The organism is Streptomyces sp. NPDC046465 (assembly GCF_040646035.1).
Taxonomy (GTDB): domain Bacteria; phylum Actinomycetota; class Actinomycetes; order Streptomycetales; family Streptomycetaceae; genus Streptomyces.
Genome location: NZ_JBEYZK010000004.1, coordinates 187,440 through 242,959 on the forward strand (window position 1 = coordinate 187,440; position 55,520 = coordinate 242,959).

Below are 55,520 nucleotides of genomic sequence, written 5' to 3' on the forward strand. Positions count from 1 at the left end.
GCCGTTGAACTCGCTTTTGAAGGCCGTGAGTTCGACCTTCTTGACGTATTCGCGCTCCGTGATTTCCTTGATCAGCTTGACCGTACTGTTTTCCGGGGGACTATCGTCGGCCATCATCAGCTCCTCAAACAGGCGACGGCCCCACATGCCGTTGGATCAGGCATGAGGGGCCGCCGGTTGGGGTTGGTGTTCAGTCGGTGGTGAGGCTCCAGTACTGGGCGTTCAACAGGAGGTATCCGGGCCCGGTCACACTGATGGCCTCGTGCGTGTGGTTCGGCGCGGACAGCTCCTTGCCCGCGCCGAAAGCGGGGCCGAAGAGCGTCAACGCCCCGGCGTACTGACCTTTGTTCCACGTGATGCGAAGCCGCTTCTTCGTACCTTCGGCGACCCGCAGCACCCACGGCCCTTCCCCGGACATCTCACCGGCGACAAGCTCGACGTCCCGTTCGGCCAGTCGCCGCACCTTCCAGCCACCGAGACCCGTGAACGTGGCCTTGCCTCCGTGGCGGAACAGTCGGAGGGAATTGAAATCCGACGGCAGCACGAAGCGGTGGCGGTCCATGCCCCACAAGGTGGAGCCGTATCCCGCGCTCTGTGTCGACTCCGTGCGCCGGACGATGTGTGCGTCGAGCTGCGCGCCGAAGACCCCGCGGATTTCCAACGGTATGGGCGCGGCATCGCCGGCCTCACGAATGAGGATTTCGCGGCTGCGCCAGGCCGACCACTGCTGCTCCGTGTCGTTCACGAGGTTCCCTCCCTTAGTCCACGCTGTCCGGCAGATCATCGCCTGTCCGCTGTCGTGGCGGGAGGGTCAGGAGAAGAAGGCCGCTAGTTGTGTGGCCGTAGGCTTGGGGTCAAGGGTGGGTTCCTGGGTGGGATGGGCACCCTGAGACGTCGGCTGCCGGTCGGCGCCCGGGCGCGGCAGGGGCTTCGGGGGGTCCAGGGGGTCCGCGTCCTCGTCCTGGTTGACGGCAGCGAACATCCAGTTCGCGTCCGCCAGTTGGTCCACCACGTGGGCCAGGAGGTAGTCGGTGACCGACCACTCCGCCGCCTCACCCTCCGTCTCCCGCGCCACCGCCCCGTCTCGCGGCAGATGGCGGATCAGGACCGCGAGCCGGCGCGAGGAGAGGCGGCCGCGGTGCCAGTCGAGGAGGTCCACGCCGTAGTGGCGCAGCAGGTCGGCCTCCAGAGCCTCGGCGTGTTCGTCGACGAACGCGCCGAGGCTCAGCCTTCCCCCAGGCCGAGCCCGGTCTCCTTGCCGTACGCCTCAAGGATCGCGGCGATGTCCTGCATCGTGACGTCGTGCCGCTCGAAACGGGCGAACTGCTGCTCGCCCAGGAGCAGTTCGAGCAGCCCGTCCACATCGTTGTCGTCGAGGTCGCGCAGTTGGCGCGCGATCGTGCGGGTCAGCTCGGTCGGCAGCTCGAAGCTGTCGGAGTCGAGCTCGAAGGTCCAGGCGCGGCCGAGCGCTTCGAGGCGCTGGGCTCGGGCCGCGTTGACGTTGAAGCCGGACACGGGTTCTCTCCTTCGGCAAGGCGACGCCCGGCCGTGCTGGGGGCACGGGCCGGGCGTCGCTCGGATCCTACGAGGTCGCGCGCAAGCGCAACCGGCGATTTCGCGCAATCAATCAGACGGGAGGCGGAGTTGGTCGGTCCGTCCTCCCCAGGGCGGCTTACGAGTAGGACGTGGCCAGTTCCTTCATGCGGAAGCTCGCCAGCGGCGCCGTGTCATTCATGGCCAGCGCCGTGAAGGTCACGCCCAGCTTCACCGCGCCGGTCCGGGTCAGGCCGATCTCCTCGGTCTCGGTGACCTGGCCGCGCGGCACCACGAAGCGGTAGACGGACCCGCCGTCCGTGAACTCGATGCCGAGGGCGCGCTCGTCCGGCGCCGGGGAGTTGGCGAGCTCGTACGTGAACTCCTTGATCTCCGGCTCCGCCAGCGTCGAGGGCGGCGTGGTGGTCCCCGCCTTCACCTCACCGCCGCCCATGAAGAAGGCGAGGGTCGCCTTGTTCAGCTGCAGCAGCTGGAACTTCACAGTGAGGTCGCGGTCGGAGTAGATGAACCGCGCCGGGCTCACCGACTGCCAGGTGTCGACCGGGTCGATCTTGTCCTTCTTGTTGAACTTGATGCCGTCGGTCGTGGTGTAACCGAGGTCCGTCCACTTCGTCTTGTCCCAGTCGCCACTGGCGTTGGCGGGGGCCGCAGTGTTGACGGGGGCGATCAGGACGCGTCCGGTACCGGCGACGCGGATTTCCTTGCCGTTGTTGCCTGCCATGCGTACTCCTCAGAAAGTGTGGATTGTGTGGGTTGGGTACGACGAAGGCCCCGCCGGGTCGGCAGGGCCTGGGAATGCGGGACTTGCTCACTCACATGCGGGGACTTGCTCACTCACATGCGGAGACTTGCTCACGCGGGGCGGATCGAGATCCGTACCGTCGACAGATACCGATTGCCCGCCGGACGGTTGTAGTCGGGCAGCCAGCGCGGCCCGTCCGTCTCGGTGACGTCGGTGACGACGGCCCCGCCGTACGAGGTGGCGACCAGTTCGAGCACACAGGCACGGGCGGCGAGGGAGATGCCGTGCGCGGTGGACTTGTCCGGGCCGTAGACCTCGAGGTCGAGCAGCGGCTGGTCGAGATGCCGGTCGTCGACCCACGCGCCACCGACGCGGGAGACGAGGACGGCCTTCTGGGTGCCGTCGAACCCGGCGGGCGGTCTGTTGTCGACGACCGAACCGGCGAGTTCCGGCCGGTTCTTGAGGAAGTCGACGACGAGCCGTTCCGCGTCGGGGAAGGTCAAGATGGACACATGGACACTCCCTGTCATCGGAGACGTCCATCAAGGACGCCGTAGGGGCTGAGCTCGGAGTTCGGGCACGTTCGGGCAAGCTCGGGCAACGCAAAGCGGCAGGTCCGCCGCCCCTCGCAGGGGGCGCAGCTCTGCCGCTGCTCCAAGTGTGATCCAGGGTCCTGATTCCCGCAACTGAGGTCGGTGGGGCTCCTGTTGGGGCCGTACGCGTACGCACGGAGGGCCCCGCACCACCCTGGTACGGGGCCCTCGTTTCCCTCGTTTTCCTGCTTTGCCGCTACGGCCGCGTCACCCGCGCCCCTCGTACGGAGCGCTCCGCGGCGAACACGTCCTCCAGCCGGTACATCGACCGCCTCCCCTGCCGCCCGGCCGCCGTGAGGTGGCCGAGCTGCACCCACTTGCGGATGGTGGCGGGCGAGACGTCGGCCTCGGTGGCGGCGAGGTCACCCGTGATCAGCGGAGACATCTGCGGCGCGGTCAGCTGAGAGTTCACTTCGTCTCCTCCTCGTCCAACTCGTCCAACTCGTCCAACTCGTCGAGCACGTGGCGGCAGGGGGGATTCACGCACATCGCGACGCCCCGCTCCGGAAAGGCCCGCAGCGATACGGAGTCGCAAGCCGGGCAGCGCCCCGGGAGCCGCACCAGCTCTTCGGGGTCGCCCAGGGCGCGGGCGCAGCGCCGGGACATCCGGCACGCCTCCGCCTCGACGTGGACGGCCAGATCGGGCAGGCCCGCGACCGCGTCGAGCAGTTCGGTGAGGCGGCGCAGGCGGACCGGCACGGGGGCCGCGTTGATACGGCGCAGGCCGAGCCGGTCGCGTACGGCCTCCTCCAGTTCGACCACCCCGTCGCCGATGTCGCGGAGGGCGTCGGACACGTAGAGGCGGACCGGGGCACCGGCGGACGGGCCGGGGCCGCCGCCCCGCACCTCGCGCAGGGTGCGGCCGGTGCTGGGCGCGAGCTCGGCGAGGAGCAGGGGGTAACGGCGCCGGAGCGAGTCGATCCAGAGCGCCGCACGGGCGGTCTCGGTGCCGCTCGCCGGGGTGTGCAGGTTGCTCATCACGGGGCTCACGGAGTCACTCATCACGGCGTTGCTCATCACGTGGTTGCTCATCACGGCCTCCCGGTCTTCTGGCGTGGCTTGACCTCGCGGCCGTTGCGCCACAGGCGTCCCCCGCTGACCCCGTCGAACCAGGTGCGCGAGGGGTCGACGATGGCTTCGCATTCACGTCGAATCGGACACTGATTGCAGGCGCGCAATACCGGCGCCGCTTCGGCGGGGCTGCGGGTAAAGACGTACTGCTGGGGGAGATCCGCGCAGGCGGCGTCTCTGCGCCAGTCGGGAGCCTCGTCCGAGACAACTTGAGTAGGAGGGAAAGCGCTGTTCAGAGTAGGTGCGGCGACAAGTGTCCGATTGGGCATGCGCAACCCCTCCGTCGGTGTGCGAACATATGTTCGAAGACGTCGATGCGTGATCAGAGTTCCACGCTGCGTGCGCATGCGCAACTAAAAACGTAGAGGCGAGGGATCGGAGGGGAGCAAGGGGAAGTAAGGGGTGGCTGAAAATCTCCGTCACGGAGGGCCCTGCGCGGGATCTTCACAACAACGTGCGAGCGCGCACATATTTCGGTGCGCGCACGATCGGTACGCTCGCCCTGCGACGAGGGGAGAGCGACGACATGGTGTCCAGTCAGCGGGCCAGCGCCCGCATCGACCAGGCGTACCGAACCGGGATCAGCCACGATCAGAGTCGGGAGAGTGGCCGGAATCGAGCGGACGAACTGGAGGAATTCGCCGAGTGGATCGAGGGCGTGATGCGCGAGCGCGGATACGACATCGACAGCCCGCGCGGCGGCGGCAAGTCCAAGCTCGCGGACGACGCGGGCGTGCACCGGGCCGCGGTCAGCCGGCTCATCCAGCGGCAGAGCATGCCCGACCTGGAGACGATGCGGCGCCTTGCGGCCGTGCTCGGCGTGCCGCTGCGCGACATGCTGATCCGATCCGGACGGCTGTCCGAGAGTGATCTGCCGATCGTGGCCGCCCGGGGCGGCGAGAGCGACGACGCCCCCCGACTGCTGAGCCCCGAGGAAGCGGCCCGGAGAATGGGGGTGCCTCCAGAACTGCAGGCGGTCTTCGTGAGGGTCACGAAGGCGTTCCTGCCGCAGATCGAATAGCAGGGGGCCGCCTTACGCAGCCCCGGGGGCACAGAGGGAGTGCGAACATGCCGACTGACGAAGCGGAGGGTCCGTCCGGAGGCGCGCGACGCGGTACGGGACGGCATGACGTCGAGGGGGAGACCACCGCGTCGGAGGAGCTCGCCTTCCTCGTCGGCGGGTTACTGATCGAACTCGGGTCGAAGATCCAGGAAGCCGGTATCGACGGCGTCCGGATACTCACCGAGGAGGAGGCGCAGCAGAGTCAGCTGCGCTGGTTCCGCGAGGGCTGGGCGGAGCACGCCCGTGCGACGGAGACCGCGGGTGCGGCCGACCACGCCCGCGCGACCGACCACGAGTCCGCCGCGGCGGCACCGGCGGGCCATGGAGACGTGGAGCCGCCGCCCGCGTCATCCGGCTCGTCCGCGTCATCCGGTTCAGCCGCGTCATCCGGCTCGTCCGCGCCACCCGGCTCGTCCGCGCGGCTGTTCCAGTTTCCCGCGGGGCCGCCCCGAGGGGCCCACCCGCTGCCGATCGTGGGCAGGGACGACGCCCGCGGCACACGGGACTTGATGTCGCACCGGCCGCGGAGACGCCGGGAGGACCCGCCGAAGGGCCACCCGGGTACGGACGCCTGACCACCACACCGGCCGCACCTGCCGCACCTGCCGCACCTGCCGCTCACTGCCACCCCGCCCGCGGCTGTCACGTATCCTCCGCAATCGCCCGTGATTCGCCCGTACGGGTGGCGGAGCACGAAGAGGATGGACTGCTGGTGTCACAGGTGTCGCGGATCCCGCTGGTGTCGCTGGTTTCTCGCCTGGCCGTCCGGGGGTGGCGGGCCCTCGTCCGCGAGTGGCGTGAGGTGGTCGTCGGACCGGTGCGCCGACTGCGGGCGCGCGGCCCCGCCGGTGTCTCGCTCGCGCTCCTCGCCACCGTCGCCGTCGTCGGACTGCACGAGTTCCAGCAGACGCCGACCGGTGCCGATGTGCTGCGCGTAATCAGTGAGGTACAGGCCGACCAGCCCGTCTGGCTCTCACTGCTCCGCACGCCCGTCTCGCTGTTCGTGCCCGCGGTGGACCTGCCTGCCTGGGGCGGGCTGCCCCGGCTCTTCCTTGCGTTCGCGCTGGCCGAGCTCGTCTTCGGGCGAATACGCACGCTGGCGGTGGCCTACACCGCCACGCTCGCCGGGACGCTCGGGGCCCGCGTCATGATCGCGCTCGGGCCCGACCGTCTCGGCCTGCCCGCCGACGCCGCCCACGCGGTCGACACCGGCGCCTCCGCGGCGATCGTCGGGCTCTACGCCTACACCGCCGTGGCGCTGCGCGCGCCCGTCCTCTTTCTCGTCGCGGTCGTCCCCACGGTGGCCGGTTCGGTGGCCGACCTCGACCTCGCGGGCCGCGAGCACCTCGTCGCCGTGGCCGTCGCGGTGATCGTCGCCGGGGTCCTGCACCGCGGTGGACGGACTGAGAGAGCCGAACGCCGCGGGCGTTCCGTGAGCGCGGACGGGCCCGTTGTCGGTGGCCACTGACAGAATCGACGTCGACGCAGACACCGTGGTCAAAGATCAGGAGGCTGGCCGGTCATGGCAGTCATCGACGCGGGGAGTCCCCTGGCGGTCGCGGTGACCGGGGCGATGCGGGCCGGTGACGTACCCGGCCTGCGGCAGCTACTCGACGCGCACCCCGGCCTCGGGTCCACCCGGATCAGAAAGATCGGCGAGGCCGCGGGGACCCGCAGTCTGCTGCACGTCGCCACGGACTGGCCGGGGCACATCCCCGCAGGTCCGGAGATCATCGCCACCCTGGTCGCGGCGGGCGCCGACCCCGGCACGCGGTTCGTCGGGGCCCACTCCGAGACGCCTCTGCACTGGGCCGCGAGCAACGACGACGTAGCGGCGCTGGACGCCCTCGTCGCGGCGGGCGCGGACATCGAGGCGACCGGCGGCGTCATCGCGGGCGGCACACCGCTGGCCGACGCGCGCGGCTTCGCCCAGTGGCGTGCGGCGCGGTGGCTGCTTGAGCACGGGGCGCGGACGACGTTGCAGGACGCGGCGACGCTGGGCCTGCTCGACCGGGTCGCGGCGCTCGTCGAGGGGCGGGCTCACGTCGAAGGGCGGGCTCACGTCGAAGACAGCGGCGAGGCACCGGGGCGGCCCGACACGGACGACATCGACGCCGCCTTCTGGGGCGCCTGCCACGGCGGGCAGCGGGCCACCGCGCGCTATCTGTTCGAGCGGGGCGCGAATCTCGACCGGGTCGGGTACGACGACCTGACGCCGCTGGACGTGGCCATCGAGGCGGGCGCGGAGGACGTCGCACGGTGGCTGCGGGGTCAAGGAGCGCGGCGCCGGGCGGAGTTGGCCTGACGGGGCTTTACATAGGTGTCCCCCGTAGGTGTCCTGTCCCCCGTACGTGGGGCGGGGCAGAACCGCACGTACCCCGGGGCAGATAGGGGGCCTAGCACCACCCCCCGGACACCGGATCACCGTATGTCGCCGGGCCCGGCGCGCGGGAGATCATCGAGGCACCCCACCGCGACGACCCATCGCGACACCCCACCGCCACGACCCACCGCCACGATTCGAGGCCCGCCATGAGCACCAGCACCCTGCCGCACACCACTTCGGTCTCGGCGGCCGCTCCCCTCCACGTGCCCGCTCCCGCGGAGAAGCCCGGTTTCTGGCGGGCGCCCTTCGCCACCGCCACCTTCCGCGAGCTCGGCTACGTGCTGACCTCGCTGCCCGTCGCCATCGCCGGGTTCACGTGCGCCGTGACCATGTTCTCCCTCGGTGCGGGCCTGCTCGTCACCGTGCTCGGCCTGCCCGTCCTCGCCGCGGCGCTCGCGGCGGCACGGGGGCTCGGGGGCGCCGAGCGACGGCGGGCCCGCACGGGGCTCGGGCTCGCCGTCGCCGGGCCCGGGGCGTTCGATGGGCCGCGGGAGGCGGGCCGTTGGGCCGGTTTCAGGGCCCGGCTCGCGGACGGGGCGGGGTGGCGGGCGCTGCTGTTCCAGGTGGTCATGTTCCCCTGGCGCGTCCTGAGTTTCGTCCTGGCGGTGACGTTCTTCGTCGTCGGCTGGGTGGTCGCGCTCTTCCCCACGTACTCCTGGGTCTTCCACCGCTACGTCGGCTGGCCCGGCTACCGCGTGTACGACTTCACCTCCGGCGGCGAGCGGCACGCGTACTACGTCACCTCGCCCGCGCAGATCGCGGCGGTCTCCCTGATCGGCCTCGTGATCCTCTTCCTCACCCCGAAGCTGGTCCGCGCCCTGACGAACGTCGACCGCGCCGCGGTGCGCGCGCTGCTCGGCTGAGTCACCCGGGATCGCCGGAAGCGGCGGGGGCGGCGGGGGCCGCGTAGCAGTGCAGGGTGACCCGTCGGCCGGGCTCCCACTCCTGCTCGACGATGCCCAGAAGGCGCCAGTCAAGGCGTTCGTAGAGCGCGGCCGCCGCGGTGTCGGAGGACACCACGTCCAGGACCGGATGCAGCCCGCGCGCCCGCGCCTCCCGTACGACCCGGCCCATCAGCAGGGCCCCGATGCCGTGGCCGCGGGCGTCCGGTCCGACGAAGAGGCGGCTGACGACACCGGCCCCGCCCGGCCCCGCGTCCCCGCCCCACAGGCCGGGCGCCTCGTCCCCCGCCCCGGGACGGGACAGCCCCACGTGGCCTACGACGCGCCCGTCGAGCTCGGCCACCCAGGCGCCGAGACCGCCGCTGCCCTCCAGCCACTCGCCGGGCTGCGGCGGCCAGTCGGCCGGGTAGCCATCGGCCTTGTGGACGCTCGCGAGCACCCCGACGCAGGCCTCCACGTCACGCTGACCGGAGCGTTCCCGCAGCCGGAGGACAGGGTGGCCGTCGGCCGCGTCGGCGGCACGGTCTCGTCTCATCGCAGCATCGAATCACAGCGGCGGGGCCGGTACGGGCGTCCACCGCGAATCGCTGCGCGCGGCCTTGACGGAGGGACAACTCACCTGTACGTAGGCGAGCTTGGGCCTCACACGCGACTCACACGCGACTCACGCGAGCGTGACCAGATCCCGGTAGTCCGGGCTCCACAAGTCCTCCGATCCGTCCGGGAGCAACAGCACCCGGTCCGGCCGCAGCGCGTCGATCGCGCCCTCGTCGTGCGTGACCATCACGATCGCCCCCGGATACGTGCCGACGGCGCCGAGCACCTCGTCCCTGGACGCCACGTCGAGGTTGTTGGTGGGCTCGTCGAGCAGCAGGACGTTCGCGCCCGAGTGGACGAGGCCCGCCAGCGCGAGCCGCGTCTTCTCGCCGCCGGAGAGGACCGCGGCGGGCTTGTCCGCGTCGTCGCCGCCGAACAGGAACGATCCAAGGACGCGCCGCACCTCGCCGTCCGTGAGGTGCGGGGCCGCGCCCGCGAGGTTCTCCCGGACCGTCTTGTCACCCTCCAGAGTGTCGTGCTCCTGCGCGAAGTACCCGAGGCGGAGCCCAGGCCCCTCGACCACCCGTCCCCCGTCCGGGAGTTCACGCCCCGCCAGGAGCCGGAGCAGCGTCGTCTTGCCTGCTCCGTTGAGCCCGAGGACAACGAGGCGGCTGCCCCGGTCGACGGCCAGGTCGACGCCCGTGAGGACGCGATGGGACCCGTACGCCTTGGTGAGGCTGATCGCGCCGAGCGGCATCCGGCCGCACGGGGCGGGCTCGGGCAGCCGGATCCGTGCGACCTTCTCGCCGCGCCGGACCGGTTCCGTCCCCGCGAGCATGCGCTCCGCGCGCCGGTCCATGTTCTTCGCGGCGGTGGCGGTGGAGACGTGCGAGCGCATCTTGTCGGCCTGCGCGCGCAGCGACGCGGCCTTCCGCTCGGCGTTGGCGCGCTCACGCGTACGCCGCCGCTCGTCCGTCGCGCGCTGGGCGAGGTACGTGTGCCAGCCGGTGTTGTGCACGTCGATGGCCGCGCGGCGCGGATCGAGGTGGAACACGCGGTTGACCACGTCGGCGAGGAGCCCCGTGTCGTGGCTGATGAGCACGAGGCCGCCCGGGTAACCCGCCAGATAGCCGCGCAGCCAGCCGACCGAGTCGGCGTCGAGGTGGTTGGTCGGCTCGTCCAGGAGCAGCGTGTCGTGCTGCGAGAACAGGATCCTGGCCAGCTCCACGCGGCGCCGCTGGCCGCCCGACAGATCGCCCACGGGCTGGTGCAGCGCGCGCTCGGGCAACCCGAGCCCGGCGGCCACGCGGGCGGCCTCGGCCTCCGCGGCGTAGCCGCCGCGTGCCTGGAAGCGGTCGTCCGCGCGGACGTAGGCCGCCATGGCCCGCTCCTGCGCAGCCGGGCTCACCGCCGCCGCCATGGCGGCCGCCGCGGTACGCGACGCCGCCACCGCCTCGTCCAGGCCACGGGCGGACAGGATGCGGTCGGCGACGCTGACGGCGGGGTCGGCGGCGCCCGGGTCCTGGGCGAGGTGGCCGACGGAACCGGTACGGGTGACGGAGCCGTCGGCGGGGACGGCCCGGCCCGCGAGGATCTTCATGAGGGTGGTCTTGCCGGCGCCGTTGCGCCCGACCAGGCCGACGCGGTCGCCGGGGGCGATGTGGAAGGAGACGTCGGACAGCAGAAGGCGGGCACCGACGCGCACGTCGGCACCTCGAACGGTGATCATGAGGTAACACTCCGCAATAGCGAATGGACACACGGGTGACGTGGAGGCGTGTGTCCTGGCTAGGAAATGCGGGGCGTAGACATGTGATCGAGGCTAACGCGGCCGCCGCAGGGTCCGCATCCGCATTTCGGCGCGACGGGCCGCGGGGCCGCCCGCGACGGGCGACGGGGCCGGTCACGGGGGATCATCGGCGCATGGACGTGACCCTTCACCTCGCACAGGACGAGTCGGCCGACGAACTCCTCGGCCGCAGTCCGCTGGCCGCGCTGGTCGGCATGCTCCTCGACCAGCAGGTCCCCATGGAGTGGGCGTTCACGGGCCCGTACACGATCGCTTCGCGGCTGGGGGCGGACGATCTCGACGCGCACGAGATCGCGGCGTACGACCCCGAGGACTTCGCCACGCTCCTCTCCACGAAGCCGGCGGTGCACCGCTACCCGGGTTCGATGGCCAAGCGGATCCAGCAGCTCTGCCAGTACCTGGTGGACCACTACGACGGTGACCCCACGGCCCTCTGGCAGGACGCCGCCACCGGCGGCGAACTCCTCGAACGCCTGGGCGCCCTGCCCGGCTTCGGCAAGCAGAAGTCCCAGATCTTCCTCGCCCTCCTCGGCAAGCAGCTGGGCGTCCGCCCCGAGGGATGGCGCGGGGCGGCCGGGGACTACGGGACCGCCGAGGCGTACCGGTCCGTCGCGGACATCACGGGTCCGGAGTCCCTCCTCAAGGTCCGCGCGCACAAGCAGCAACTGAAGGCACAGGCGAAGTCCTAGGCCGGGTGGGGCGGAGCGGAGCGGGGCGGGGTGGGGTGAGTAGGCCTTCCCCGCTCGCCTCCCTCCGACGGTACGAACAGGCCCGCCGCTCCGCGGCGGATGCCCCACCCGTATGCCCCGCGACGCACAGCGACAGTAGGAGCGCCTGAGTGGGGCCCTGCCGCACAGCCGACGCGGGAGCGGGTGAGGCACGAAGCCCCTAGCCCAAGAGGGCGGTTCTCGGCGCGTGGCGGTCTGCGGGCCGTTCGCACGGGGACATGCCCTCCATGAGCGTCCCGGCCCCGCCCCACCGCCGCCACCCCGCGTGGCCCCGGGCGCTGCTCACCCTCCTCGCGCTGCTCCTCGCCGCCCTCACCGCCACCGCCACCCCCGGCGCCCAGGCGAGCCCGCGCCCGCCCGCCGCCCTCTCCACGGAGTCCGGCGGCAGCGAGATCCAGCAGGACGCCACCGATACTGCGCTGCGCCTCCCGACCGGCCACGCCACTCGCGTCCCCACCCCCCGTACGCCCGCCGCGGCGCCACCCCGCCGCCCCGCGGCCGCCCCCGCGCCACGCCCCACCCTTCTCCACCCGCACGTCCCGACCCCCCGTTCGGTGGTCCTGCGCTGCTGACAAGGACAAGGACAAGGACAAGGACACGGACAGGGAGCAGGCACGCATAAGCCGCCCCCATCCCCGTCCTCCGCCCTCCGTCCTCCATCCCCCTCAGCCGTCCCAGCGCGCAGATCAAGGACACCCTCATGCCCATCGACCCCTACGCGGCCCTACAAGCGCTCCTGCGCGCGGAAGCCGCCCGCACGACACCCCCACAACCGTCCCCCGCCTCCTCCGAGCAGACCACCCGAGGGACTGACCCCACCGAACCCGGGCAGCAGCCCAAGGACGCCTGACCCCGACGGCCCGGCGCAGCCCCGCACAGGGCGCCCCGCTCAAGGCGCCCCGCCAGAATCAGCGTCTGCGCCGAGCCGTCCCGAACACCGACCGTGAGATCTCCCGCCCGATCTGCGTCCCCATGGACCGCAGCAGCGACTTGAACATCCCGCTCCCCACCACCTGCTCCACCACGGACCCGTCCCCCCGGGGCTTCGCAATGGCCGCCTTCTCGGCCTTCTCGGCCTCCTGGGCCGTCAGCTTCTCGTACGCGGACTCACGGTCGACCGCGTCCGCGTACCGCGAGTACAGCAGCGACGAGCGCACCGCCTGTTCCAGCGCTTCCGCCGCCACCGGACCCATCAGCGACTCGGGCGCCCGCAGCCGCGTCGCCGCGACCGGCGTCGGCGCGCCCTTCTCGCTCAGCACCGTGATCACGGCCTCGCCGGTGCCGAGGCCCGTCAGCACCTCCGCCAGGTCGTACGCCGAGTCCGGAAACGTTCGTACGGTCGCCTTCAGCGCCTTCTGGTCGTCGGGGGTGAACGCTCGCAGCGCGTGCTGCACACGGTTGCCGAGCTGCCCGAGGACATCCGCGGGCACGTCCTTCGGCGTCTGCGTCACGAAGAAGACGCCGACGCCCTTGGACCGGATGAGCCGCACGGTCTGCGTGATGGCTTCGAGGAACGCCTTCGACGCCCCGTTGAAGAGCAGGTGGGCCTCGTCGAAGAAGAACACGAGCTTCGGCTTCTCGACGTCGCCCACTTCCGGCAGATCGTTGTAGAGGTCGGCGAGGAGCCACATCAGGAAGGTCGAGAAGAGCTGCGGCTTGTCCTGGACGTCGGCCAGTTCAAGGACCGACACGAGCCCCCGCCCGTCCGGCGCGAGCCGCAGGAACTCGCTCGTGTCGAACTCCGGCTCTCCGAAGAAGTCCGCCATGCCCTGCGCCTCGAAGGCGGTGAGCGCCCGCAGGATGACGCCCGCCGTCACGGTCGAGAGGCCGCCGACGCCTTTGAGCTCGGGCTTGCCCTCGTCCGAGGTCAGGAAGGTGACGACGGCCCGCAGGTCCTTCAGGTCGACCAGTTCGAGCCCCTTCTGGTCGGCGTAGTGGAAGATCAGCGCGAGCGACTGCTCCTGGGTCTGGTTGAGCCGCAGCACCTTGGAGAGCAGTACGGGTCCGAAGCTGGTGATCGTGGCGCGGACGGGAATCCCGGTCCCGATGCCCCCGAGCGCGTAGAACTCGCTCGGGAACCCGGTCGCCGCCCACTCCTGCCCGACGTCCCGGGCGCGCTCGGCGACCTTGTCGCCCGCCGCGCCGGGGGCCGAGATCCCCGATACGTCGCCCTTGATGTCCGCGAGGAAGACGGGTACGCCCTGCGTGGCCAGCTGTTCGGCGATGAGTTGCAGCGTCTTGGTCTTGCCCGTGCCGGTGGCCCCGGCGACGAGGCCGTGCCGGTTGAGCATGGGCAGCGGGATGCGGATCTGCGCGTCGGCGAGGCACTCCCCGCCCCAGAGCAGCGCGCCGAGGTCGAGGGCGGGCCCGGCGAAGGCGTACCCGGCGGCGATCTCCACGGCTTCCTGAGGCAGCGCCCGCCCCGTACCGCTGTCTCCCTCGCCCTCTCCCCCGCCGCCCCCCTCACTGTCTCCCTCACCGATGCCGCCCCCGGAACCTTCACTTCCGCCCGTCACCCCGGCGGCCGGTACAGACTCGTTCGGGCGGTTCGCACGGCCCGAGGTGGACGGCTTCGGCTGGCTCTCGCTCACTTCGGCCCCTGTTCCCGGCTGGTGCGTTTCCGGTTTGCCCCGCTTTACAGCGTCATTTCCCAGGGTCGCACTCCGTCGCCATGGCTGCGCCCGGAGAGCCTTGACCGGTAGGCTTTCCGTGTGATCTTCAAGCGCATCGGAAACGGCCGGCCGTACCCCGACCACGGCCGGGAAAGCACCCGGCAGTGGGCGGATGTCGCGCCGCGCCCGGTCCGCCTCGATCAGCTCGTGACGACCAAGGGGCAGCTCGACCTCGAGACCCTGCTCGCCGAGGACTCCACGTTCTACGGCGACCTCTTCGCGCACGTCGTGAAGTGGCAGGGCGACCTCTATCTGGAAGACGGGCTGCACCGCGCGGTCCGCGCCGCGCTCCAGCAGCGCCAGGTGCTCCACGCGCGCGTACTCGAACTGGGCTGACGCGCGCGTCCTCGCATCGGGCTGACGCGCGCGTCAGCGAACTGCGCCGGCGCACCCGTTCCCCCGCCCGACCCGGGCTCGGCCCCACATTGGCCCTTTCGGGTTGGAGTGGCCCCCGAGTAATGATCATTTAGTAGGCATCGCCTCCCGGTCGCACTACGCTGCGCCCATGAGCATGCTCACTCCCCCCGGCATGGGCGGCGAATACCGCATCACGGGGGACAAATATCCGCGGATGCGCCGCCCCGACGGGCGCCGCAGGATCGTGCTCGCGGTCATCGCGTCCGCCGCCGTCGTGGGCCTGATCGGCTGGGGCACGCTACAGCTCATCGACGTCTTCACGGGCGGCCACAAGGCATCCGCCGCCGGAGCCGCGACCGGGAAGTGCGACCGCGGGTCCGCCGCCTCCTCCGCCCACGTCCCGAAGTCCGGCGCGCAGCCGAAACCGCTGCCGAGGCCGGGCCAGATCACCGTCAACGTCTTCAACGCCACGCCCCGCGGCGGCCTCGCCAAGAGCACCGCGGACGAGCTCAAGAAGCGCGGCTTCGCCATCGGCAAGGTGGGCAACGCGACGAAGGAGTTCGACAAGAAGGTCAAGGGCGCCGGGATACTGCTCGGCGCCAAGGCGGCCGCCGACACCGCGCTCCCCGTCCTCGGCACGCAGCTCGCGGGCGCCGAGCGCAAGTCCGACGGCCGCAAGGGCGGCGAGGTCGACCTGGTCATCGGGGCGCAGTTCAAGAACCTGGCCAAAAAAGAGGACGCCGACAGGGCCCTGGCCACGCTGGCCAAGCCCAAGTCGACGTCCACGCCGTCAGGCAAGAAGAAGAACTGCTAGGGCCTCGGCGGCCCGAAAGCCGGACCAAGATCCGGACCAAGATCCGGACCGAGAGCCGAAGCGCGATCCGGAACGAGATCCGGAGCGAGCTGCCTACTCCGCCGCCCCGTACATCCGGTCGCCCGCGTCACCGAGCCCGGGCACGATGTACCCCTGCTCGTTGAGCCGCTCGTCGACGGAGGCCGTCACGACCGTCACCGGCGTGCCCGCCAGCTCGCGCTCCATGATCTCGACGCCCTCGGGGGCGGCGAGCAGCACCACGGCGGTCACGTCGTCGGCGCCGCGCTTGATGAGCTCCTGGATCGCCGCGACGAGCGTGCCGCCCGTGGCGAGCATCGGGTCCAGGACGTAGACCTGGCGCCCGGAGAGGTCGTCCGGCATGCGCGTCGCGTACGTGGAGGCCTGCAGGGTCTCTTCGTTGCGCACCATGCCGAGGAAGCCCACTTCGGCGGTCGGCAGCAGGCGCACCATGCCGTCGAGCATGCCGAGACCGGCGCGCAGGATCGGCACGACCAGCGGCCGCGGGTGGGAGAGCTTGACGCCCGTGGTCCGCGTGACCGGGGTGTCGATGTCGACCTGCTCGGTGCGCACGTCCCTGGTGGCCTCGTACGCGAGCAGGGTGACCAGCTCGTCGGCGAGGCGCCGGAAGGTCGGGGAGTCGGTGCGCTTGTCGCGCAGCGTGGTGAGTTTGTGCGCCACCAGCGGGTGGTCGACGACGTGGATCCGCATGACATCAACAGTAACCGGGCCCGGACCCGGCGCCGCTCCCCCGGCCACATCCTTCTGCTGGCCCTTCCGCTGGTCCTTCCGCTGGTCCTCCTGCTACTCCTCCCGCTGATCCTCTCGCTGGCATCAACACCGCCGTCCGGGGGAAGGTGGGGTCGTACGGACTGAGGTGGTGTGGGCCATGGCGGAGCGCAAACCGGACGACGAGACGGACACCGAGCGCCGCAGGCGCCGCGCCCAGTTCCTGCGCGAGCGCACCGAGGCCATCGAGCTCCGCGACCGTGTGAAGCCGCGCCGCGCCCGGGCGGCGCGCATGCGACAGCAGATGCGGATGCGTACGTTCCGCTGGTAGCGGAGCCCGGCGCGGCTGCCCTGCGGCTGCCCTGCGACAGCCCAGCGGCAGCCCAGCAGCAGCCCTGTGACAGCCCCGGCGAAGGTCGCCCGAAAACGCGACGCGGAACACAGCGCGCGGAAGACCTCTCCTGACGGCGCCGTTTCTGCCACGATTCCGAATGGGCGGGGCTTGGCTCAGCATTCCCCGCTCCCCGACCTCGCCGGGGGGACCCCAAACCGCCAACCGGCACTGCCTATGACCAGTGGGAGAGTCACGGTGTACTTCGCCGCACTGCTCGCGCGCACCGAAGACGGGTGGGAAGCGAGCGACACGGAGCTCGACGATGTGGAGACCCTGTCGGATCTGGCCGACCTGGCCCGTGAAGCCACAGCCGAATACGACGACGACACAGTGCTCGTCTTCATCGAACAGGAAGGCGCCTGGTTCGGCGTCGTCCGGGTGGATGGTGAGGAGGACCCCCGTATCTACGTGTCGGACGCCGCCGCGGCCGCCCGCAGCTCGTACGGGGAGATCCTCCTCACCGACGAGATGCTCGGCCGCGATCCGGACGACGACGACGGGGTGGCCGATCTGGACGCCCTGGACCTCGACGGCACGGAGGACGGCGAACCCGAGACGTCCGAGGCCGAACCGGAGGCGGATGCCGACCCCAGCGCATCGGGGGTGCCGTCCGGACCGGTGGGCGACCTGGAGATCCTCGCCGACCTGGGCGTGCCCGAGAAGGATCTGCTCGGCCTTGAGAGCGGTGACGCGCTCAACGAGATCGCCGAGATCCTCGGGGCGGCGGAGGTGCTGGAGACCGTCCGCTAGGTTCCCCGTGTGACCGACCCGACCGACCCGACCGACCCGACTATTTCCACCGGCCCCCTTACCGGGGTCGGGACCGGGGCCGCTCCCGATCCCGTACGCGACCGCTGGCGGGCGCCCATGCGGCTCGCTCTGGCCGAGGCAGAGCTGGCCGCGGCGGGCGGCGACGTCCCCGTCGGCGCCGTCGTGCTGTCCCCGGACGGCACGACGGTGCTCGCCACGGGGCACAACGAACGCGAGGCGACCGGCGATCCCACCGCGCACGCGGAGGTGCTCGCCCTCCGCGGGGCCGCCGCGGAGCTCGGCGAGTGGCGGCTGACCGGCTGCACGCTCGTCGTGACGCTGGAGCCCTGCACGATGTGTGCCGGCGCGCTCGTGCAGTCCCGGGTGGACCGGGTCGTCTACGGGGCCCTCGACGAGAAGGCCGGAGCGGCGGGCTCGCTCTGGGACGTCGTGCGCGACAGAAGGCTGAACCACCGCCCCGAGGTCATCCAGGGAGTGCTCGCGGACGAGTGCGCCACACAGCTGACGGACTTCTTCCGGAAGCGGTGACGCGGCGGTGCTGCAGCGGTGCTGCGCTGCGCTGCAGCAGTGATACAGGGGGATACAGGGGGCCGACCCAAACGGATTTCAGAACACGGGCCACCTTGGGCTAGAGTTCCTCTCGGTAGCGTGTCCGAGCGGCCGAAGGAGCTCGCCTCGAAAGCGAGTGAAGGGTAACCCCCTTCCGTGGGTTCAAATCCCACCGCTACCGCTCTTGACACGAAGGGCCCGTCCAGCTGGACGGGCCCTTCGTCGTACACAGGACCAGGTGCGCGAAACATGCGGAAAGCCCCGGCGCTACCCAGGCGCCGGGGCTCTCTCCCGCCAGGACGGGGGAAGCGACATCGGGGGGACAAGCCGCTCCCCCCGACGAGGACCGGACCCTCAAGTCAGCGCCGCCGTCAGGGGGGAAGCAGACGGCGCGGACCCCGCAGTAGGGCCGGTCCCTCGCCCGTGGATTCCTGCCAGATCCCTCGGGCTCACCACCAATCCTGCGCCGCGCGCCCACCGCACGGCGCAGGCAAAGGGCCTCTGCTGCCGGGCCGTTGGTCCCTAAAAGCCCCGTGAGTACGGTCCGGGTTAGACTCACCGCCGTCACAGGGGTCACACGGGGCGTGGGTAAGGGGAGGCCAGGATCGTGGCAGTGCAGTGGAAGAAGCTCGGCCTTTTCGCGGTGGTCGTCTTCGTGCTCTATGTGATCATCACCGACCCGGCCAAGGCCGCGGACTACGTCCAGATAGGCTTCGAAGGCGTCTCGAGCGCCGCTCAGAGCATCGGCGACTTCATGACGTGGGTCGCCAACGGAGGCAAGGACTGAGCGGTCGCCAAAACCGCCAAGCCCCACCCCTCTCCAAGGAGTGCTCGTGATCCGCCATCTGGTCCTCTTCAAGCTCAACGACGGTGTGCAGCGCGACGAGCCGCGCGTGGTCGAGGGCGTCAAGGCCTTCCGCGCCCTCGGCGAGCAGATCCCGGAGCTCACGTTCTGGGAGTGCGCCTGGAACATCACCGACCGCCCCATCGCGTACGACTTCGCCATCAACTCGGCGGTCGAGGACACCGATGCGCTGAAGAAGTACCTGGAGCACCCGGCTCACCAGGCGGGCGTCGCCCTGTGGCGCGAGTTCGCCACGTGGGTGATCGCGGACTACGAGTTCTGATCCTCCGGGGCCTCGCCCCGACGCCTTCACGACTTCACGGCTTCACGACTTCACGAACGGCCCCGCACCGCAACGGTGCGGGGCCGTTCCGCGTCGTACGCCCCATGCGTCAGCCGACTTGACCCTCAACACGTAGTTATCAGGTGCTTGCACACAGTGCACATGTCTTGTGATGCTATGACCGCTTTTGACGGATGAGTTGACCGAGGTCGATCGAGCTTGACCGTGCCTGTCTGAGAAGGGGTGGCGTTGCCCGTGCCGGCCAGTACTGCGCCCGAAGCTCCACCCGCGAAGGCCGCACCCGAGGGGACCCTGCCCCCGAAGGTCTCACCCGGCTCAGGAAGCACCCGCGGCGCCGACACCCGCGCCCTCACACAGGTGCTCTTCGGCCAGCTCAAGGAGCTGGAGCCGGGCAGCCCCGAGCACGGCCGGGTGCGCGGCGCCCTCATCGAGGCCAATCTCCCCCTGGTCCGGTACGCCGCCGCGCGCTTCCGCAGCCGCAACGAGCCGATGGAAGACGTCGTCCAGGTCGGCACCATCGGGCTCATCAACGCCATCGACCGGTTCGACCCGGAGCGCGGGGTGCAGTTCCCGACCTTCGCGATGCCGACCGTGGTCGGCGAGATCAAACGGTACTTCCGCGACAACGTCCGCACCGTCCACGTACCGCGGCGGCTGCACGAACTGTGGGTGCAGGTCACCGGGGCGACCGAGGACCTCACCACCGCCTTCGGGCGCTCGCCGACGACCTCGGAGATCGCCGAGCGGCTGCGCATCACCGAGGACGAGGTGCTCGCCTGCATCGAGGCCGGACGCTCGTACCACGCAACGTCGTTGGAGGCGGCCCAGGAGGGCGACGGGCTGCCCGGACTGCTCGACCGGCTCGGCTACGAGGACCCCGCGCTCGACGGCGTCGAGCACCGCGATCTCGTACGCCACCTCCTGGTCCAACTGCCCGAGCGCGAGCAGCGGATCCTTCTCCTGCGCTACTACAGCAATCTGACGCAGTCACAGATCAGCGCCGAATTGGGCGTTTCCCAGATGCATGTGTCGAGGTTGCTGGCCAGGAGCTTCGCACGACTTCGGTCCGCAAATCGGATCGAGGCGTAACCGTATCGAGTGGAGTGCCGTCGGGGCTGTTCCCGACGGCACTCTTTGCTGAAAAGCCTCAGACCCCCTCTTTCCTGCACGGATGTCACCCTCGTTTGTCGACAAGTAACTACAGCGTGTTGCCGACATGTGACATTCTGCTGGAACCGCGTTTGCCGTAGCCCCACCTCCGGTATTCAGGTGGAGGCTGCGTTCCTCCGACGGGAGCGCCCGCCGCGACCGTCCGCGACCTCAAGGGGGTGGCATGTCCGCAGACCAGGGCAGCTCGAAGGTGCTCACGCTCACGCTCGCCAAGAGCCCGAGCGAATCAGCGCCCGACGCGCTTCACAGCTCACCGAGCTCGGAAGCCATCGACACCCGGACCCTGTCCCGCTCCCTCTTCCTGCGGCTCGCCACGCTCGCCCAGGACAGCCCGGAGCGCGTCTATGTACGCGACACGCTCATCGAGCTCAACCTCCCGCTCGTGCGGTACGCGGCGGCTCGCTTCCGCAGTCGCAACGAACCCATGGAGGACATCGTCCAGGTCGGCACGATCGGCCTGATCAAGGCGATCGACCGTTTCGACTGCGAACGGGGCGTGGAATTCCCGACGTTCGCGATGCCGACGGTCGTCGGTGAGATCAAGCGCTTCTTCCGGGACACCAGTTGGTCGGTACGGGTGCCGCGCCGCCTCCAGGAGCTGCGGCTCGCACTGACCAAGACCAGCGACGAGCTCGCGCAGCGACTCGACCGCTCGCCGACCGTGCCCGAACTCGCCGTCGCCCTCGGGGTGTCCGAGGAGGACGTGGTCGACGGCCTCGCGGTGGGCAACGCCTACACCGCCTCCTCGCTCGACTCCCCGACCCCCGAGGACGACGGCGGCGAGGGCTCCCTCGCGGACCGCCTCGGGTACGAGGACACGGCCCTCGAAGGCGTGGAGTACCGCGAGTCCCTCAAGCCCCTGCTCGCCAAGCTGCCGCCGCGCGAGCGCCGCATCATCATGCTGCGCTTCTTCGCCAACATGACGCAGTCGCAGATCGGCGAGGAGGTCGGCATCTCGCAGATGCACGTCTCCCGACTGCTCACGCGGACGCTCGCGCAGCTGCGTGACGGGCTCATCTCGGACTGACGTCCCGCACAACCGCGTTGCTGGTGGCCGGTGTTGCCGACTGTTGCTGGCTGTTGCTGGCTGTTGCTGGCTGTTGCCGACTGTTGCTGACGGGGTTCCTAATTGACGGGCCGTCAGCCACACTGGCGCGATGCGACGTGGTGTGCGGAACGTGCTCGGCGCCGGTGCCGCCGTGCTGTGCCTCGGCGGCCTGCTGTCCGCCTGCGGCGGCGACAACGGCGACGGATACGTGGCGACCGGCGCGGCCGGCGCGGCCCCCGAGCGGGCTTCGGGGAAGACCGTGGGCCCGACCGGCGACGTGAAGCTGGTACCGCTCGACCGGGGCGGCGACGGCACCACGGGCGGCCACGGCGGCTCGGCGAAGGCGTCGTCCGGTTCGGGTGCCGGGGCGCTGGAGAGCGGCGGAGAGGGCGGCACGGAGGGGAAGCCGTCCCAGTCGTCCAAATCGTCCAAGACGCCCAATCCGTCCACCGGTCGCGGAGGTTCGCCGACCGCGGATGACAGGGCCGGTGGGGCGGGCGGGTCAGGACCGCCACCGTCGGACGACGGTCCCGGCACGCCGACGCCCCCGTCCACAGGGAATCCAGGTACCGCCGAGCCTCCCAGAGGGCCCGCCGAGCTCAACGTCGGCGAGCCGCGGCGCAAGCCCGCGGACAAGCGGTGGTGCGAGAAGGTGACCGTCTCCTTCCGCAACACCGGTGGCTCACCGGTGCGTTCGGGCACGGTCACCTTCGGGACGCACATCATCGGCGCGCTCGGCGTCGACTGGGCGACGATCGAGTCGACGGCGGAGCTGCCGGTGCCGATCGCCCCCGGGCAGAAGAAGAAGAAAACCTGGCCGGTATGCGTCGACGCGTGGCGTGTTCCGCTCGGCATGCACGTGGAGACGCGGGACGTCTCGGTGAAGTGGGGCTAGGTCTGTCCGGCGGGCAGCGGGTGCGGCTTCGGGTGCGGGGCGGCTTCGGGTGCGGGGCGGCTTCGGGTGCGGGGCGGCTTCGGGTGCGGGGCGGCTTCGGGTGCGGCTGCGTGGGGGTTGCTCGCGCAGTTCCCCGCGCCCCTAGGTGACCCGGCGCACCGAGCCCCGAAGGGGCGAGTACTCAGGGGCGCGGGGAACTGCGCGACCAGCCGAGACGCGCCCGCACCCGAACTCGCACCGCATCCGCTCAAGCGCAGCCGCCCACGCCCACGCCTACGACAACGCCAGCCAAGCCACGCCCGCCACGATCGCGACCGCGACGATCACGCCGATGATCAGGCCCACCCGGGGGCCGGAAGAAGAAGAGGTCGCCGCCGCCTGGCGGCCCCGCGGCTCCTCGTCGACGAACGCGCGGAACATCTGCGTGTTGCCCGCGGGATCGGGGTTGCTCTGGTTGCCCTGGTTGCCCTGAGGGTTGTGTGCCATGGATCAGGACCCTAGCGAATCCTGCGCTCTCGGCCCAACCCCCTCTGGCCAGGGACTTTACGAGCGAGCCCCCAGAGCTTTGCCGACTCTTTAGCCCATGGCTTCCGTTTTAGTTTGCCTGCGGCAACCAACTGCTTCTATCGTTGCCCTAAGCAACAAAAAAGAGGAGGTGCCGTGGCCGCCCAGCGTCAGTACGAGGAGCTGGCCCGACAGCTCAGCGCCATCGGTGCCGTGAAGCGCGGCCTCGGCCGGGGCCTGCCGCACGACTGCCCCGCCGGATCCGCCGCCGTACTCATCCTGCTCGACCGCCACGGTGCGATGCGGATGAGCAGGCTCGCGGAGCTGCTCGCCGTCGATACGTCGGTGACCAGTCGGCACGTCGCCCATGTCGCGGAGAGGGAGTGGATCGTCCGCGATCCCGACCCCGCGGACAAGCGCTCCCGGATCCTGCGGCTCACGCCCGAGGGCAAGGCCAAGGTCGACGAGCTCTCCGAGCTCTCCATCCGGACGCTCACCCACTACTTGCATGACTGGAGCGACGAAGAGGTCGTCCAGCTCAGCACACTGCTCGCGCGCCTGCGCGACAGTTTCGGGGACTGCCGCGCGGCTTCGGCCCGGCTTCCCTCCCCCCACGACGTGCAGGCCACGTCAGAGACCACCCGTACACCCGCGTAAGAAAAGGAAGCCCATGGCAACAACCACACCAGCCGGTGTGCGGGGCAGCCACGCCAAGCACGGAGCACCTCACGGCCACCCCGCCGAGAACGCTCCGATGACGCACCGGCAGATCATGGAAGCGCTGTCCGGGCTGCTGCTCGGCATGTTCGTGGCGATCCTGTCGTCGACGATCGTCTCCAACGCCCTGCCCGAAATCATCGGCGACCTCGGCGGCGGCCAGTCCGCCTACACCTGGGTCGTCACCGCGTCGCTGCTCGCCATGACCGCGACGACGCCCCTGTGGGGCAAGCTCTCGGACCTCTTCAGCAAGAAGGCCCTGGTCCAGATAGCCCTGGTCATCTATGTCGGCGGTTCGATCGTCGCCGGGCTCTCGCAGAGCGCCGGGATGCTGATCGCCTGCCGCGTCGTACAGGGCATCGGCGTGGGCGGTCTCTCCGCCCTCGCGCAGATCGTCATGGCCGCGATGATCTCCCCGCGCGAGCGCGGGCGTTACTCCGGCTACCTCGGCGCCACCTTCGCCGTCGCCACCGTCGGCGGACCGCTGCTCGGCGGTGTCATCACCGACACCTCGTGGCTCGGCTGGCGCTGGTGCTTCTACGTCGGCGTGCCCTTCGCGATCATCGCGCTGATCGTCCTGCAGAAGACCCTGAAGCTTCCCGTCGTCAAGCGCGACGTGAAGGTCGACTGGGCAGGCGCCTTCTTCATCAGCGCCGCCGTCTGCCTGCTCCTCGTCTGGGTCACCTTCGCCGGTGACAAGTACGACTGGATGTCCTGGCAGACCGGGGCCATGGTCGGCGGCTCGATCGCCCTCGCCCTGCTCTTCGTGCTCATCGAGTCGAAGGCCACGGAGCCGATCATCCCGCTGCGGCTCTTCCGCAACCGCACCATCACCCTCGCCTCGCTCGCCTCGCTCTTCGTGGGTGTCGCGATGTTCGCGGGCACGGTCTTCTTCAGCCAGTACTTCCAGCTGGCGCGGGGCGAGTCCCCGACGATGTCCGGTGTCATGACGATCCCGATGATCGGCGGCCTGTTCATCTCGTCGACCGTCTCCGGCCAGGTCATCACCAAGACGGGCAAGTGGAAGGCGTGGCTGGTCAGCGGTGGTGCGCTGGTGACGGCGGGCCTCGGCCTGCTCGGCACCATCCGGTACGACACCGAGTACTGGCACATCGCGATCTTCATGGCCCTGATGGGTCTCGGCATCGGCATGATGATGCAGAACCTGGTCCTCTGCACGCAGAACCAGGTCTCCCCCGAGGACCTCGGCTCCGCCAGCTCCACGGTCACCTTCTTCCGCTCCCTCGGCGGTGCGATGGGTGTCTCTGCGCTCGGCGCGGTCATGTCCACGCGGATCACCGACTACGTCAAGGACGGCATCACCGACCTCGGCCCGAAGGCCGCGGCGCAGTTCGGCCACGGCGGCACCGGTGGCGGCGGCATCCCGGACCTGGAGAAGATCCCGGAGCCGTTCCGCACGGTGATGGAGAGCGCGTACGGGCACGGCATCGCCGATGTCTTCCTGATCGCCGCGCCGCTCGCGCTGCTCGCCTTCCTGATCACGATCTTCATCAAGGAGGTTCCGCTGCGTACGTCGGGCGCCCTCGCCCAGGCCGCCTCGGCGGCCACGGACGGCGCGGCCCCGGCCGACGCCACGGCCACCGCCGCTCCCGCGGCCACCGCCACCACGGCCACCGCCGAGCAGCCCGTGCTCGCCTCCGTCGCCTCGCACGCCGAGGCCGGTCCCGAGGGCACCCAGCGGCTCGCCGCCGTGGCCTCCGCCGCGGAGGCCGGAGCGGGCGCCCTTCCCCCGGTCACCGGTGGAATCCCGGTCCGCGGCTACGTCCGCGGCGCCGAGAGCGCACCCGTTCCGCAGGCCGCCGTCACGCTGATCTCCCTCGGGGGACGCCAGCTGGGCCGCGCGGTCGCGCAGGGCGACGGTGCCTACGCCGTCGACGCTCCCGGCGCGGGCTCGTACGTGCTCATCGCCTCCGCCGACGGGTTCCAGCCGCAGGCCTCGACGGTCGTCGTGGGCGAGGACGCCCTCGCGTACGACATCCTGCTCAGCGGCACCAGCGGGCTCAGCGGCCTGGTACGGGACGCGGACAGCAAGCTGCCCGTCTCCGGCGCCATGGTCATCGTGACCGATGTACGCGGTGACGTCCTCGCCACCGGACTCTCCGGTGAGCAGGGCGAGTTCACCTTCGCCGAGCTGGTCCCCGGCACCGTCACCATCGCGGTGAACGCCGCGGGACACCGGCCGATGGCCCTGCCCGTCGAGGTGGGCGGCACCGGGGTCACCCGGGTCGAGGTCGAGCTCAACTCCGGCGCACAGGTGCTCGGCACCGTGCGGGCGGGACGCGCGCCGCTGAACGATGCGCGGGTCACGCTCGTCGACGCGGCGGGCAACGTCGTCGCCACCGCGACCACCGGGACGGACGGGGCGTACGCCTTCACCGACCTGGACAGCGGGGAGTACACGGTCATCGCGACCGGATACCCGCCGGTGGCCACGGGTCTGACGGTGGCCGGCAGCGGCATCGACGGCCACGACATCGAGCTCGCCCACCCGGGCGAGTGACCGACCCCGGCCCGGGGCCGCGCTCCGAGCGGAAGCGCGGCCCCGGGCCGGTTGCGGAAAGGGCCCCCGGGCCGGCGGTGGCATTCATGGCAGGGGACGGCCAGTCACCGCCACCGGGGGTCGTCCGCTGTGTACTTGAGCTTGAACTCTTGAGCTTGAACTTTGGGGCTTCTGGCTCGCCGAAGCCCGGCAAGGAGAAAACGGGATGGCACTCAACGCTCGGATCCGCACGCGCGACGGCTGGGCCGTGCCCCACGCCGTCGTCACGGTGACCGACATGACCGGGACACAGGTACTGCGGGCCGCCGCGGACGAGGAAGGCGCCGTACGGGACGCGACCGGCCTCGCCGCCGGGCCCTACACCGTCATCGTCACCGCCGTCGGGTACGCGCCGGTCGCCTCCACCGCGCTCGTCACCGCGAGCGGACGGGCCGAGGTCGGCAACGTCGTCCTCGCCCGGCAGGGCGGCACGGAGCTGCCGCCGCCCGGACCGTGGACCGTCGACCCGGCGCACTCGACCGTGGGCGCGGTCGCCCAGCACCTCGGGATCACCAGCGTGCACGGGCGGTTCACGGAGTTCGGCGGCCGGATCGAGATCGCCGAGGACGTGGAGAAGTCCCGCGTCGAGGCCGTCATCCGGTCCGCCTCGATCGACACCGGCAACGGGATGCGCGACGGACACCTGAAGTCCCCGGACTTCCTGGACGTCGAGCAGTACCCGGAGCTCACGTACCGGTCGAACGGCCTGACGCCGTCGGGCACGGACCGGTGGACGGTCCACGGTGAGCTCGGCATGCACGGGGTCGTACGGCCGGTGGACCTGGACCTGAGCTACCTGGGCACCGGGGCGGACCCCTGGGGCGGGACGCGGGCGGCCTTCCGGGCCACCGCCGAGCTGCGCCGCGAGGACTTCGCCATGAACTACAACCAGGTGGTCCAGGCGGGCATCTCGGCGATCGGTACGACGCTCAAGGTCTCCCTCGACATCCAGGCCGTGCAGGGAGACAGCCTGCCGCAGGCGGGCTGAGGCCCCGGGCGGCCGGGGTCACGAACAAAGGACCGGAGGACCGGGGTCACGAACGCAGGAGGAGGGACTCGATGCCCGCGATCATCAGATCGAGGGCGATCGTGAAGTCCCGTTCCCACATCTCCTCGACCGTGTCCCCGTCCCGCGCCGCCATCAGCTCGTCCGCGCTCTCAAGCAGCCCGTGCGTCGCGAGCTCGTCGCGGACGGTCCCGGCCGCCTCCCGGTAGTACTCCTCCTGCGACATCCCCGCCTCCGCGCAGCGCGAGATGTAGTGGCCCTCGATCGTCCCGAAGCCGTACACGAACTGGAAGACCGCCGAGATCGCCCCGTTCTGCGTGTACGCGGGAAGCCCGGTGCTGCGCACCACGTTCTGGATGGCGAGGGCGAACGCCAGCCAGTTGGGCCCGATGTTGAGGTACCTGCCGACCAGCGGGGAGATCCACGGGTGGCGGATCAGCGCCGCGCGGTACTCCTCCGCCAGCGCGCGCAGCTGCTCGCGCCAGGCCTCCGGCGCCGCCTCCGTGTCGGGAAGGCGCATCTCGCCGCAGACCGCGTCGAGGGCGAGCTCCAGGAGGTCGTCCTTGGTGTCCACGTACCAGTAGACGGACATCGCCGTGACGTCCAGCTCCCCGGCGAGCCTGCGCATCGAGAACTTGGCGAGGCCTTCCGCGTCCAGGAGCCGGACCGTGGCCGCGGTGATGCGGTCCCGGTCGAGGCCGCTCGGCTGGTCGCCCTTGCGGCCGCCGCCGCGCGGGGCCCTGGCCTCCAGCCAGACGCTCGTCCGCGCCGCGCTCTTCGTGCGGTCGGCTGCCTTCGCCATGGCGCACCTTCCTCGTTGGTCCTCGGGCCTGCGGCGGACCGGAGCCTGCAACGGGCCGGAGCCCGCAACGGACCGGAGCCTGCGGCGGACCGGAACGGAGCCGGATGGTCCGCCTTCCCCGATGCTATGCCGCTGTCTTACCCACGGAGTCTGCCCTCTCCGCCCTGCGCAGCAACGCGGCCGCAAGAACACCTCCGAGGAAGACCGCTGCCGCGCCCACCAGCTGGCTCGTCTCGAGCCCTGAGGAGAACGCGTCGGCGATCCGTTCCCGCTCGCCCGCCGACTTCGCCGCCGCCATGGCCGCGGGGAACGACGCGGCGGAGACCGCCACGAGCGAGGCGAAACGGGAGTTGAGGACCGCACCGAGCACGGCGACGCCCAGACCGTTGCCGAACTCCGCGAGCGTGCCGTTGATGCCCGCGCCCACGCCCGCCTTCTCCGGCGGTATGGCGCTCATGATGGCGTTGGCCATCGCGGGCATGGCGAGCGCGATGCCCGCGCCCATGACGATCAGGCCGAACAGCAGCCCGTTGTAGTTGTCGCCGCCGAGCAGGGCGATGGCCGCGAGGCCCGCCGCGAGCAGGCTCATGCCGGACGCGATCGTGACGGGCGTGCCCATCCTGGCGTGCAGCCGCGCGCCGATGCCCGCGAGGTTCAGGGCCACGATGGTCACCGCGAGCGGCGCCGTGCGCAGCCCCGCCTCCAACGGCTCGTACCCGAGCACGAACTGCAGGTGCTGGGTGAGCAGGAAGAGCGAGCCGCTCAGGCCGAAGGCGACCAGGATGGCGCCCGCGACGGCGCCGACGAAGCGCTGGTTGCGGAAGAAGTGCATGTCCAGCATCGGGTACGGGGTCCGCAGCTCCCAGAGCGCGAACGCGCCGAGGACCAGGACTCCGACGGCGGCGGACACGAGGACCTGGCCCGACGTCCAGCCGTGCTCGGGGCCGGAGATGATCGCGTAGACCACCGCGGCCATGCCGATCGTCGAGAGCAGCGCGCCGAGCAGGTCGGGGCGGTCGCCCCGGGGGTTCTTGGACTCCGGGACCAGCCTCAGGACCGCGACGACGCCGATCAGCGCCACGGGGATGTTGATCAGGAAGATCGAGCCCCACCAGAAGTGGTCGAGCATGAAGCCGCCGAGCAGCGGTCCTGCCGCGAATCCCAGGGAATTGATGGTGGCCCAGAGGCCGATCGCCTTGACGCGCTCCGCGTCGTCGAAGATCTGTACGACGACCGCGAGCGTGGTGGTCATGAGCAGCGCACCGCCGATGCCCATGCCCGCGCGGGCGGCGATGAGCTGCCCCGAGCTCTGCGCGAGGCCCGCCGCGAGCGAGCCGATGCCGAACAGGGCGAGGCCTGCCGCGAGGAGCTTCTTGCGGCCGTAGCGGTCGGCGGCGCTGCCCGCGGTGAGCAGCAGGCCCGACTGGACCAGCGAGTACGCGTTGATCATCCACTGGATGTCCGACGTGGACGCGTCCAGCTCCCGGGTGAGGGAGGGGATGGCGACGCTGAGGACGGTGTTGTCGAGCAGCACGGTGAGCTGCGCCAGGCAGATGACGCCGAGGATCAGCCAGCGCTGCGGGTGCCTCTGTGAGGCGGTGGGGGTGGTCTCGGCGGTCGTTGCCGTCATGCAGCCCTCCCTTTCGGTTTTGCGGTTCTACGGTGTACGAGGCGTGCGCGACGTACACCGTAGAACTTCTCTCGTACGGCGTACAAGAGAATTAACCGGAGGAGGGCCGGAGAGGGGGGGCCGGAGAGGGGGCCGCACCCGCCTGAACGCCTAACTCGTCGGCTGCGTCAGGTCGTAGAACGTCGCGCTGCCCACCGTCACCTTCTTGAAGCCGGACTCGACCCAGGAAGTGATCGCGGAGGAGGTGCCGTCGCCGCCGCCCGGACCGTCGCCCGGACCGCCGCCCGTTCCGCCCCCGACGAAGTAGTGGATCTCGCCGTCCGCCACGTACTGCTTGAACTGCGCGAGCGTCGGCGACGGGTCGCTGCCGTTGAAGCCGCCGATGGCCATCACCGGCTCACCGGTGGAGAGTTGGTAGCTCGCCGCGTTCTGGGAACCGATGGCCGCCGCGGCCCACGTGTACTTCCCGGCGTCCGCCTCCAGGAGCTTCTTGGCCTTGGCGGACACCTGCGCGCCGTTCAGCAGGCCGCCCATGCCGCCGCCGCGTCCGGCACGCTCACCCGTGGCGCCGCCACCGGGCATCCCGCCACCGGGGCGGCCCTGAGGGGCGCCGCGCAGGCCGCCCAGCTGAGCATGGCCCGGACCACCCGGACCACCCGGACCGCCATCGCCGGGCCTGCCCCCGCCCCCCGGACCGCCACCCATACCGCCCATCCCGCCCATCCGGCCCGCCGAAGCCGGACCCGCCGTCACGATCGATCCCGTGTGCGCGCTGTCCACCGTCGACAGGGTGTACGCCAATGGGCCCGCGACGGACGCCGCGATGCTCAACCCGAGCGAGACGAGCGCGAGTCGGCGTCCCAGGCCGCTCGCCGCCAGTAGGCCCACCGCCCCCACGAGCCCCACGACGAGCACCGCCCACCGCAGCCACGGCAGGTAGTCCGCGGCCCGCCCGAGCAGCACGTACGCCCAGACCACCGTGCCCGCGACCGTCACGCCGAGCACCGCGCCCACCCACCGCGAGGCCCGCTCCTCCCACAGGACCGTGGCGCCCATGCCGACGAGCGCGGCGATGTAGGGGGCCAGGGCCACCGTGTAGTACTGGTGGAAGATGCCCGCCATGAAGCTGAAGACCGCGGCGGTCATCAGGAGCGAGCCGCCCCACGCCACGAACGCCGCCCGCGCGGTGTCCGTGCGGCGCGCCTTGCGGGTCAGGACGAGTCCGGCCACCAGGAGGATGAGGGCGGCGGGCAGCAGCCAGGAGATCTGGGCGCCGATCTCGGAGTCGAACATCCGGCCGATGCCGGTCTCGCCCCACTGACCGCCACCGCCACCTCCACCGCCACCACCGCCCCGGGGGCCGCCGCCACCGCCCACGCTGCCGGTCTCCTCGCCGTTGATGCGGCCGAGGCCGTTGTAGCCGAAGGTCAGCTCCAGGAACGAGTTGTTCTGCGAGCCGCCGATGTAGGGGCGCGAGGACGCGGGCCACAGCTCGTCGATCGCCACCCACCAGCCGCCCGCGACGGCCATCGCCCCCGCTGCCAGGCCGAGTTGACCGACACGCTTGCGCAGGCGCACCGGCGCGCACACCGCGTAGAGGACCGCGAGCGGCGGCAGGATCAGGAACGCCTGCAGCGTCTTGGTGAGGAAGGCGAAGCCGACCGCGACGCCCGCCCCCACCAGCCACGCGGTACGGCCGTGTTCCAGGGCGCGCAGGACGCAGTACACGGTGACGGTCATCAGGAGCGCGAGCAGCGCGTCGGGGTTGTTGAAGCGGAACATCAGCGCGGCGACGGGCGTCAGCGCGAGGACCGCGCCCGCGAGCAGCCCGGCCGCCGGGCTGAACCGGCGCCGTACGGCCGCGTAGAGCACGCCGACCGTCGCGACCCCCATCAGGACCTGCGGGGCGAGGACCGCCCAGGAATTGAGCCCGAAGAGGCGTACGGAGAGCGCCATCGGCCAGAGCGACGCGGGCGGCTTGTCGACGGTGATCGCGTTGCCCGCGTCGAGTGAGCCGAAGAAGAGGGCCTTCCAGCTCTGGCTGCCGGCCTGGACTGCGGCGGAGTAGAAGGAGTTGGCGTAACCGGACGCGCTCAGGTTCCAGAGGTAGAGGAGCGCGGTGGCGAGCAGCAGGCCGAGGAGCGCGGGGCGTGCCCAGCGGGGGTCGTCGGTGCGGCCGCGCCACAGCCGGGCGGCCGGGGCGCCGGGCCGCGCAGCCTGGAGCGGTGCCGGTGTGGGGGAGGTGGTCGTCATTGTGCGGTCCTCGGGTGGTCGTGGGGAGCGGGGTTCCGGACGTCGTACGCGGGGCTCTGGGCGTCGTACGCAGGGCTCTGGACGTCGTACGCGTGCGTGATGTCGTACGCGGGGGTGGGCGCCGGAGCCGTCGCTTCCGAGGCGGTCTCGCCGCGGTCCGGGAACACCCACGCCCGCAGCAGCAGGAACCGCAGCACCGTCGCCGCGAGGTTCGCCGCGATGAGGACCGCGAGCTCCGTGGAGTGCGCCGGGTGGCCCGAGGCCGCGCCGAGCGCCGCGAGGGAGCCGCTGGTCAGGGCGAGGCCGATGCCGAAGACGACGAGGCCCTGCGCCTGGTGGCGGACCGCACGGTCCCGGCCGCGTACGCCGAAGGTGAGCCTCCGGTTGGCCGCGGTGTTGGCCACGGCCGATACGAGCAGGGCGAGCGCGTTGGCCGCCTGCGACCCCGTGAACGCACGGAAGCCGCTGTAGAGGAGCAGGTAGAACAGGGTCGAGAGGGCGCCGACCACGCAGAAGCCGACGAGCTGGCGGGCCAGGCCGCCGGGGACTCCGGCGAGCTGTCGGTCGCGCGGGTCGTCGCCGAAGGGCCGGGCGAGGCGGTCGAGCGGCAGCGCGCCGACGGTGAGCGCGCGCCCCACCCGCCACACGCCCTTGAGGTCGTCCGTGGCCGTCCGCACCAGGTGGACCGTGGAGTGCGGATCGTCGACCCAGTCCACCGGCACCTCGTGGATGCGCAGCCCGGCGCGCTCGGCGAGGACCAGCATCTCGGTGTCGAAGAACCAGCCGGTGTCCTCGACCAGCGGCAGCAGCACCCGCGCCACATCGCCGCGGATGGCCTTGAACCCGCACTGGGCATCGGAGAAACGGGCGTGCAGCGAGCCGCGCAGGATGAGGTTGTAGGCCCGCGAGACGAACTCCCGCTTGGGGCCGCGCACCACCCGCGAACTGCGCGCGAGGCGCGAGCCGATCGCCAGGTCCGAGTGGCCGGAGATCAGCGGGGCGACCAGCGGGAGCAGGGCGTTGAGGTCGGTGGAGAGGTCGACGTCCATATAGGCGAGGACCGGCGCGTCGGAGGCGGACCAGACGGCGCGCAGGGCCCGGCCCCGGCCCTTCTGGTCGAGCCGTACGTGCCGCACCTCCCGTACGGAGGCGGCGAGCCCGGCGGCGACCCGCGGGGTGCCGTCCGTGGACGCGTTGTCCGCGACGGTGATGCGGAAGGGGTAGGGGAAGGTGCGGGCGAGGTGGTCGTGCAGCCGCAGGACGCACGGCCCGAGGTCCTTCTCCTCGTTGTAGACCGGAATCACGACGTCCAGGACGGGCACGTCACGCCATGCGGCGGGAAGGTGGTCCCGCGACGGCAGGACACCCGGGGAAGAGTCGGTTCGCATGCGACCGACATTCGCCAAGTGGTCTGTCAGGGCTGTGTGGTGAGGCTGTGGCCCGGCTGTGAGGTGGTGACCGGTGCGCTCTCCGCGGCGACAGTCGGGGGATCGGTGGCCGGGAGATCGACGGCCGGAAGATCGACGGTTGGGAGATCGACGGCCGGAAGCTCGACCGTGAACACGGTCCGCCCCGGCACGCTCTCCACGGTCACCACGCCACCGTGCGCCCCCACGATGGCGCGTACGAGGGCGAGGCCGAGGCCCGTGGAGCCCGCCTGGCGCGATCGGGACGCGTCGCCGCGCGCGAACCGCTCGAAGACGGTGGGCAGCAGGTCGGGGGCGATGCCGGGGCCGTCGTCCCGGACCTCCAGGCGGACCCGCGGGCCGTCCGCGCGCACGCGGGCGGTGACCGTCGTGCCCGCGGGGGTGTGGGTCCTGGCGTTGGCGAGGAGGTTGACGACGACCTGGTGCAGGCGGGCGCTGTCGGCGCGGACGAGGGCGGGCTCGTCCGGGAGTTCGAGGCGCCAGTGGTGATCGGGGCCCGCGGCCCGCGCATCGCTGACGGCATCGACGACGAGCGGCGCGAGATCACTGCTCCGGTACGAGAGCGGATGTTCCGCGTCGAGCCGTGCGAGCAACAGCAGATCCTCCACGAGCCCGGTCATCCGCTCGGCCTCGGACTCGATCCTGCCGAGCGCGTGCCGTGTGTCGGGTCCGTTGGACTCCCGTCCGCGGCGGGTGAGTTCGGCGTACCCGCGGATGGAGGCGAGCGGGGTGCGCAGTTCGTGGCTGGCGTCCGCGACGAACTGACGTACCCGTGTCTCGCTGCGCTGGCGCGCGTCGAGAGCGGAGTGAACGTGATCCAGCATGCGGTTGAGCGCGGCGCCCACCTGCCCGACCTCCGTGCGCGGGTCGGCGTGCGGCGCGCGCTCGTGCAGCGCCACCTCACCGCTGTGCAGGGGGAGTTCGGCGACACGTGTCGCGGTCGCGGCGATCCTGCGCAGCGGCCGCAGCGCGACGCCGACCATGGCGGCCCCGGCGAGCGAGGCGGCGACGAGACCGGCCGCGGTGACACAGACCTCGACGACGATCAGCGTACTGAGCGTGTTCTGCGCCTCGGCCGTCGGAATGCCGACGACGAAGTCACCGCGGGCGCCGGTCGTGTACCGCACGCGGTACTCACCGCGCCCCGGGACGTCGACGTCGTGTGCCTCGCCGTCCCTCGGGACGTCGACAAGCGCGGCGATGTCGTCGTCGTCGAGCGGCGTCGCGTCCGGCAGCGGACTGCCGCTGCCGCTGTCCGCCTCGGTACTGACGAGGGCGCGCCCGACCGAGCCGTCCTGCCGCACCTCCGCGCCGATGGTGCCGAGCTCCTGCGGGCCCCGCGAGACGAACTCCAGCGGGTCGTCGTGCGCACCGGGACCGTTGCCCGCGCCCGGCGACCTGTCGCTGCCCGGCGTCCTGTCGCTGCCCGGCATCCCGTCGCTGCCCGGCAGTACGGCGGGCCCGGCCGCCCGCTTCGCCACGTCACCGAGCGCGCCGTCCAACTGGTCGTACAGGTGGGACTTGAGGGCGATGGTGGTGACCGTGCCGATCACCGCGCACACGACGGCGATCAGCGCGACGGCGGAGAGGACGAGCCGCGTACGCAGGGTACGCGGGCGCCCTCGGCGCGTCCGGAGGCGTCTCACGCGGAGCTCACACGGATAGCGGAGCTCACACGCACAGCGGAGCTCACACGGATAGCGGAGCTCACACGCACAGCGGAGCTCACACGCACAGCGGAGCTCACACGCACAGCGGAGCTCACACGGATACGGGCACGGCGGCCTTGATCAGGTACCCCGCCCCGCGCCGCGTGTGGATCATCGGCTCGCGCCCCGCGTCGATCTTCCTGCGCAGGTACGAGATGTAGAGCTCGACGACGTTGGCCTGGCCCCCGAAGTCGTAGTTCCACACCCGGTCGAGTATCTGCGCCTTGCTGAGCACGCGCCGCGGATTGCGCATGAGGTAACGCAGCAGCTCGAACTCGGTGGCGGTGAGGTGGATGGAGTCCCCGCCGCGCGTCACCTCGTGGCTGTCCTCGTCGAGGGTCAGGTCCCCGACCACCAGGGTGGCTTCGCTGCGCTTGTCGGCGGCGCCCGCACGCCGGATCAGTCCGCGCAGCCGCGCCACCACTTCCTCCAGGCTGAAGGGCTTGGTGACGTAGTCGTCGCCGCCGGCCGTGAGCCCGGCGATCCGGTCCTCCACCGCGTCCTTCGCGGTCAGGAAGAGCACCGGCACGTCCGGCATCTCGCGGCGCAGCCTGCCGAGCACGGCGAGGCCGTCCATGTCGGGCAGCATCATGTCGAGCACCACGGCGTCGGGCCGGAACGCGCGGGCGGCCCGCACCGCCCCCGCGCCGTCGCCCGCGCTGCGGATCTCCCAGCCCTCGTAGCGCAGGGCCATGGACAACAGGTCGGTGAGCGACACCTCGTCGTCCACGACGAGCACGCGGACGGGGCTCCCGTCCGGCCTGAGCAGTTCGGTACGTGCCTGGGGCGAGGTCGTGGTCATACGCGACACCCTGCGCCGCGCCTCTGAGAGCACTCTTGCGCGTACCTGTGAATTCCCTGAGAAACCCCGTGCCCCCGGCCGCCGCCCCTCTGTGGCTCAGCAGATGGCGAATCGGTGACTCAGCCGACGGCGAAGACCCGCGCGGCATTCCCGTACAGGACGCCCCGCAGCCAGGCGTCGCCGAGCCCAAGCCGTTCGAGCGCCTGCAGTTGATGCAGGTAGGAGTAGGGGATGTTGGGGAAATCGCTGCCGAGCAGCACCTTTTCGCCCAGGTCCGCCAGCCTCCCCGACTCCTCCTTCGGGAACGGCATCAGCGCCTCGCTGAAGTCGGTGAACGCCATGGTCGTGTCGAGGCGCACCTCCTCGTACCGCTCCGCGAGGGAGAAGAACTCGGCGTACTCGGGCATGCCCATGTGTGCGACGACGAGCGGCAGCCGCGGATGGCGCGAGAGCAGCCGGGCGATCGGCTCAGGCCCGGTGTGCTTGCCGGGCTCGGGCCCGGAACCGCAGTGCACGACCACCGGCACACCGGCCTCGGCGAGCAGGCCCCACACGGGTTCGAGCAGCGGATCGTTGGGGTCGTAACCCCCCACCTGCACATGCGACTTGAAGACCCGGGCGCCCGCCTCGACAGCCTCCCGCACATACCTGTCCACGCCCGGCTCCGGGAAGAACGTCGAGGTGTGCAGGCACCCGGGCGTGCGCCGCGCGAAGTCCACGGCCCAGCCGTTGAGCCACTCCGCCATGCCCGCCTTGTGCGGATAGAGCATCGAGGTGAAGGCCCGCACCCCGAACTCCCCGAGCAGCGCGACCCGCCGCTCCTCCTCGTGCCGGTAGGTGATGGGCCACTCCACCTCGCCCGTCGTGGCGTAGGAGTCGAAGTACGCCCAGACCTTGTCGAGCACCCGCTCCGGCATGAAGTGCGTGTGTACGTCGATGAGTCCGGGCACCCCGACCCGCTGCCAGATCCGCCGCACCGCGTCGGCCTCGACACCACCGCCCCCGTCGCCACTCCCGCCACTCGCGTTGCTCTCGCTACCCCCGCTACTCCCGCTACTCCCGCTACTCCCGCTCAAAACCGTGGCTCCTCTCGACCTTGGCGACGTGCAGGACGTACGACTCGTACCAGTCCTCGCGTCCGCGCCGCTGTGCCGCACGGTGCTCCAGATCGCTCCGCCAGGCCTTGATGGCGTCCTCGTCACGGAAGTACGAGACGGTGATGCCGAGGCCTCCCGGGGTCCGGGCCGATTCGGTGCCGAGGAACCCCGGCACCTTCGCGACCAGCTCGTCCATCCGGTCGGCGGTCTCTCCGTACCCCTGATCCCCCTCGGTGCGCACGGAGGAGAAGACGACGGCGTAGTAAGGCGGTTCGAAGGGCCCGACAGGTCTTGTCGTGTGATCACTCATGTCGCCACACTCGGCCCGGCATCACATCCGCGTCCACCCCTGATCGCCGTATCTTGCCCAACGGTCGCGCAGACTTGACCATTCGGTCAGCGAACGGGACCCACGGCACGGCGGGGCAGCACCTATCTGTCAGAAGAGCCTGTCCTATCTGTCAGAAGAGCCCGTCCTGTCTGTCAGAAGAGCCCGTCCTGCTCGACACCGTCACGCCCGCCACGCCCGCCGCCCCCTTCGCCCCCGGCCACCACGGCCCGGACCGGCACGGTCACGCCCTCACCCGCGCCGGCCGCCACCAACTCCCACCCCACGAGCATCCGCGCGTCGACCACCAGCACGCTCCCGTCCGCGAGCGCCAGATGCAGATCAGGCCCGGCCGCCGCGACAAGGCGCCCCGCGACCACCCCACCGTCGACCAGCTCCCGCACCACCGCGTCCGACGCTCCGCCGCCAGACTCGATGCCGCCAGACTCGATGCCGCCCGACGCGCCACCGCCCGACGCGATGCCGAACGCCTCCGCGTGGTCGACGGCCTCGAACGCCACCCGCTCCAACGCCTCGGCCCACCCGTCGAGCCCCGCGGCCCGCTCGTACAGCTCCGCCAGCTCCCGCGCCCGCTCCGCCGACCCGGGCAGCGCCCCGCGCACCTCCCGCTTGCGCGCGTACGGCACCCGGTCCGGCACCCCGAGCGCCGCCCGCAGCAGCTCCTCCGTACGCCGCGCCGCCATCAACGGCCCCCGACCCAACCAGCAGAACGCCACCGCCCCCTGCTCCAGGAGCCGCGCGCCGCCCCGCTGCTCCGCCGTGATCCCGACCTTGACCAGGCCGGGCCCGAACCACGCCAGATATACCCGGTACGTACGCGGATCGTCGGGCACGCCGTCCGCCGCCACCGAGAACGCCCGGTCGAGCCGCGCGCACTCCGGGCAGCGCGCCTGCGTGGCCCGCCCCGGCACGACGGACCGCAGCGGACACGGATTCTCGCGGGCCCCCACGCACCGCCGCTCGCCGACGGCCCGGAACCCGATGTCCGTCCCGTACACGAGGACACTCTCCCGGCCCCCGGCCCACCGCAGCACAGGCTTCCCACCCGGCCACCCGAGCCCCACGCAACGCCACTCCACTCCGGTGACTCCGATCTCTGCCGAGTTCCCTTGTGCACGGACAACGCAAGAGGCCCCCGGATCATCTCCCGGGGGCCTCTTGGCTGTGGCTGTGTGCGACTCGGCAGGGTTCGAACAGAGCTGCCGTCAATCTGAGCTGGTGCCGCATCAGGCAACGTCTGCCCTTACCGGCGCGCGGTCTCCTGCACACTGAGCAGCAACCCGTCCCCCATCACGGCCGTCACCACCCGCACGCCCACGACGACGCCGTCCACGCTGTGGCGCTCCAGGAACCGGTACACCTCGGGGGTGACGCTGGTGATCTCCTCGACCTCGATCGACAATCCAGGCTGGCTGGCGCCCGCACTGCGCAGGGATCCTCGCAGCGTCGCAAGGTCGAGGATCGCTCCATCTGTCGTCACGAGCACGAAGGTGTCGTGGTGTGCGCCCAGGAATGCGTCGAGGCTTTCCGCGTCTCCATCCCTCAGCCACGCGGTCAACTGGTGATGGTGCCGGACCAAGAAGTCACCGTTCATCCCCCAACTGTGGCAGTTGACGCCTACCGGTCGACGGGTGGGGATCGCATCAGGGCGAACATTGGCTGATGCGGCACCAGGACCACGCCACTCCTCGGAGGCAGGGACCTTTTTCCCAGACCACGGGCACATCGCGGGGACCATGGCTGGCTGGCGACACAAGATCGGCAACTCGACAGTTGCTGTCAGTCTCTGCCGTCAACGCAAAAGCCAGAGGCCCTGTGGATTGCTCCACAGGGCCTCTGGTCTGCTGTGCACTCGGCAGGATTCGAACCTGCAACCTTCTGATCCGTAGTCAGATGCTCTATCCGTTAAGCTACGAGTGCTTGATTTTTCTTTTGTTCTCGTCTTCGCTTCCCGGCTCTTCGGCCCGTTCGCGGCGACAGGAAGAACATTACATGACTGCCGCCGCCATGTGAAATCCGTTCGGTGGACCCCTTGTGAGCTGCGAAAACGCACCGGAGCCCCGGTCCAGTGGACCGGGGCTCCAGGTCGAGCTGCGGAGGCGGAGGGATTTGAACCCTCGATGGGATTTAAGTCCCAAACCGCATTAGCAGTGCGGCGCCATAGACCGGACTAGGCGACGCCTCCAGCTTGCACACCTGCGCGAGCGCGGGGTGCGTGCAGATGATGACACAGCCGGGCGGCTCGTCACCAATCGCGGCCCCTACGGTACTAGTCACGCGGTCCGCAGGGCAAAGCGATACGCGCCATCGCCGCGCCATGGCCGCGCCACCGCAACGTCGGGCGGCGTACGGCGTTAGAGCGGTAGAGCCACCACCCGTCCCAGAACGGTCACCGTCGTTCTTCTCCGTCTTCTCCGTCTTCTCCGTCTTCTCCGTCTTCTCCGTCTTCTCCATGGAGCCCGAAATGTTGCGTCGTCTCGCCCTCACCGCCGTCGCCTCAGCCGCCGCACTGTCCGCCCTCCCCACCACCGCCCACGCCACCGCGCCCGCCCCCACCCCGACCGACCGGCTCACCGTGACGGTCGCCGACTCGGGCGGCGAGAGCGACGGGAGGTACGTACTGAACTGCCACCCGACGGGCGGCACGCACCCGAACGCGGCCGAGGCGTGCAGGCGGCTCCAAGAAGTCACGGTCTACGGCAAGGACCCGTTCGCACCCGTGCCGCGCGACGCGATGTGCACGATGCAGTACGGCGGACCCGCCACCGCGCACATCACGGGAACGTGGCAGGGACGGCCCGTCGACGCGCGGTACAGCCGCAGCGACGGCTGCGAGATCGGGCGGTGGAACGGTCTCGTGCCGGTGCTGCCCGCGACCTCGCCGTGACCAGGCGGTACGGAAAACTCACAGGTTCTGCGTGCGACCTCCCTCTCATCCGGCGTCGCGCCCACAACCACTCCCCGTAGACTCCCTCCCGTGACACGCCACGGGCCGACGGGCAAGATGGCCTGAGCGAGTCGGCAAGAAGCGGTAATCAGGGAGGAAGCGTCGTCGTGAGCAGCAGGCCATCCCGAGGCGCTGCTCGCCTCGCAGCCATACTCGACGCGCTTCCGGACGCGCTGGTGCTCGTCAACGCCAACGGCACGGTCGTGAACGCCAACGCCATCGCCCTTGAGGCGTTCGAGGCACCCGGCACCGCGCTCGTGGGGCGCGGTCTGCTCGATCTGCTCCCGGGGTTCGACTCCCGGCTCATCCCCGGCTCCATGCGCCGCCCGGACACCATCGACGAGCGCGGGCGCACCAAGCCCACGCGGATGACCGCCCGGCGCACGGACGGCATCGAGTTCCCCGTCGAGGTCACCAGCTCCCCGCTGGAGGACAGCAGGGCCGCGTACGACGCCCATGGGTACACCGGCGACGAACTGCTGATGCTCGTCGTACGGGATCTTTCGGGCACCGTGGACACCGAGGCCGAACTCGCGCGCTCACAGCGGCAGACCGAGATGATCCTGCGCGCCGCGGCCGAGGGCGTCGTCGGGACGGACACCGACGGACGGGTCGTCCTCGTCAATCCGGCGGCCGCCCAGATACTGGGTTTCCGGGCCAGCGACCTCGGCGGGCAGGAACTGCACCCGTTGGTCCTGCACTCGCGCTCCGACGGCGAGCCCTTCCCCTACGAAGAGTCCCCGCTCGCCGACACGCTGCGCTCGGGGCGCAAGCACCGGGTGCGCGGACAGGTCCTGTGGTCCAAGAGCGGCGCCAAGGTGCCCGTCGACCTCACGACCTCGCCCGTGCGCGACGGGGACCAGTTGGTCGGCGCGGTGATGACCTTCACCGACCGCAGGCCCTACGACGAGCTGAACGAGAAGTACGAGGCGGCCCTCGCCCGGCACGAGGAGGAGCTCGCCGCCGCCGCCGAGGAGCGCGCCGCGGAGATCAAGGCGGCCGAGGAGCAGCGGGCCGAGGAACTCGCCGCCGAGCAGGAGCGGTACGCGGCGCTCGCCGAGCGCGAGAAGGACCGCTTCGAAGAGCTGGCCGAGCGCGAGAAGGGGCGGTACGAGTCCCTGGCCGCGCGCCACGAACAGCTCCTCGCCGTCCTCGGCTCGTCCCTGCGCGGGCCCCTCGACGAGCTGCGCCGCGAACTGGCCGCGCTCGCCTCGGACGACGCGGGCCAGCTGTGGCCCGAGGCCAACCAGGTCCTGCACCACCTGTCCGCCGGATACGCCCGGATGACCACGCTCGTCGACAACGTCCTCGGCTTCCAGCGCCTCGACGCGGGCGACGACCGGCTTTCCCGTACGACGGTCATGCTCGACGCGGTCGTCGCCGCCGGTGTGGAGCGCGCGGTCGAGCTGATCGGCCCCGGACGCGCGCAGTTCGCCGTGCACGCGCCGCCGATAGAGCTCACGGTCGACGCGGAACGGCTCGCCACGGCGCTCGCGCATCTCGTCGCGGACGTGGCGGGCATCGACGCGACCGGCAACGCCCGCGCGGGAGTCGGCACCGCCGCGACGGCCGGCTACGTCGACTCGACCATCGTGGTGGCCGCGGCCCAGCGCGGCGAGGTCGTCCGCATCGAGGTGCGGGGGCCGTACGCCGGGGGAGACCCGGTGCACGAGCCGATCGTGCGGGGCATCGTGCGAGCGCACGGAGGCGTGCTGCAGACGCATGAGGTGCCGGGTATGGGCGGCAGTGCGTACGTCCTCGAAGTACCGATGGGGTCGAGGGAGGGCTCCAGGGCGGCCTCTACGGAGAGTGGTGGTTCCGGGGCGGTCTCTACGGAGATGGCGCTTTCGCCCGTTCCCGGCAGTTCAGTCATGGTGCCTGAGCAGGCGTCGGCCACCTTGGGTGGCGGGCGTCGGCGGGCTCGGCGTCCCTCGGTGGACTCCTTCCTGGAGAGCGGTGTTCCGGAAGCCGCGGACTCCTCCGCCTCTTCCGCCTCCTCCGCCTCCTCCGGATCTTCCGTCAGTGGTACGGAGGGTGGCGCTGCCGCGTCTCCGACCGGTACGGGGCGACGCAGGGGACGGCGCGCGCCGGAGGCCTCTCCGGAGACGTTCGGTGGGTCGGTGACCGCCGATCCGGTGGCCGGTCCCACGGTGGCCGGTCCCCCGGTGGGCGGTCCGGCGAGCGGCCCCGGTGCGGGGGCGCAGGCTTCGGAGACGTCCGGTGGCGCGTTCGGTGGCGCTTCCGGCGGTACGGGACGGCGTCGTGGGCGGCCGAGTGCCGCAGAGGGCGCGGAGGGTGCGGAAGGCGCCGTGATGACGGCGGCCGAACACGCGGCCGGGTCCGCCGCTTTGGGCGAGACGGTGCCGCCGCAGGGTGTGCCCGTCGCGGAAGGGGGGACCGGGCGCCGCGCGCGGCGGGCCGGTGAGCAGCACGCGCTGCCCGCCCTTGCTTCGGGGCCGTCCGGTTCGGGCAGCGCGTCCGGCGTTGGCACGGGGGTCGAGCTCGCCGCCTTCGAGGCCGGGGCCGGACACGGCGACGCGGGTGCGCGGCCCACGGGGCGGCGGGCGCGCCGGGCGCTGGCCGCCGCCAAGGAGCGTGCCGAGGCGGAGGAGGCGAACAGCGGGCGCGTCTTCGCGCTGCCGCCCGCCGCGGCCGACCGCACGCCGGGCCAGGACGTCGCGGGGTACGCCCCCGCGGGGCACGCGGCGGGTCAGGAGTACGCCGCCGCGCAGGAGGTCACCGGCCAGCACGCGGCGGCCACGCGCCGCGAGGACGACGACCACACACCGCCGCAGCCCCATCCGACGCAGGCCCCGACGGGCCGCCGCTCCCGCCAGACGTCGGCGCCTGGGGTGCCTGTGCCTGGGGTGCCTGGACAGGGGGCTCCTGCTGGGGAGACTGCTGCTGAGGGTGCCCAGGGGCCGAAGAAGGCGCAGCCCCAGTCGCTGCCCCAGTCGCTGCCCCAGTCGCTGCCCCAGCAGGGCGGACGGGGCGCCGGTCCCGGCCCGCTGCCCGCGCCGCAGCCGTGGCCCGACGGCACCACTCCGCCCGGTGGCGTGCCCGCCCAGGGCGCGACCCGGGCGGCCCAGCCGTTGCCCGCCGAGACCCCGGCCGGGGACCCCAATGCGACACAGGGGCGCTCGATCAGCGTGCGCACCCTCGGGCAGGGCGTGCCGTTCGGCCAGCAGATCGGCGAGCAGCGAGGCGGTTCACAGTCCGGTCAGCAGGGCGGTCAGCAGGGCGGTCAACAGGCCGGTCAGCAGGCCGGTGCCGCGGTACCCGGTAAGGGTCAGCAGCAGCCGCCGCGCAACGCCCGCATCTCCCAGTCGCCCCAGCCCCCGCAGCCTCCGCAGCCCCCACTGCCGCCCCAGGCACCGCAGTCCGGGCAGGCGGCCGCGACGGCGGGACCGATGCCGGTGCCGGAGGCCCCCGCCTCGCCGCAACCGACACAGACGGGCGCCGCGCAGTCGCCATCGCACACGCTCGGCGGCTCCGGGCGCAGGCGTCGGCTCGGCACGCCCCCTGACCCGGCGGCCGAAGAGCGTTCCGAGACCTCGGCGCGCCCGCGCCCGCACCCGCACCCGCAGCCACAGCCCCAGCCCCAGCCCCAGCCCCAGCCCCAGCCGCACGCTCCGGCGCACCCCCAGTCCCGTATCGGCTCCACCACCGAGGGCGCCGGACGTTCGTACGCGATCGGCGCCCCGGACGAGGACGCCGACGAGGGCCCGGAGCCGCTGGACGGCCCCGGCGGCGCCGTCGAGGTCGCGAACCGGCCTCAGCCCCAGCCGATGGACGACGAGCTGCCGCCCGAGCCGCTCGACAACCCGCGCCGTCTCCTGGTGTGGCCCGCGCCCGACGTCACCACGCAGCAGGCGCTGAGCGACCGCGGCTACCGCCCGGTGATCGTGCACTCGCGGGAGGAGGTCGACGCGCAGATCGCGGCGTTCCCCGCGGCGCTCTTCGTCGACCCGCTGACCGGTCCGATCACGCGCACGGCGCTGCAGTCGCTGCGTCAGGCCGCCGTGGCCGCCGAAGTGCCGGTGCTCGTGACGGCGGGCCTCGGCCAGGCGACGCGCGAGGCGGCGTACGGCGCCGACCCCGCCGTACTCCTGAAGGCCCTCGCACCGCGCGACAGCGAGCAGCACCCGCCGCGGGTCCTCCTCATCGAGGAGCACGAGGAGATCGCGCTCGCCCTGACCACCACGCTGGAGCGGCGTGGCATGCAGGTCGCGCGGGCCGAGAGCGACGCGGACGCGGTGACGCTCGCGGCCCAGATGCGGCCGAACCTCGTGGTGATGGACCTGCTTCAGGTGCGCCGCCGCAGGGCCGGGATCGTCGACTGGCTGCGCGCGAACGGCCAGTTGAACCGCACGCCGCTGGTCGTCTACACCGCCGCCGTCGACGAGACGGAGCTGCCGAAGCTCGCGGCGGGCGAGACCGTGCTGTTCCTGGCGGAGCGCTCCACCAGCAGTGAGGTGCAGGGCCGGATCGTGGACCTGCTGGCGAAGATCGGCACGAATTAGCGACGCGCATTAGCGACGCCAATGAGCGACGCGAATGAGCGGAGCTACCGGTTCAGGCCGTCAGGCGCCGAACCGCCGCCTTGATGGAGGTGCGCAACCGCTCCCGGTCTGCGTCCTCGTCACCGATGATGATCCGCCGCATCTGCGGCACGGCCGTCGACCAGCCTGCCAGCGCGACCACCATGAAGAGCAGATGGGCCGCGGGGATCTCGTCGCCGATGACGCCACGGGCCTGGGCGTCGGCGAGGACGGCGACCTTGCTGTCGTAGTGGTCGCGACGCTCCCGCTCGTCGGGGAGCTCGTCCGTGCCGTACTCGATGCCCTCCCAGAAGAGCAGGCGCAGCAGCTCGGGATGGGCGGCGTGGTAATCCATCAGCCGGTCCATCCAGCCGTCCATGTCGTCGGCGTCGACGGGGTTGGCGACGGCCATCTCCAGCATGCGCGCCTCGAGGACCTGCGTGAACAGCTCCGCCTTGTTGCCGAAATAGGCATAGATGAGCTGCTTGTTGGCTTTCGCCTGACTCGCGATGCGATCGATACGGGCGCCCGCGATGCCGTACCGGGCGAACTCGGCGACTGCCGCTTCGAAGATCCGCGCCTTGGTGGCCTCGGGGTCTCTCACTGCCATGCGCACAGGGTAGGCCACCCCGTTCGGGTAACCAACTGGTTGGTTGCTTGACAGGGCGGCTCACGCAGGCGCAGACTTTTTCCAACCAACCAGTTGGTTGCCATATTTGCTCGCCGCAGTTGATTGCCGCATGTGATCGCCACATTCGTCGCGGAGACGCCAAGGAGCACAGCCCGCTCATGCCTTCAGCACGACCAACGTCCCCGGCCCTCCCCACATCTACGTCCACATCCATACCCGCAGCCACGTCTACGTCCACGCCCGCTCGGGAGGCCGCCGATGCGGCGAACGCGGCGGGTGCCGCCCCGCACCCCCTTCCCGTCCCGCACGGCGTCTTCCTCGGGCTCATCGCGGTCTGCACCGCGGTGACGGCCGCCAACATCTATCTGGCCGCGCCGCTGCTCCCCCTGATCGCCCACGACTTCGGGTCCACCCCGTCGGCGGTCGCGTGGATCGCGTCAGTGGCCCAGTTCGGATACGCGGCAGGACTGCTCTTCTTCGCCCCGCTCGGTGACAGGGTGAACCGCCGCAGGATCGTCGCCGTGCTCTCCCTCGTCGCGGCGGTGGCGCTCGCTTCGGGCGCGGCCGCCTCGGGGCCCACCGTGCTCGCCGCCGCCGTCCTGGTGGCCTCCGCGGCGACGGTCGTGCCACAGCTGCTCGTGCCGCTGGTCGCCGAGCGGGCGCCCGCGCACCGGCGGGCCAGCCATGTCGCGGCGGTCATAGCCGGTCTCTTCACGGGGGTCGTCGCCGCCCGCGTGCTCGGCGCCGTCGTCGGCCAGGCCTTCGGCTGGCGGTACGTCTTCGTGGGCGCCGCCGTCCTCACCGCGCTGCTCGGTCTGGCCTCCGCCGCCGTGCTGCCCGCCGAGCACCGCCGCCGGACGGGCCCGCTCTTCGCCGGTCTCGCCCGACTGCCCGGCGTGGTGCGCAGCTCCGCCGACCTGCGGCGGGCCTGCATCCGTCAGGCCGGGATGTACGGGGCGTGGAGCGCGCTGTGGACGTCTCTGGCCCTGCTGCTCACCGAGAGCGGCGACGACGGGTACGGCATGACGACCGCCACCGCGGGCCTCTTCGGGCTCTTCGGCCTCGCGGCCGCCGTCGTGGCGCCGCTCGCGGGCGGCCTCGTCGACCGTTTCGGCGCGGCCAAGGTCGTCTCGTACGCGTACGGCGCCGCCGCCGTCTCCGTGCCGCTCTTCTGGCTGGGCGGCGGCGCCCTGTGGGCCCTGTGCGCGGCGGCGATCGTCCTGCACATGGCGCTGGTCGCAAGCCACATCGCCAACCAGACCCTGGCGCTGACGACCACCTCCACCCCGGCGGTCGCCAACACCGCCTATGTGGTGGCCGGTTTCGCGGGCGGCGCGCTGGCATCGGCCTTCGCGGGCACCGCGTTCACCCACTGGGGGTGGGCGGGCGTGTGCGCGGTCTCCGGCCTCTGGCTCGCGCTCGGCTGGGCGACGGCGGCGATACCGTCCCGGCGGGGACGCGTCAGAGCTTCGTGACGTCCAGCTCGCCATCCGCGTACTGCCTGCGCAGCACCTTCTTGTCGAACTTGCCGACGCTGGTCTTCGGGACCGCGGGAATGATCGCCCAGCGCTCGGGGAGCTGCCACTTGGCGATGGTGCCGGCGAGGAAGTCGCGGAGGGTGGCGTAGTCGGCGGTCGCGTTCTCCTTCAGCACGACCGTGGCGAGCGGGCGTTCGCCCCACTTCTCGTCGGGGACGGCCACGACCGCGGCCTCGGCGACGTCCGGGTGCGCCATGAGGGCGTTCTCCAGGTCGACCGACGAGATCCACTCGCCGCCCGACTTGATGACGTCCTTGGCCCGGTCGGTGAGGGTCAGGAAACCGTCCGCGGTGATCACGCCGACGTCGCCCGTCTTCAGCCAGCCGTCCTCGCTGAACTTGTCCTCGGGCCTGAGGGCTTCGCCGCCCGCACCACCGAAGTAGGAGCCCGCGATCCAGGGGCCGCGCACCTCGAGCTCACCGGCCGACTCGCCGTCCCACGGCAGGTGTTCGCCGCCGGGGCCGACCAGCCTGGCCTCGACCGAGGCGGGGAACCGGCCCTGCGTGAGCCGGTAGCCGAACTCCTCGTCGGTGCCGACGGCGTGGGCCGGCGGGCGGGCGACGGTGCCGAGCGGGGACGTCTCCGTCATGCCCCAGGCGTGGCAGACCCGCATGCCGAGGCGGTCGAAGGCCTCCATCAGGGCGGGCGGACAGGCCGAACCGCCGATGGTGACCTGGCCGAGCGAGCTGACGTCGCGCGGCTTCGCGGTGAGCTCGGCGAGCAGGCCCTGCCAGATGGTGGGCACGGCGGCCGCGTGAGTGGGACGCTCCGCCTCGATCATCTCGGCGAGCGGGGCGGGCTGCAGGAAGCGGTCCGGCATCAGCATGTTCACGCCGGTCATGAAGGTGGCGTGGGGCAGGCCCCAGGCGTTGACGTGGAACTGCGGGACGACGACGAGTGAGAGGTCGGCGTCCGTGAGGCCCATCGACTGCGCCATGTTGACCTGCATGGAGTGGAGGTAGATGGAGCGGTGGGAGTAGACGACGCCCTTGGGTTCGCCGGTGGTGCCGGAGGTGTAGCACATGGCGGCCGCGGCGCGCTCGTCCAGCTCGGGCCAGTCGTAGGCGGTGGGCCTGTCGGCGATGAGCTGCTCGTACTCGTGCACCTGGACGCGGGCGTCCGCAAGCAGGGAGCGGTCGCCGGGGCCCGAGACCACCAGGTGTTCGACGGTCGTCAGCTGCGGAAGGAGCGGCGCGAGGAGGCCGAGGAGGGAGCCGTTGACGATGATGACGCGGTCGGCCGCGTGGTTGACGATCCACGTCAGCTGGTCCGCGGGCAGCCGCAGATTGAGGGTGTGCAGGATGGCGCCCATACAGGGCACCGCGAAGTAGGCCTCGACGTGTTCGGCGTTGTTCCACATGAAGGTGGCGACGCGCTCGTCGTCCGTGACGCCGAGCTCCTCGCGCAGGGCGTGGGCGAGCTGGGCCGTGCGCTCACCGAGCTCGCGGAAATTGCGCCGCTGCGGGGCACCCTCGCCGGTCCAGGTCGTGACCTGCGATGTTCCGTGCACGGTCATGCCGTGCCGGAGGATGCGGGTGACGGTCAGCGGTACGTCCTGCATCGTGCTCAGCACGGCGTCCTCCTGGGGCGACATCGCCTACGCGGCAGTAAGGGCTGCGCTGATTCTGCGCGCATACCGCTTGGTATGTCACTACTCCAGGGGATGATCGATCATCGGGCCCGTTCCAGCCGTGTTCCGGCCGCGTTCCATCTGCCCTCAAGTTCAGCGGACGGGCGTGAGCTCCGGGTCCTCACGGAGCTTGCCGAGCGCACGCGACACCGCGCTCTTGACCGTGCCGATGGACACTCCGAGCACCTCGGCGGTCTGCGCCTCGCTGAGGTCCTCGTAATACCTGAGGACGACCATCGCCCGCTGCCGGGCCGGCAGCTTCATGATCGCGCGCCACATCGCGTCACGGAGCACCTGCTGCTCGGCCGGGTCCCCGGCCGGCGCCACCTCGGGCTCCGGCAGCTCGTCGCACGCGAACTCGTCGACCTTCCGCTTGCGCCACTGCGACGTACGCGTGTTCAGCAGCGCCCGGCGCACATAGCCGTCGAGCGCACGGTGGTCCTCGATCCGGTCCCACGCGACATACGTCTTGGTGAGCGCGGTCTGCAGCAGGTCCTCGGCATCGCTCGGATTCGCGGTCAGCGAGCGGGCGGTGCGCAGCAGCACGGACTGGCGTGCCCGTACGTAGGATGCGAACGACGGGTACGAGTTGGGCCCGTTGGCCCGTGTCGGACCTGGGCGCCGCGTCGCGGCCTGCGATGCGCTGGTGCACACGGACACCATGGATGCGGTCATGGCTCCACGCTAGAAGCGCCCCCTACTTCTGCGGATCGGCCGCAGGTCCCGAAGCGGTGTCCGCCTCAGGTTGTACGAGTGGGGTTGCCCCCACCTCCTACAGGTGGAGGCGGCGGAGCGCCCCTCTGAGGGTTCACCCCCGAGAGCCGCCCCGGCGCATCCTGTCCCCGAGCAGCGACTGGCCCAGCGGGTGGCTGGCCCAGCGGGTGGCTGGGCCAGCCGGTGACCCAGGGGCGGTCTAGCTGATGCGTGCCACGGGGGCGTGCACGTAATTGCGGTCGATCGTCAGCGTGCGCCCGCCGTGCCGCTCCTTCACGTTCCCCGCGTACTGGTGGATACGCCGGGCCGGACGCCATGCCTGGCTGCTCAGCATGGGCTCCCCGTACAGGGACGGCTTGGTGTGCCAGCGCGCGAACCACATCACCGACGGCAGATCCCGCACGCCGGCCCGCCGCGCCAACTCCATGTGGCGCACTCCGGCGTTGGCGCTGCTGTAGAACCCGGGGACGTAGCCGTGCCTGCGCACCTCGCGGTCCCAGGACCTGATGAAGGAGAGCGTGGTGTTGGCGCAGCTCTTCTTGCGGTAGGTGTACGCCTCCATGTCCAGGTAGAGGGGGCTCTGCCGCTGGATGCCGACGGCCTTCGCCGCGCGTACCGCGTCGCGTCCCTCGTTCCTCCCCCGGCCCGCGGGGTTCCGTCCGATGCTCACGTGCTTCTTGTTCTTCGCGACGACGCACGGCGACTGCGAGCCCACGTACACCGGGAGGACCCGCCAGCCCATCCTCTTCATCGCGCGCATCCAGCCGTGGTTCAGCTGTGACTGGTTCTTGCAAGCCCGGCCGCGGCCCGCGTAGTAGGTGGCGACGGCGCCGTAGCTGGACCGTTTCCAGCGCCGCATGGTGTCGGTGGACGGAGTGATGCAGGTGTCGAAGGCACGGCCTCGGAAGATCGACCTCTTGGCGGCCGCCTGCGCGCCCGGCCGGGCCGCGCCACTCGCGGTGCCTACGGTGCCCGCAGGGCCTACGGTGCCTGCGGTGCCTGTGGGGTGGTCGGCGGCGACGCCCGGGGGCGACGCCGACAGGTCCGCGGTCAGGGCGGTCAGGACCAGGGCCAGTCCAATGATCAGCTTTCTCAGACGCATAAGGCGAGGGAACGTTCCGAGCCGCGCGACAGACCGGGGACACGCGCTGCGTTCAGCCGTCTGCCCCCAGAATCAGCCCCGATGTGGGGACACCCGTGCCCGCCGTCACCACAATGCGCGCGGCGTCGGGTATCTGGTTCACGGATGTGCCGCGCACCTGCCGGACGGCCTCCGCTATGCCGTTCATGCCGTGCAGATAGGCCTCACCCAGCTGGCCGCCGTGCGTGTTCAGGGGGAGTAGCTCCTCGGCGACGAAGCCCGTGGCCTCACCGGGCGGGCAGAACCCGAACTCCTCCAGCTGCATCAGCACGAACGGGGTGAAGTGGTCGTAGAGGATCCCGACGTCGATGTCGGCCGGAGCCAGCCCCGAGGTCCGCCACAGCTGACGCGCCACCACCCCCATCTCGGGCAGCCCGCTCAGGTCGTCGCGGTAGAAGCTGGTCATCTGTTCCTGCGCCCGGCCCGCCCCCTGGGCCGCCGCCGCGATGACGGCGGGCGGGCGGGGCAGGTCACGGGCCCGCTCCACGCTCGTCACCACGATCGCCTGGCCGCCGTCCGTCTCCTGGCAGCAGTCCAGGAGACGCAGCGGCTCGACGATCCAGCGCGACGCGGCGTGGTCCTCCAGCGTGATCGGTTTGCCGTGGAAGTACGCCGCGGGGTTGGTGGCCGCGTACTTCCTGTCCATGACGGCCACGTGACCGAAGGCGTCCGGCGTGAGCCCGTACGCGTGGAGGTAGCGCTGGGCTGCCATCGCCACCCAGGAGGCGGGGGTGAGCAGGCCGTACGGCAGGGACCAGCCGAGCGCGGCGCCCTCGGCGGAGGGTTCGCGCCGCTGGACCCCGGAGCCGAACCTGCGGCCCGAGCGTTCGTTGAACGCGCGGTAGCAGACGACGACCTCGGCGACCCCCGTCGCCACCGCGAGCGCCGCCTGCTGGACGGTGGCGCAGGCCGCCCCGCCGCCGTAGTGGACGCGGGAGAAGAAGGACAGCTCGCCGATGCCCGCCGCCTGGGCGACGGTGATCTCCGGGTTGGTGTCCATGGTGAACGTGACCATGCCGTCGACGTCGGCGGGGGTCAGTCCGGCGTCGTCGAGCGCGGCGCCCACCGCCTCGACGGCCAGCTTGAGCTCACTGCGTCCGGAGTCCTTGGAGAACTCCGTCGCCCCGATGCCGACGATCGCGGCCTTGCCGCCGAGACTGTCGCGCCGTCGGACACTCATGCGGCACCTCCCGCGGGGACGGCCGGGGGGACCGTCACCGTGACCGTGCCGGTGACGTGGTTGCCGATGCCGTTGACCCCGACGACCCTGACGGTGACCGTCTCGCCCACGGAGTCCACGGAGCCCACGGAGCCCACGGAGCCCTCAGAGCCCTCAGAGCCCTCAGAGCCCTCAGACGAGGGCTCGACCCGCTCGACGGTCCCCGTCAACACCATCGTGTCGCCCGGATAGTTGGGCGCCCCGAGGCGGATCGCCACCTTGCACAGGACGGCGGTGGGGCCGAAGTGGTCGGTGATGTACCGGCCGACAAGCCCGTTCGTGGTGAGGATGTTCATGAAGATGTCGGGGGAGCCCTTGGCGCGCGCCAGCTCGGCGTCGTGGTGCACGTCCTGATAGTCGCGGGACGCGATGGCGCCGGAGACGATCAGTGTGCGAGTGATCGGAATCTCCAGCGGAGCCATCTCTTCGCCCTGTGTCATGTCGACCTCTCCCTGGCAATCAACTCGCCCAGCTCCTCCAGGACCTCGCTGCCGCAGCCCAGATACGCGTCCAGCTGCCGTCCCCACAGGAAGTGCCGGTGGACGGGGTGGTCTAGGTCGGCACCCATGCCGCCGTGCAGGTGCTGGACCGCGTGCACGACGCGGGTGCCCGCCTCCGACGCCCACCAGGCGGCGGTGAGCGCATGCGTGGCGTACGGGAGGTCTGCGTCGCGGCGCCAGGCCGCCTCGTAGGCCGTGACTCTGATCGCCTCCGTGTCCATATGGGCGTCGGCGGCGCGCAGTTGGACGCCCTGCTTGGCGGCGAGGGGGCGACCGAACTGCTCCCGCTCGTTCGTGTGGGCCACCGCGCGGGCCAGTGCCCCCGCGCACACTCCGGCCTGCAGCCCTGCGAAGGCGGTGCGGGCGCCGGCCCGTACGTCCTCGTACGCGGCGGGACCGCCGAGGCGCTCCCCGGGGGCCCGGTCCAGGACGAGCCGCCCCGCCGCCCAGGGCGCGGTCAGCTCGACCGGCTCCACCCGCGCGTCGGCCACCCGCACCAGCCACAGGCTCCGGTCGCCCGCCGCCACCAGAACGTGCGTCGCGTCCCGCAGCCAGGGCACCCATGGCACCGTGCCGCTCAGCAACCCGTCCGGTGTCCCCTCGGCCGCGTCCATGGACACCTCGGCCGCGTCCATGGACACCTCGGCCGCGTCCATGGACACCTCGACCCCGCCCCGGCCCCGCAACGCCCCCGTCGCGACCGCGCTCCCCCGCCGCAGCGCGGGCAACAGGCGTTCCCGCTGCTCCGACGTGCCGTGCACGGCCACCGCGAGCAGCCCGTAGACACAGCTCGCCGCGAACGGCACCTGGGCCGTGACCCGCCCCTGCTCCTCCAGGAGCAGCACGAGGCCGAGCAGCCCGATGTCCTCCACCGCACCCGGCAGCCCCGCCGCACACAGCGAACTCCATAGCTCGGCGTCCGAACCCGTCCCCGCCGCCGCGAGCCGCTCCGGGGTGGCCAGGTCGGCGAAGATCTCCCCGGCGAGACCCCGCGCGGCCGCCTGCTCCTCCGTAGGCGTGAAGTCCATGTCAGCCCGCACCTCCCGCCGCGTCCACGGCCCGGAACATCGGCAGCTCCAACTCCGCGTCTACTCGCCGGAATTCGAGCCGCACCGGCATCCCGATGCGCACCTTGCCGTACGGCACCCCGGTGATGTTGCTGACGATCCGCACGCCTTCCGCCAGCTCGACGAGACCCACGGCGTAGGGCGGGTCGAAGGCCGGGAAGGGTGGGTGGTGCATCACGACGTACGAATAGACCGTGCCCTCGCCGCTCGCCTCGACCGTGTCCCACTCGGGCAACCCGCAGGCGTTGCAGCCCGGGAGCCAGGGGAAGCGGAGTTCGCCGCAACCGGTGCAGCGCTGGATCAGCAGGCGGTGATCGGCGACACCGGCCCAGAATCCGGCGTTGTCGCGATTGACGACAGGGCGGGGCCGCTCACCCTTCGGCCGCTCGCTCTTCGGCCGCTCGCCCTTCAGCCGCTCACCCTTCAGCCGCTCACCCTTCGTCCGCTCGTCCTTCAGCCGCTCACCCTTCGGCCGTTGCCTCGCCGGGGCGTACTTGAGGATGCGGAAGCGGTGGGTCCCGACGAGGTCGTCGCCGACGCGCACGTCCATTCGCGTCGTGACGAAGTGGCCCGTCCCCAGCTTGGTCGTCTTGCGCTCCGAGACCGACTCGATCATGGAGTCGTAGGTGATCTCGTCGCCGGGACGCAGTGCCCGCAGATACTCCTGCTCGCAATCCGTGGCGACCACCGAGGTGTACCCCGCGCCGTCGAGCAGCGCGAACAGCTCGTCGTGGGCGCGGAAGCGGCCGCCGTTCGCGGAGAGGCCGCCCATCGTCCAGGCCTGCAGCATCGTCGCCGGTGCGACCGGATCCGCGCCCCCGTACGCGGGGCCGATGTCGCCCATCGCCTCGCACCAGTGCCTGATCATCGGCCGGTTGACCGGGTCCTTGCCGCGCCCCGCCTCCTCCGCCGCCCTGCCCTCGAACGCCTTCAACTCCTCGTACGCGATGTCCTTCACCGCGCCCTTCCCTGCTTCCGTCACCGCGTCCTTCACCGCATCGGCCACCGCGTCCGTCACCGCGTCCTTCACCGCATCCGTCACCGCCGCCCCCTCCGCATCCCGAGCCGCATCGTCGCGACGATCTCGCGCTGCACCTCGCTCACCCCGCCCCCGAATGTGTTGATCTGCGCGGCCCTGTTCATCCGCTCCAGCTCGCCGTCCCCGAACCCGCCCGGCGACCCGGCCCGGACCAGCCCCGCATCTCCGGCGATCTCCTGGCACATCCGGTACACCGCCACGGCCGATTCGGTCCCCATGAACTTCACGCCGCTCGCGTCGCCCGGCGTCAACGCGCCCGCGCCCACATCGCCCACCAGACGCCAGCTGAGCAGTCGCGTCGCCGCCAACCTGGCATGCACCTCGGCCAGCCTCGACCGCACCCACGGCGCGTCGATCCGGCGCTCGCCCGTCACCGGATCGGGCGTCCGCGTGGCGTCCAGAGCCGCCGCGTAGCAGTCCTCCGCCTGCATGCCGATCGCCGCGAGGGCCACCCGCTCGTGGTTGAGCTGGTTGGTGATGAGGCCCCAGCCGCCGTTCTCCTCGCCGACGAGGTTGGTGGCGGGCACCCGGATCCCGTCGTAGTAGGTCGCCGTCGTCGTCAGGCCGCCCACCGTCTCGATCGGCGTCCAGGAGAAGCCGGGGTCGTCGGTCGGTACGAGCAGGATCGAGATGCCCTGGTGCTTGGGGGCGTCGGGGTCGGTGCGGCAGGCGAGCCAGATCCAGTCGGCGTTCTGCGCGTTCGAGGTGAAGATCTTCTGCCCGTCGATCACCCAGGCGTCACCGCCGCCCCCATGACCTACCCCATGGCCGCCGCCCCCGCCACCGCCCCCGCTCCCGCCCCCATTTCCGCCCCCGCCCCCGGTGTCGCGCACCGCCCTGGTCCGCAGTGACGCGAGATCCGTTCCGGCGGAAGGCTCGCTGTAGCCGATCGCGAAGACGAGCTCACCGCTGAGGATGCGGGGCAGGAAGGCAGCCTTCTGCTCCTCCGTGCCGTACTTCATGAGCGTCGGTCCGACGGTGTTCAGGGTGACCATCGAGACGGGCGCGCCCGCGCGGTAGGCCTCGTCGAAGAAGACGAACTGCTCGTCGGCGCCGCGCCCTTGGCCTCCGTACTCGATGGGCCAGCCGAGGCCGAGCATCCCGTCGGCGCCGATGCGCCGCAGCAGGCGACGCTGAGCCGCCCCGTCCGCCCCGTCCGCCCCGTCCGCCCCGTCCGCCCCGTCCGACCCGTCCGACCCACCCGACCTGCCCGACCCACCCGACCTGCCCGACCCACCGCCCGCTCCTCCGCCCACTCCGCCACCCGCCCCGCCGGGCGGCCCATCGGGCATCACGTCACGGAAATACGCGCGCAGTTCGGCGCGGAGTCGGCGCTGGCGTTCGGTGGGGGCGAGGTGCACGGTGGCGGCCTCTCCGTCTCGTGTCCATCTCGTACCGACAAGGGTTTCTGACTGTCCGTCAGATACCGTGCCGATGTCAAGAGATCGCCCACCGCATCAAGAGACCACCCACCCGACCGCGCGCGTACGCACCCCGCCCCCGGAGCCGGACCGACCCCTGAACACGCCTGTGCGGCGGCGCCGAAGCACCGCCGCACAGGACGTCACACCCCACAGACCAGGCCCCTCGGAGTCGTCCCGAGCGGCTCCAAGGGGCTACCGGCTCACCAGAGTTCGGTGAAGTTGACCGCGATGTTCTCGTTCTCCTGGTCGAGGGCCGTGAACGCGGAGCCGTTCACCTGGGCGGTGTTGCTCTGGTTGGAGGCGCCGTTGCCGACGGCCTGCT

At 71.3% G+C, this 55,520-nt stretch carries 58 protein-coding genes and 3 tRNA genes (2 of these 61 cut by a window edge); 25 read left to right on the plus strand and 36 right to left on the minus strand.

From position 1 onward, the window contains the following. The 9 genes from ABZ953_RS08355 to ABZ953_RS08395 all read right to left on the minus strand — a co-directional run. Positions 1-114, minus strand: the 5' end (the start) of a protein-coding gene (locus tag ABZ953_RS08355) for a hypothetical protein (protein WP_361718723.1). The gene continues 432 nt to the left of window position 1, outside the view; only the first 114 of its 546 coding nucleotides appear in the window; the start codon lies at positions 112-114; the stop codon falls past the left edge of the window. Between the two features lie 76 nt (positions 115-190). Further along, positions 191-745 (minus strand): hypothetical protein, encoded by a 555-nt coding sequence (locus tag ABZ953_RS08360; protein WP_361718726.1) that lies wholly within the window; start codon positions 743-745, stop codon positions 191-193. A gap of 66 nt (positions 746-811) precedes the next feature. After that, the gene (locus ABZ953_RS08365) at positions 812-1,159 is read right to left on the minus strand and encodes a hypothetical protein (RefSeq protein ID WP_361718729.1); all 348 of its coding nucleotides are present in this window, start codon (positions 1,157-1,159) and stop codon (positions 812-814) included. Between the two features lie 65 nt (positions 1,160-1,224). Then, positions 1,225-1,515, minus strand: a complete 291-nt coding sequence (locus ABZ953_RS08370; protein ID WP_361718732.1) for a hypothetical protein — start codon at positions 1,513-1,515, stop codon at positions 1,225-1,227. A 157-nt stretch (positions 1,516-1,672) separates the two neighbouring features. Beyond that, entirely contained in the window at positions 1,673-2,275 is a 603-nt protein-coding gene (locus tag ABZ953_RS08375; protein WP_361718735.1) for a phage tail protein, read from the minus strand. Between the two features lie 131 nt (positions 2,276-2,406). After that, on the minus strand, positions 2,407-2,826 hold the full coding sequence (locus ABZ953_RS08380) for a hypothetical protein (protein WP_361718738.1): 420 nt from the start codon (positions 2,824-2,826) through the stop codon (positions 2,407-2,409). 259 nt (positions 2,827-3,085) lie between these two features. Further along, entirely contained in the window at positions 3,086-3,274 is a 189-nt protein-coding gene (locus ABZ953_RS08385; RefSeq protein WP_361719245.1) for a hypothetical protein, read from the minus strand. Between the two features lie 23 nt (positions 3,275-3,297). Continuing rightward, complete coding sequence (locus tag ABZ953_RS08390; RefSeq protein ID WP_361718741.1) at positions 3,298-3,921, minus strand: hypothetical protein; 624 nt, start codon at positions 3,919-3,921, stop codon at positions 3,298-3,300. Then, positions 3,921-4,307, minus strand: a complete 387-nt coding sequence (locus ABZ953_RS08395; protein ID WP_361718744.1) for a WhiB family transcriptional regulator — start codon at positions 4,305-4,307, stop codon at positions 3,921-3,923. Before ABZ953_RS08395 ends, ABZ953_RS08390 begins: the two co-directional genes overlap by 1 nt. Before the next feature lie 314 nt (positions 4,308-4,621). On the opposite strand from ABZ953_RS08395, the gene ABZ953_RS08400 reads away from it, so the two are divergent. From ABZ953_RS08400 to ABZ953_RS08420, 5 genes are all read left to right on the plus strand, one after another. Beyond that, the gene (locus ABZ953_RS08400) at positions 4,622-4,981 is read left to right on the plus strand and encodes a helix-turn-helix domain-containing protein (protein WP_361719248.1); all 360 of its coding nucleotides are present in this window, start codon (positions 4,622-4,624) and stop codon (positions 4,979-4,981) included. 47 nt (positions 4,982-5,028) lie between these two features. Further along, positions 5,029-5,598, plus strand: a complete 570-nt coding sequence (locus ABZ953_RS08405; RefSeq protein ID WP_361718747.1) for a hypothetical protein — start codon at positions 5,029-5,031, stop codon at positions 5,596-5,598. A 137-nt stretch (positions 5,599-5,735) separates the two neighbouring features. Continuing rightward, on the plus strand, positions 5,736-6,491 hold the full coding sequence (locus tag ABZ953_RS08410) for a hypothetical protein (protein ID WP_361718750.1): 756 nt from the start codon (positions 5,736-5,738) through the stop codon (positions 6,489-6,491). Between the two features lie 54 nt (positions 6,492-6,545). Next, complete coding sequence (locus ABZ953_RS08415) at positions 6,546-7,328, plus strand: ankyrin repeat domain-containing protein (RefSeq protein WP_361718753.1); 783 nt, start codon at positions 6,546-6,548, stop codon at positions 7,326-7,328. 227 nt (positions 7,329-7,555) lie between these two features. Then, on the plus strand, positions 7,556-8,272 hold the full coding sequence (locus ABZ953_RS08420; RefSeq protein WP_361718756.1) for a sensor domain-containing protein: 717 nt from the start codon (positions 7,556-7,558) through the stop codon (positions 8,270-8,272). A gap of 1 nt (position 8,273) precedes the next feature. Here ABZ953_RS08420 and ABZ953_RS08425 read toward each other — a convergent pair whose 3' ends face one another. Together ABZ953_RS08425 and ABZ953_RS08430 are read right to left on the minus strand one after the other, a co-directional pair. Beyond that, on the minus strand, positions 8,274-8,846 hold the full coding sequence (locus tag ABZ953_RS08425; RefSeq protein ID WP_361718759.1) for a GNAT family N-acetyltransferase: 573 nt from the start codon (positions 8,844-8,846) through the stop codon (positions 8,274-8,276). A 129-nt stretch (positions 8,847-8,975) separates the two neighbouring features. Next, positions 8,976-10,577: an ABC-F family ATP-binding cassette domain-containing protein gene (locus ABZ953_RS08430; RefSeq protein ID WP_361718762.1), complete on the minus strand. Its 1,602-nt coding sequence runs from the start codon at positions 10,575-10,577 to the stop codon at positions 8,976-8,978. Between the two features lie 194 nt (positions 10,578-10,771). Between ABZ953_RS08430 and ABZ953_RS08435 the strand changes: the two genes are divergently transcribed. From ABZ953_RS08435 to ABZ953_RS08445, 3 genes are all read left to right on the plus strand, one after another. Further along, positions 10,772-11,347, plus strand: coding sequence for an HhH-GPD-type base excision DNA repair protein (locus ABZ953_RS08435; RefSeq protein ID WP_361718765.1), 576 nt, complete (start codon positions 10,772-10,774; stop codon positions 11,345-11,347). Between the two features lie 266 nt (positions 11,348-11,613). After that, positions 11,614-11,958 carry a hypothetical protein gene (locus tag ABZ953_RS08440; RefSeq protein WP_361718768.1) on the plus strand — a complete coding sequence of 115 codons (345 nt, stop codon included), beginning with the start codon at positions 11,614-11,616 and terminating at the stop codon, positions 11,956-11,958. 128 nt (positions 11,959-12,086) lie between these two features. Beyond that, positions 12,087-12,236: a hypothetical protein gene (locus tag ABZ953_RS08445; RefSeq protein ID WP_361718771.1), complete on the plus strand. Its 150-nt coding sequence runs from the start codon at positions 12,087-12,089 to the stop codon at positions 12,234-12,236. Positions 12,237-12,294: 58 nt separating this feature from the next. Here the strand turns inward: ABZ953_RS08445 and ABZ953_RS08450 are convergent, their stop codons facing one another. Continuing rightward, positions 12,295-13,800 carry a helicase HerA-like domain-containing protein gene (locus ABZ953_RS08450; protein WP_361719251.1) on the minus strand — a complete coding sequence of 502 codons (1,506 nt, stop codon included), beginning with the start codon at positions 13,798-13,800 and terminating at the stop codon, positions 12,295-12,297. Between the two features lie 297 nt (positions 13,801-14,097). On the opposite strand from ABZ953_RS08450, the gene ABZ953_RS08455 reads away from it, so the two are divergent. After that, complete coding sequence (locus ABZ953_RS08455; RefSeq protein ID WP_003955420.1) at positions 14,098-14,394, plus strand: type II toxin-antitoxin system VapB family antitoxin; 297 nt, start codon at positions 14,098-14,100, stop codon at positions 14,392-14,394. A 169-nt stretch (positions 14,395-14,563) separates the two neighbouring features. After that, on the plus strand, positions 14,564-15,229 hold the full coding sequence (locus tag ABZ953_RS08460; protein WP_361718774.1) for a LytR C-terminal domain-containing protein: 666 nt from the start codon (positions 14,564-14,566) through the stop codon (positions 15,227-15,229). 93 nt (positions 15,230-15,322) lie between these two features. Here ABZ953_RS08460 and upp read toward each other — a convergent pair whose 3' ends face one another. Next, positions 15,323-15,958 carry a uracil phosphoribosyltransferase gene (gene upp, locus ABZ953_RS08465; RefSeq protein ID WP_361718777.1) on the minus strand — a complete coding sequence of 212 codons (636 nt, stop codon included), beginning with the start codon at positions 15,956-15,958 and terminating at the stop codon, positions 15,323-15,325. 178 nt (positions 15,959-16,136) lie between these two features. On the opposite strand from upp, the gene ABZ953_RS08470 reads away from it, so the two are divergent. From ABZ953_RS08470 to ABZ953_RS08510, 9 genes are all read left to right on the plus strand, one after another. After that, positions 16,137-16,307, plus strand: a complete 171-nt coding sequence (locus ABZ953_RS08470) for a hypothetical protein (RefSeq protein WP_361718780.1) — start codon at positions 16,137-16,139, stop codon at positions 16,305-16,307. Between the two features lie 258 nt (positions 16,308-16,565). After that, positions 16,566-17,120: a hypothetical protein gene (locus tag ABZ953_RS08475; RefSeq protein WP_361718783.1), complete on the plus strand. Its 555-nt coding sequence runs from the start codon at positions 16,566-16,568 to the stop codon at positions 17,118-17,120. 117 nt (positions 17,121-17,237) lie between these two features. Beyond that, entirely contained in the window at positions 17,238-17,669 is a 432-nt protein-coding gene (gene tadA, locus ABZ953_RS08480) for a tRNA adenosine(34) deaminase TadA (protein ID WP_361719254.1), read from the plus strand. Between the two features lie 114 nt (positions 17,670-17,783). Continuing rightward, positions 17,784-17,871: transfer RNA gene (locus ABZ953_RS08485), tRNA-Ser, on the plus strand. 426 nt (positions 17,872-18,297) lie between these two features. After that, positions 18,298-18,477, plus strand: a complete 180-nt coding sequence (locus ABZ953_RS08490; protein ID WP_356261344.1) for a hypothetical protein — start codon at positions 18,298-18,300, stop codon at positions 18,475-18,477. Positions 18,478-18,523: 46 nt separating this feature from the next. Then, entirely contained in the window at positions 18,524-18,817 is a 294-nt protein-coding gene (locus ABZ953_RS08495) for a Dabb family protein (RefSeq protein WP_361718786.1), read from the plus strand. Between the two features lie 255 nt (positions 18,818-19,072). Next, the gene (locus ABZ953_RS08500; RefSeq protein WP_361718789.1) at positions 19,073-19,927 is read left to right on the plus strand and encodes an RNA polymerase sigma factor SigF; all 855 of its coding nucleotides are present in this window, start codon (positions 19,073-19,075) and stop codon (positions 19,925-19,927) included. Positions 19,928-20,171: 244 nt separating this feature from the next. Next, the gene (locus ABZ953_RS08505) at positions 20,172-21,035 is read left to right on the plus strand and encodes an RNA polymerase sigma factor SigF (protein ID WP_361718792.1); all 864 of its coding nucleotides are present in this window, start codon (positions 20,172-20,174) and stop codon (positions 21,033-21,035) included. 130 nt (positions 21,036-21,165) lie between these two features. Continuing rightward, on the plus strand, positions 21,166-21,951 hold the full coding sequence (locus tag ABZ953_RS08510; RefSeq protein ID WP_361718795.1) for a hypothetical protein: 786 nt from the start codon (positions 21,166-21,168) through the stop codon (positions 21,949-21,951). A gap of 273 nt (positions 21,952-22,224) precedes the next feature. Here ABZ953_RS08510 and ABZ953_RS08515 read toward each other — a convergent pair whose 3' ends face one another. Next, the gene (locus ABZ953_RS08515) at positions 22,225-22,437 is read right to left on the minus strand and encodes a hypothetical protein (RefSeq protein WP_361718799.1); all 213 of its coding nucleotides are present in this window, start codon (positions 22,435-22,437) and stop codon (positions 22,225-22,227) included. Positions 22,438-22,611: 174 nt separating this feature from the next. Between ABZ953_RS08515 and ABZ953_RS08520 the strand changes: the two genes are divergently transcribed. From ABZ953_RS08520 to ABZ953_RS08530, 3 genes are all read left to right on the plus strand, one after another. Further along, positions 22,612-23,112: a MarR family transcriptional regulator gene (locus ABZ953_RS08520; RefSeq protein ID WP_361718802.1), complete on the plus strand. Its 501-nt coding sequence runs from the start codon at positions 22,612-22,614 to the stop codon at positions 23,110-23,112. A gap of 13 nt (positions 23,113-23,125) precedes the next feature. Then, complete coding sequence (locus ABZ953_RS08525; RefSeq protein WP_361718805.1) at positions 23,126-25,693, plus strand: MFS transporter; 2,568 nt, start codon at positions 23,126-23,128, stop codon at positions 25,691-25,693. Positions 25,694-25,898: 205 nt separating this feature from the next. Then, the gene (locus tag ABZ953_RS08530) at positions 25,899-26,720 is read left to right on the plus strand and encodes a YceI family protein (RefSeq protein WP_361718808.1); all 822 of its coding nucleotides are present in this window, start codon (positions 25,899-25,901) and stop codon (positions 26,718-26,720) included. 46 nt (positions 26,721-26,766) lie between these two features. Here ABZ953_RS08530 and ABZ953_RS08535 read toward each other — a convergent pair whose 3' ends face one another. From ABZ953_RS08535 to ABZ953_RS08590, 12 genes are all read right to left on the minus strand, one after another. Continuing rightward, positions 26,767-27,540: a TetR/AcrR family transcriptional regulator gene (locus ABZ953_RS08535; protein WP_361718811.1), complete on the minus strand. Its 774-nt coding sequence runs from the start codon at positions 27,538-27,540 to the stop codon at positions 26,767-26,769. Positions 27,541-27,664: 124 nt separating this feature from the next. Continuing rightward, positions 27,665-29,170: a DHA2 family efflux MFS transporter permease subunit gene (locus ABZ953_RS08540; protein WP_361718814.1), complete on the minus strand. Its 1,506-nt coding sequence runs from the start codon at positions 29,168-29,170 to the stop codon at positions 27,665-27,667. Positions 29,171-29,320: 150 nt separating this feature from the next. Then, positions 29,321-31,423, minus strand: a complete 2,103-nt coding sequence (locus ABZ953_RS08545; protein WP_361718817.1) for a glycosyltransferase family 39 protein — start codon at positions 31,421-31,423, stop codon at positions 29,321-29,323. Beyond that, the gene (locus tag ABZ953_RS08550; protein ID WP_361718820.1) at positions 31,420-32,811 is read right to left on the minus strand and encodes a bifunctional glycosyltransferase family 2/GtrA family protein; all 1,392 of its coding nucleotides are present in this window, start codon (positions 32,809-32,811) and stop codon (positions 31,420-31,422) included. Before ABZ953_RS08550 ends, ABZ953_RS08545 begins: the two co-directional genes overlap by 4 nt. Positions 32,812-32,837: 26 nt before the next feature. Next, positions 32,838-34,496 carry a HAMP domain-containing sensor histidine kinase gene (locus ABZ953_RS08555; RefSeq protein WP_361718823.1) on the minus strand — a complete coding sequence of 553 codons (1,659 nt, stop codon included), beginning with the start codon at positions 34,494-34,496 and terminating at the stop codon, positions 32,838-32,840. A gap of 115 nt (positions 34,497-34,611) precedes the next feature. Then, the gene (locus tag ABZ953_RS08560; protein WP_361718826.1) at positions 34,612-35,361 is read right to left on the minus strand and encodes a response regulator transcription factor; all 750 of its coding nucleotides are present in this window, start codon (positions 35,359-35,361) and stop codon (positions 34,612-34,614) included. Positions 35,362-35,480: 119 nt separating this feature from the next. Then, complete coding sequence (locus ABZ953_RS08565) at positions 35,481-36,338, minus strand: amidohydrolase family protein (RefSeq protein WP_361718829.1); 858 nt, start codon at positions 36,336-36,338, stop codon at positions 35,481-35,483. Between the two features lie 85 nt (positions 36,339-36,423). Further along, positions 36,424-36,768 (minus strand): antibiotic biosynthesis monooxygenase, encoded by a 345-nt coding sequence (locus ABZ953_RS08570; RefSeq protein WP_361718832.1) that lies wholly within the window; start codon positions 36,766-36,768, stop codon positions 36,424-36,426. Between the two features lie 173 nt (positions 36,769-36,941). Further along, entirely contained in the window at positions 36,942-37,886 is a 945-nt protein-coding gene (locus ABZ953_RS08575; protein ID WP_361718835.1) for a DUF2797 domain-containing protein, read from the minus strand. A 164-nt stretch (positions 37,887-38,050) separates the two neighbouring features. Beyond that, positions 38,051-38,401 (minus strand): hypothetical protein, encoded by a 351-nt coding sequence (locus tag ABZ953_RS08580; RefSeq protein WP_361718838.1) that lies wholly within the window; start codon positions 38,399-38,401, stop codon positions 38,051-38,053. 253 nt (positions 38,402-38,654) lie between these two features. Beyond that, a tRNA-Arg gene (locus ABZ953_RS08585) sits at positions 38,655-38,727 on the minus strand. A gap of 174 nt (positions 38,728-38,901) precedes the next feature. Further along, positions 38,902-38,992 (minus strand) — tRNA-Ser (locus ABZ953_RS08590). Positions 38,993-39,271: 279 nt separating this feature from the next. On the opposite strand from ABZ953_RS08590, the gene ABZ953_RS08595 reads away from it, so the two are divergent. Beyond that, the gene (locus ABZ953_RS08595) at positions 39,272-39,694 is read left to right on the plus strand and encodes an SSI family serine proteinase inhibitor (protein WP_361718841.1); all 423 of its coding nucleotides are present in this window, start codon (positions 39,272-39,274) and stop codon (positions 39,692-39,694) included. 167 nt (positions 39,695-39,861) lie between these two features. After that, positions 39,862-44,277, plus strand: a complete 4,416-nt coding sequence (locus ABZ953_RS08600; protein WP_361718844.1) for a PAS domain-containing protein — start codon at positions 39,862-39,864, stop codon at positions 44,275-44,277. Positions 44,278-44,329: 52 nt separating this feature from the next. Here the strand turns inward: ABZ953_RS08600 and ABZ953_RS08605 are convergent, their stop codons facing one another. Next, on the minus strand, positions 44,330-44,905 hold the full coding sequence (locus ABZ953_RS08605; RefSeq protein ID WP_361718847.1) for a TetR family transcriptional regulator: 576 nt from the start codon (positions 44,903-44,905) through the stop codon (positions 44,330-44,332). Between the two features lie 179 nt (positions 44,906-45,084). Between ABZ953_RS08605 and ABZ953_RS08610 the strand changes: the two genes are divergently transcribed. Next, complete coding sequence (locus ABZ953_RS08610; RefSeq protein ID WP_361718850.1) at positions 45,085-46,401, plus strand: MFS transporter; 1,317 nt, start codon at positions 45,085-45,087, stop codon at positions 46,399-46,401. Here ABZ953_RS08610 and ABZ953_RS08615 read toward each other — a convergent pair. The 9 genes from ABZ953_RS08615 to ABZ953_RS08655 form a co-directional block, all read right to left on the minus strand. Next, complete coding sequence (locus ABZ953_RS08615; RefSeq protein ID WP_361718853.1) at positions 46,388-48,058, minus strand: long-chain fatty acid--CoA ligase; 1,671 nt, start codon at positions 48,056-48,058, stop codon at positions 46,388-46,390. The two genes, ABZ953_RS08610 and ABZ953_RS08615, sit on opposite strands and share 14 nt — an antisense overlap. A 129-nt stretch (positions 48,059-48,187) precedes the next feature. Then, the gene (locus ABZ953_RS08620) at positions 48,188-48,769 is read right to left on the minus strand and encodes a SigE family RNA polymerase sigma factor (RefSeq protein WP_361718856.1); all 582 of its coding nucleotides are present in this window, start codon (positions 48,767-48,769) and stop codon (positions 48,188-48,190) included. Positions 48,770-49,007: 238 nt separating this feature from the next. Then, entirely contained in the window at positions 49,008-49,910 is a 903-nt protein-coding gene (locus tag ABZ953_RS08625) for a DUF1906 domain-containing protein (protein ID WP_361718859.1), read from the minus strand. 52 nt (positions 49,911-49,962) lie between these two features. Next, complete coding sequence (locus ABZ953_RS08630; protein WP_361718862.1) at positions 49,963-51,129, minus strand: lipid-transfer protein; 1,167 nt, start codon at positions 51,127-51,129, stop codon at positions 49,963-49,965. Beyond that, positions 51,126-51,608: a MaoC/PaaZ C-terminal domain-containing protein gene (locus tag ABZ953_RS08635; protein WP_361718865.1), complete on the minus strand. Its 483-nt coding sequence runs from the start codon at positions 51,606-51,608 to the stop codon at positions 51,126-51,128. The genes ABZ953_RS08630 and ABZ953_RS08635 overlap by 4 nt, the downstream gene beginning before the upstream one ends. Further along, entirely contained in the window at positions 51,605-52,696 is a 1,092-nt protein-coding gene (locus ABZ953_RS08640) for an acyl-CoA dehydrogenase family protein (protein ID WP_361718868.1), read from the minus strand. Before ABZ953_RS08640 ends, ABZ953_RS08635 begins: the two co-directional genes overlap by 4 nt. Before the next feature lies 1 nt (position 52,697). Next, positions 52,698-53,717, minus strand: a complete 1,020-nt coding sequence (locus tag ABZ953_RS08645) for a bifunctional MaoC family dehydratase N-terminal/OB-fold nucleic acid binding domain-containing protein (protein WP_361719257.1) — start codon at positions 53,715-53,717, stop codon at positions 52,698-52,700. Between the two features lie 56 nt (positions 53,718-53,773). Next, positions 53,774-55,135 carry an acyl-CoA dehydrogenase family protein gene (locus ABZ953_RS08650; protein WP_361718871.1) on the minus strand — a complete coding sequence of 454 codons (1,362 nt, stop codon included), beginning with the start codon at positions 55,133-55,135 and terminating at the stop codon, positions 53,774-53,776. A 263-nt stretch (positions 55,136-55,398) separates the two neighbouring features. Next, positions 55,399-55,520, minus strand: the end of a protein-coding gene (locus ABZ953_RS08655) for a hypothetical protein (protein ID WP_361718874.1). It continues 190 nt past the right edge of the window; only the last 122 of its 312 coding nucleotides appear in the window; the start codon falls outside the window, past its right edge; it ends in the stop codon at positions 55,399-55,401.

Coding starts and splice junctions, on each gene's coding strand:
- ABZ953_RS08375 (WP_361718735.1), bottom strand. CDS start 2,275: ATGGCAGGCAACAACGGCAAGGAAATCCGCGTCGCCGGTACCGGACGC.
- ABZ953_RS08380 (WP_361718738.1), bottom strand. CDS start 2,826: ATGACAGGGAGTGTCCATGTGTCCATCTTGACCTTCCCCGACGCGGAA.
- ABZ953_RS08385 (WP_361719245.1), bottom strand. CDS start 3,274: ATGTCTCCGCTGATCACGGGTGACCTCGCCGCCACCGAGGCCGACGTC.
- ABZ953_RS08390 (WP_361718741.1), bottom strand. CDS start 3,921: ATGAGCAACCACGTGATGAGCAACGCCGTGATGAGTGACTCCGTGAGC.
- ABZ953_RS08395 (WP_361718744.1), bottom strand. CDS start 4,307: ATGCGCACGCAGCGTGGAACTCTGATCACGCATCGACGTCTTCGAACA.
- ABZ953_RS08400 (WP_361719248.1), top strand. CDS start 4,622: ATGCGCGAGCGCGGATACGACATCGACAGCCCGCGCGGCGGCGGCAAG.
- ABZ953_RS08405 (WP_361718747.1), top strand. CDS start 5,029: ATGCCGACTGACGAAGCGGAGGGTCCGTCCGGAGGCGCGCGACGCGGT.
- ABZ953_RS08415 (WP_361718753.1), top strand. CDS start 6,546: ATGGCAGTCATCGACGCGGGGAGTCCCCTGGCGGTCGCGGTGACCGGG.
- ABZ953_RS08420 (WP_361718756.1), top strand. CDS start 7,556: ATGAGCACCAGCACCCTGCCGCACACCACTTCGGTCTCGGCGGCCGCT.
- ABZ953_RS08425 (WP_361718759.1), bottom strand. CDS start 8,846: ATGAGACGAGACCGTGCCGCCGACGCGGCCGACGGCCACCCTGTCCTC.
- ABZ953_RS08430 (WP_361718762.1), bottom strand. CDS start 10,577: ATGATCACCGTTCGAGGTGCCGACGTGCGCGTCGGTGCCCGCCTTCTG.
- ABZ953_RS08435 (WP_361718765.1), top strand. CDS start 10,772: ATGGACGTGACCCTTCACCTCGCACAGGACGAGTCGGCCGACGAACTC.
- ABZ953_RS08440 (WP_361718768.1), top strand. CDS start 11,614: ATGAGCGTCCCGGCCCCGCCCCACCGCCGCCACCCCGCGTGGCCCCGG.
- ABZ953_RS08445 (WP_361718771.1), top strand. CDS start 12,087: ATGCCCATCGACCCCTACGCGGCCCTACAAGCGCTCCTGCGCGCGGAA.
- ABZ953_RS08460 (WP_361718774.1), top strand. CDS start 14,564: ATGAGCATGCTCACTCCCCCCGGCATGGGCGGCGAATACCGCATCACG.
- upp (WP_361718777.1), bottom strand. CDS start 15,958: ATGCGGATCCACGTCGTCGACCACCCGCTGGTGGCGCACAAACTCACC.
- ABZ953_RS08470 (WP_361718780.1), top strand. CDS start 16,137: ATGGCGGAGCGCAAACCGGACGACGAGACGGACACCGAGCGCCGCAGG.
- tadA (WP_361719254.1), top strand. CDS start 17,238: ATGCGGCTCGCTCTGGCCGAGGCAGAGCTGGCCGCGGCGGGCGGCGAC.
- ABZ953_RS08505 (WP_361718792.1), top strand. CDS start 20,172: ATGTCCGCAGACCAGGGCAGCTCGAAGGTGCTCACGCTCACGCTCGCC.
- ABZ953_RS08510 (WP_361718795.1), top strand. CDS start 21,166: ATGCGACGTGGTGTGCGGAACGTGCTCGGCGCCGGTGCCGCCGTGCTG.
- ABZ953_RS08515 (WP_361718799.1), bottom strand. CDS start 22,437: ATGGCACACAACCCTCAGGGCAACCAGGGCAACCAGAGCAACCCCGAT.
- ABZ953_RS08525 (WP_361718805.1), top strand. CDS start 23,126: ATGGCAACAACCACACCAGCCGGTGTGCGGGGCAGCCACGCCAAGCAC.
- ABZ953_RS08530 (WP_361718808.1), top strand. CDS start 25,899: ATGGCACTCAACGCTCGGATCCGCACGCGCGACGGCTGGGCCGTGCCC.
- ABZ953_RS08535 (WP_361718811.1), bottom strand. CDS start 27,540: ATGGCGAAGGCAGCCGACCGCACGAAGAGCGCGGCGCGGACGAGCGTC.
- ABZ953_RS08540 (WP_361718814.1), bottom strand. CDS start 29,170: ATGACGGCAACGACCGCCGAGACCACCCCCACCGCCTCACAGAGGCAC.
- ABZ953_RS08545 (WP_361718817.1), bottom strand. CDS start 31,423: ATGACGACCACCTCCCCCACACCGGCACCGCTCCAGGCTGCGCGGCCC.
- ABZ953_RS08550 (WP_361718820.1), bottom strand. CDS start 32,811: ATGCGAACCGACTCTTCCCCGGGTGTCCTGCCGTCGCGGGACCACCTT.
- ABZ953_RS08560 (WP_361718826.1), bottom strand. CDS start 35,361: ATGACCACGACCTCGCCCCAGGCACGTACCGAACTGCTCAGGCCGGAC.
- ABZ953_RS08570 (WP_361718832.1), bottom strand. CDS start 36,768: ATGAGTGATCACACGACAAGACCTGTCGGGCCCTTCGAACCGCCTTAC.
- ABZ953_RS08580 (WP_361718838.1), bottom strand. CDS start 38,401: ATGAACGGTGACTTCTTGGTCCGGCACCATCACCAGTTGACCGCGTGG.
- ABZ953_RS08595 (WP_361718841.1), top strand. CDS start 39,272: ATGTTGCGTCGTCTCGCCCTCACCGCCGTCGCCTCAGCCGCCGCACTG.
- ABZ953_RS08605 (WP_361718847.1), bottom strand. CDS start 44,905: ATGGCAGTGAGAGACCCCGAGGCCACCAAGGCGCGGATCTTCGAAGCG.
- ABZ953_RS08610 (WP_361718850.1), top strand. CDS start 45,085: ATGCCTTCAGCACGACCAACGTCCCCGGCCCTCCCCACATCTACGTCC.
- ABZ953_RS08615 (WP_361718853.1), bottom strand. CDS start 48,058: ATGTCGCCCCAGGAGGACGCCGTGCTGAGCACGATGCAGGACGTACCG.
- ABZ953_RS08620 (WP_361718856.1), bottom strand. CDS start 48,769: ATGACCGCATCCATGGTGTCCGTGTGCACCAGCGCATCGCAGGCCGCG.
- ABZ953_RS08625 (WP_361718859.1), bottom strand. CDS start 49,910: ATGCGTCTGAGAAAGCTGATCATTGGACTGGCCCTGGTCCTGACCGCC.
- ABZ953_RS08630 (WP_361718862.1), bottom strand. CDS start 51,129: ATGAGTGTCCGACGGCGCGACAGTCTCGGCGGCAAGGCCGCGATCGTC.
- ABZ953_RS08635 (WP_361718865.1), bottom strand. CDS start 51,608: ATGACACAGGGCGAAGAGATGGCTCCGCTGGAGATTCCGATCACTCGC.
- ABZ953_RS08640 (WP_361718868.1), bottom strand. CDS start 52,696: ATGGACTTCACGCCTACGGAGGAGCAGGCGGCCGCGCGGGGTCTCGCC.